The 57,671-nt window shown below is 39.0% G+C and carries 58 protein-coding genes, 1 pseudogene, 1 riboswitch and 1 other annotated feature (1 of these 61 running past the window's edge); of the genes and pseudogenes, 51 read left to right on the top strand and 8 right to left on the bottom strand.

The features are described from left to right. Positions 1-485 precede the first annotated feature (485 nt). Together H5S39_RS11555 and H5S39_RS01300 are read right to left on the bottom strand one after the other, a co-directional pair. A pseudogene (locus H5S39_RS11555) lies at positions 486-623 on the bottom strand (IS30 family transposase); the annotation flags it as partial. A 146-nt stretch (positions 624-769) separates the two neighbouring features. Further along, complete coding sequence (locus H5S39_RS01300; RefSeq protein ID WP_182595914.1) at positions 770-1,798, bottom strand: lactonase family protein; 1,029 nt, start codon at positions 1,796-1,798, stop codon at positions 770-772. Positions 1,799-1,908: 110 nt separating this feature from the next. Here H5S39_RS01300 and H5S39_RS01305 point away from each other — a divergent pair, with 110 nt between their 5' ends. The 3 genes from H5S39_RS01305 to H5S39_RS01315 all read left to right on the top strand — a co-directional run bounded on the left by H5S39_RS01305 (position 1,909) and on the right by H5S39_RS01315 (position 5,802). Next, the gene (locus tag H5S39_RS01305) at positions 1,909-2,763 is read left to right on the top strand and encodes a putative RNA methyltransferase (RefSeq protein ID WP_182595915.1); all 855 of its coding nucleotides are present in this window, start codon (positions 1,909-1,911) and stop codon (positions 2,761-2,763) included. A gap of 175 nt (positions 2,764-2,938) precedes the next feature. Beyond that, positions 2,939-3,448, top strand: coding sequence for a tRNA (uridine(34)/cytosine(34)/5-carboxymethylaminomethyluridine(34)-2'-O)-methyltransferase TrmL (trmL, locus tag H5S39_RS01310; protein ID WP_182595916.1), 510 nt, complete (start codon positions 2,939-2,941; stop codon positions 3,446-3,448). Between the two features lie 20 nt (positions 3,449-3,468). Next, a complete protein-coding gene (locus tag H5S39_RS01315; protein ID WP_182595917.1) occupies positions 3,469-5,802 on the top strand; it encodes a DNA translocase FtsK in 2,334 nt (777 codons plus the stop codon). Positions 5,803-5,871: 69 nt separating this feature from the next. Here the strand turns inward: H5S39_RS01315 and H5S39_RS01320 are convergent, their stop codons facing one another. Then, positions 5,872-5,991 carry a DUF4044 domain-containing protein gene (locus tag H5S39_RS01320; RefSeq protein ID WP_003666746.1) on the bottom strand — a complete coding sequence of 40 codons (120 nt, stop codon included), beginning with the start codon at positions 5,989-5,991 and terminating at the stop codon, positions 5,872-5,874. Positions 5,992-6,122: 131 nt separating this feature from the next. Between H5S39_RS01320 and H5S39_RS01325 the strand changes: the two genes are divergently transcribed. From H5S39_RS01325 to H5S39_RS01455, 27 genes are all read left to right on the top strand, one after another. Continuing rightward, positions 6,123-6,479 (top strand): hypothetical protein, encoded by a 357-nt coding sequence (locus H5S39_RS01325; protein WP_182595918.1) that lies wholly within the window; start codon positions 6,123-6,125, stop codon positions 6,477-6,479. 238 nt (positions 6,480-6,717) lie between these two features. Further along, positions 6,718-7,146 (top strand): division/cell wall cluster transcriptional repressor MraZ, encoded by a 429-nt coding sequence (gene mraZ / locus H5S39_RS01330; protein ID WP_182595919.1) that lies wholly within the window; start codon positions 6,718-6,720, stop codon positions 7,144-7,146. Between the two features lie 15 nt (positions 7,147-7,161). Then, positions 7,162-8,118: a 16S rRNA (cytosine(1402)-N(4))-methyltransferase RsmH gene (rsmH, locus tag H5S39_RS01335; RefSeq protein WP_182595920.1), complete on the top strand. Its 957-nt coding sequence runs from the start codon at positions 7,162-7,164 to the stop codon at positions 8,116-8,118. 6 nt (positions 8,119-8,124) lie between these two features. Next, complete coding sequence (ftsL2, locus tag H5S39_RS01340; RefSeq protein WP_182595921.1) at positions 8,125-8,496, top strand: cell division protein FtsL; 372 nt, start codon at positions 8,125-8,127, stop codon at positions 8,494-8,496. Further along, positions 8,496-10,655: a penicillin-binding protein gene (locus tag H5S39_RS01345; protein WP_182595922.1), complete on the top strand. Its 2,160-nt coding sequence runs from the start codon at positions 8,496-8,498 to the stop codon at positions 10,653-10,655. The genes ftsL2 and H5S39_RS01345 overlap by 1 nt, the downstream gene beginning before the upstream one ends. Before the next feature lie 25 nt (positions 10,656-10,680). Next, positions 10,681-11,652: a phospho-N-acetylmuramoyl-pentapeptide-transferase gene (mraY, locus tag H5S39_RS01350; protein WP_182595923.1), complete on the top strand. Its 972-nt coding sequence runs from the start codon at positions 10,681-10,683 to the stop codon at positions 11,650-11,652. A 13-nt stretch (positions 11,653-11,665) separates the two neighbouring features. Further along, positions 11,666-13,039: a UDP-N-acetylmuramoyl-L-alanine--D-glutamate ligase gene (murD, locus tag H5S39_RS01355; RefSeq protein ID WP_182595924.1), complete on the top strand. Its 1,374-nt coding sequence runs from the start codon at positions 11,666-11,668 to the stop codon at positions 13,037-13,039. Between the two features lies 1 nt (position 13,040). After that, positions 13,041-14,150, top strand: a complete 1,110-nt coding sequence (gene murG, locus H5S39_RS01360) for an undecaprenyldiphospho-muramoylpentapeptide beta-N-acetylglucosaminyltransferase (protein ID WP_182595925.1) — start codon at positions 13,041-13,043, stop codon at positions 14,148-14,150. A 33-nt stretch (positions 14,151-14,183) separates the two neighbouring features. Continuing rightward, on the top strand, positions 14,184-15,032 hold the full coding sequence (locus H5S39_RS01365; protein ID WP_182595926.1) for a cell division protein FtsQ/DivIB: 849 nt from the start codon (positions 14,184-14,186) through the stop codon (positions 15,030-15,032). A gap of 125 nt (positions 15,033-15,157) precedes the next feature. Then, positions 15,158-16,534: a cell division protein FtsA gene (gene ftsA, locus H5S39_RS01370; RefSeq protein ID WP_182595927.1), complete on the top strand. Its 1,377-nt coding sequence runs from the start codon at positions 15,158-15,160 to the stop codon at positions 16,532-16,534. Positions 16,535-16,554: 20 nt separating this feature from the next. After that, entirely contained in the window at positions 16,555-17,802 is a 1,248-nt protein-coding gene (ftsZ, locus tag H5S39_RS01375; RefSeq protein WP_182595928.1) for a cell division protein FtsZ, read from the top strand. Positions 17,803-17,873: 71 nt separating this feature from the next. Continuing rightward, on the top strand, positions 17,874-18,293 hold the full coding sequence (locus H5S39_RS01380; RefSeq protein WP_182595929.1) for a cell division protein SepF: 420 nt from the start codon (positions 17,874-17,876) through the stop codon (positions 18,291-18,293). An 18-nt stretch (positions 18,294-18,311) separates the two neighbouring features. Next, the gene (locus H5S39_RS01385; protein WP_182595930.1) at positions 18,312-18,572 is read left to right on the top strand and encodes a YggT family protein; all 261 of its coding nucleotides are present in this window, start codon (positions 18,312-18,314) and stop codon (positions 18,570-18,572) included. 19 nt (positions 18,573-18,591) lie between these two features. Further along, a complete protein-coding gene (locus H5S39_RS01390) occupies positions 18,592-19,377 on the top strand; it encodes a YlmH family RNA-binding protein (RefSeq protein ID WP_182595931.1) in 786 nt (261 codons plus the stop codon). A 21-nt stretch (positions 19,378-19,398) separates the two neighbouring features. Further along, complete coding sequence (locus tag H5S39_RS01395) at positions 19,399-20,142, top strand: DivIVA domain-containing protein (protein ID WP_182595932.1); 744 nt, start codon at positions 19,399-19,401, stop codon at positions 20,140-20,142. 20 nt (positions 20,143-20,162) lie between these two features. Next, positions 20,163-20,383, top strand: a binding site (T-box leader). A 56-nt stretch (positions 20,384-20,439) separates the two neighbouring features. Next, positions 20,440-23,235 carry an isoleucine--tRNA ligase gene (gene ileS / locus H5S39_RS01400; RefSeq protein ID WP_182595933.1) on the top strand — a complete coding sequence of 932 codons (2,796 nt, stop codon included), beginning with the start codon at positions 20,440-20,442 and terminating at the stop codon, positions 23,233-23,235. Between the two features lie 113 nt (positions 23,236-23,348). Continuing rightward, positions 23,349-23,552 carry a cold-shock protein gene (locus H5S39_RS01405; protein WP_182595934.1) on the top strand — a complete coding sequence of 68 codons (204 nt, stop codon included), beginning with the start codon at positions 23,349-23,351 and terminating at the stop codon, positions 23,550-23,552. Between the two features lie 15 nt (positions 23,553-23,567). After that, positions 23,568-24,119: an NUDIX hydrolase gene (locus tag H5S39_RS01410; protein WP_182595935.1), complete on the top strand. Its 552-nt coding sequence runs from the start codon at positions 23,568-23,570 to the stop codon at positions 24,117-24,119. Next, positions 24,112-24,381, top strand: coding sequence for a hypothetical protein (locus H5S39_RS01415; RefSeq protein WP_182595936.1), 270 nt, complete (start codon positions 24,112-24,114; stop codon positions 24,379-24,381). The genes H5S39_RS01410 and H5S39_RS01415 overlap by 8 nt, the downstream gene beginning before the upstream one ends. 12 nt (positions 24,382-24,393) lie before the next feature. Next, a complete protein-coding gene (locus H5S39_RS01420; protein ID WP_182595937.1) occupies positions 24,394-25,089 on the top strand; it encodes a 5'-methylthioadenosine/adenosylhomocysteine nucleosidase in 696 nt (231 codons plus the stop codon). A gap of 18 nt (positions 25,090-25,107) precedes the next feature. Then, the gene (locus H5S39_RS01425; RefSeq protein ID WP_182595938.1) at positions 25,108-26,262 is read left to right on the top strand and encodes a cysteine desulfurase family protein; all 1,155 of its coding nucleotides are present in this window, start codon (positions 25,108-25,110) and stop codon (positions 26,260-26,262) included. A gap of 1 nt (position 26,263) precedes the next feature. Beyond that, a complete protein-coding gene (locus H5S39_RS01430; protein ID WP_182595939.1) occupies positions 26,264-26,602 on the top strand; it encodes a DUF1831 domain-containing protein in 339 nt (112 codons plus the stop codon). Positions 26,603-26,709: 107 nt separating this feature from the next. Next, entirely contained in the window at positions 26,710-27,843 is a 1,134-nt protein-coding gene (mnmA, locus tag H5S39_RS01435; RefSeq protein ID WP_182595940.1) for a tRNA 2-thiouridine(34) synthase MnmA, read from the top strand. 133 nt (positions 27,844-27,976) lie between these two features. After that, a complete protein-coding gene (locus tag H5S39_RS01440; protein WP_182595941.1) occupies positions 27,977-28,633 on the top strand; it encodes a histidine phosphatase family protein in 657 nt (218 codons plus the stop codon). A gap of 12 nt (positions 28,634-28,645) precedes the next feature. Continuing rightward, positions 28,646-29,329: a tetratricopeptide repeat protein gene (locus H5S39_RS01445; protein ID WP_182595942.1), complete on the top strand. Its 684-nt coding sequence runs from the start codon at positions 28,646-28,648 to the stop codon at positions 29,327-29,329. A 21-nt stretch (positions 29,330-29,350) separates the two neighbouring features. Beyond that, positions 29,351-31,849, top strand: coding sequence for an SF1B family DNA helicase RecD2 (gene recD2, locus H5S39_RS01450; RefSeq protein WP_182595943.1), 2,499 nt, complete (start codon positions 29,351-29,353; stop codon positions 31,847-31,849). Positions 31,850-31,918: 69 nt separating this feature from the next. Further along, a complete protein-coding gene (locus H5S39_RS01455; RefSeq protein ID WP_182595944.1) occupies positions 31,919-32,893 on the top strand; it encodes a ribose-phosphate diphosphokinase in 975 nt (324 codons plus the stop codon). 50 nt (positions 32,894-32,943) lie between these two features. On the opposite strand, the gene dapF is transcribed toward H5S39_RS01455, so the two are convergent. Then, entirely contained in the window at positions 32,944-33,933 is a 990-nt protein-coding gene (gene dapF / locus H5S39_RS01460) for a diaminopimelate epimerase (RefSeq protein WP_182595945.1), read from the bottom strand. A gap of 10 nt (positions 33,934-33,943) precedes the next feature. Then, a complete protein-coding gene (locus H5S39_RS01465; RefSeq protein ID WP_182595946.1) occupies positions 33,944-35,302 on the bottom strand; it encodes an aspartate kinase in 1,359 nt (452 codons plus the stop codon). 205 nt (positions 35,303-35,507) lie between these two features. Then, positions 35,508-35,688: riboswitch (Lysine riboswitch) on the top strand. Between the two features lie 93 nt (positions 35,689-35,781). Between H5S39_RS01465 and lysA the strand changes: the two genes are divergently transcribed. The 12 genes from lysA to H5S39_RS01525 all read left to right on the top strand — a co-directional run bounded on the left by lysA (position 35,782) and on the right by H5S39_RS01525 (position 46,222). After that, positions 35,782-37,092, top strand: coding sequence for a diaminopimelate decarboxylase (lysA, locus tag H5S39_RS01470; RefSeq protein ID WP_182595947.1), 1,311 nt, complete (start codon positions 35,782-35,784; stop codon positions 37,090-37,092). Positions 37,093-37,127: 35 nt separating this feature from the next. Next, the gene (dapD, locus tag H5S39_RS01475) at positions 37,128-37,838 is read left to right on the top strand and encodes a 2,3,4,5-tetrahydropyridine-2,6-dicarboxylate N-acetyltransferase (protein ID WP_182595948.1); all 711 of its coding nucleotides are present in this window, start codon (positions 37,128-37,130) and stop codon (positions 37,836-37,838) included. A gap of 11 nt (positions 37,839-37,849) precedes the next feature. Further along, positions 37,850-38,992 (top strand): N-acetyldiaminopimelate deacetylase, encoded by a 1,143-nt coding sequence (locus H5S39_RS01480; protein WP_182595949.1) that lies wholly within the window; start codon positions 37,850-37,852, stop codon positions 38,990-38,992. A 23-nt stretch (positions 38,993-39,015) separates the two neighbouring features. After that, positions 39,016-39,939 (top strand): 4-hydroxy-tetrahydrodipicolinate synthase, encoded by a 924-nt coding sequence (dapA, locus tag H5S39_RS01485; RefSeq protein ID WP_182595950.1) that lies wholly within the window; start codon positions 39,016-39,018, stop codon positions 39,937-39,939. Between the two features lie 4 nt (positions 39,940-39,943). Continuing rightward, positions 39,944-40,723, top strand: a complete 780-nt coding sequence (dapB, locus tag H5S39_RS01490; protein ID WP_182595951.1) for a 4-hydroxy-tetrahydrodipicolinate reductase — start codon at positions 39,944-39,946, stop codon at positions 40,721-40,723. 11 nt (positions 40,724-40,734) lie between these two features. Then, positions 40,735-41,937 carry an aminotransferase class I/II-fold pyridoxal phosphate-dependent enzyme gene (locus H5S39_RS01495; RefSeq protein ID WP_182595952.1) on the top strand — a complete coding sequence of 401 codons (1,203 nt, stop codon included), beginning with the start codon at positions 40,735-40,737 and terminating at the stop codon, positions 41,935-41,937. Between the two features lie 2 nt (positions 41,938-41,939). Then, a complete protein-coding gene (locus tag H5S39_RS01500) occupies positions 41,940-42,998 on the top strand; it encodes an aspartate-semialdehyde dehydrogenase (RefSeq protein WP_182595953.1) in 1,059 nt (352 codons plus the stop codon). 74 nt (positions 42,999-43,072) lie between these two features. After that, positions 43,073-43,555, top strand: coding sequence for a GNAT family N-acetyltransferase (locus H5S39_RS01505; protein WP_182595954.1), 483 nt, complete (start codon positions 43,073-43,075; stop codon positions 43,553-43,555). Positions 43,556-43,594: 39 nt separating this feature from the next. Continuing rightward, a complete protein-coding gene (locus tag H5S39_RS01510; protein ID WP_182595955.1) occupies positions 43,595-43,945 on the top strand; it encodes a hypothetical protein in 351 nt (116 codons plus the stop codon). Then, a complete protein-coding gene (locus H5S39_RS01515) occupies positions 43,938-44,234 on the top strand; it encodes a hypothetical protein (RefSeq protein ID WP_182595956.1) in 297 nt (98 codons plus the stop codon). Before H5S39_RS01510 ends, H5S39_RS01515 begins: the two co-directional genes overlap by 8 nt. Before the next feature lie 165 nt (positions 44,235-44,399). After that, positions 44,400-45,863: a C40 family peptidase gene (locus H5S39_RS01520; protein WP_182595957.1), complete on the top strand. Its 1,464-nt coding sequence runs from the start codon at positions 44,400-44,402 to the stop codon at positions 45,861-45,863. A 152-nt stretch (positions 45,864-46,015) separates the two neighbouring features. After that, entirely contained in the window at positions 46,016-46,222 is a 207-nt protein-coding gene (locus tag H5S39_RS01525; RefSeq protein WP_182595958.1) for a hypothetical protein, read from the top strand. 52 nt (positions 46,223-46,274) lie between these two features. Here H5S39_RS01525 and H5S39_RS01530 read toward each other — a convergent pair whose 3' ends face one another. Beyond that, entirely contained in the window at positions 46,275-47,231 is a 957-nt protein-coding gene (locus H5S39_RS01530; protein ID WP_182595959.1) for a diacylglycerol/lipid kinase family protein, read from the bottom strand. Positions 47,232-47,320: 89 nt separating this feature from the next. Further along, complete coding sequence (locus tag H5S39_RS01535) at positions 47,321-47,533, bottom strand: DNA-directed RNA polymerase subunit epsilon (RefSeq protein ID WP_182595960.1); 213 nt, start codon at positions 47,531-47,533, stop codon at positions 47,321-47,323. A gap of 136 nt (positions 47,534-47,669) precedes the next feature. On the opposite strand from H5S39_RS01535, the gene H5S39_RS01540 reads away from it, so the two are divergent. Further along, positions 47,670-48,146, top strand: coding sequence for a hypothetical protein (locus H5S39_RS01540; protein ID WP_182595961.1), 477 nt, complete (start codon positions 47,670-47,672; stop codon positions 48,144-48,146). A 56-nt stretch (positions 48,147-48,202) separates the two neighbouring features. On the opposite strand, the gene def is transcribed toward H5S39_RS01540, so the two are convergent. After that, positions 48,203-48,763, bottom strand: a complete 561-nt coding sequence (gene def / locus H5S39_RS01545) for a peptide deformylase (protein WP_182595962.1) — start codon at positions 48,761-48,763, stop codon at positions 48,203-48,205. Positions 48,764-49,018: 255 nt separating this feature from the next. Here def and pdhA point away from each other — a divergent pair, with 255 nt between their 5' ends. The 8 genes from pdhA to H5S39_RS01585 all read left to right on the top strand — a co-directional run. Beyond that, on the top strand, positions 49,019-50,125 hold the full coding sequence (pdhA, locus tag H5S39_RS01550; protein ID WP_182595963.1) for a pyruvate dehydrogenase (acetyl-transferring) E1 component subunit alpha: 1,107 nt from the start codon (positions 49,019-49,021) through the stop codon (positions 50,123-50,125). Positions 50,126-50,127: 2 nt separating this feature from the next. After that, positions 50,128-51,105, top strand: a complete 978-nt coding sequence (locus H5S39_RS01555) for an alpha-ketoacid dehydrogenase subunit beta (RefSeq protein WP_182595964.1) — start codon at positions 50,128-50,130, stop codon at positions 51,103-51,105. Positions 51,106-51,138: 33 nt separating this feature from the next. Further along, on the top strand, positions 51,139-52,458 hold the full coding sequence (locus H5S39_RS01560; protein ID WP_182595965.1) for a 2-oxo acid dehydrogenase subunit E2: 1,320 nt from the start codon (positions 51,139-51,141) through the stop codon (positions 52,456-52,458). A 6-nt stretch (positions 52,459-52,464) separates the two neighbouring features. Further along, on the top strand, positions 52,465-53,892 hold the full coding sequence (gene lpdA / locus H5S39_RS01565) for a dihydrolipoyl dehydrogenase (RefSeq protein WP_182595966.1): 1,428 nt from the start codon (positions 52,465-52,467) through the stop codon (positions 53,890-53,892). A gap of 256 nt (positions 53,893-54,148) precedes the next feature. Beyond that, positions 54,149-54,442: a UPF0223 family protein gene (locus tag H5S39_RS01570; RefSeq protein ID WP_182595967.1), complete on the top strand. Its 294-nt coding sequence runs from the start codon at positions 54,149-54,151 to the stop codon at positions 54,440-54,442. After that, the gene (locus H5S39_RS01575) at positions 54,435-55,208 is read left to right on the top strand and encodes an inositol monophosphatase family protein (protein ID WP_182595968.1); all 774 of its coding nucleotides are present in this window, start codon (positions 54,435-54,437) and stop codon (positions 55,206-55,208) included. Before H5S39_RS01570 ends, H5S39_RS01575 begins: the two co-directional genes overlap by 8 nt. A gap of 109 nt (positions 55,209-55,317) precedes the next feature. Beyond that, positions 55,318-57,162, top strand: a complete 1,845-nt coding sequence (gene typA / locus H5S39_RS01580) for a translational GTPase TypA (RefSeq protein ID WP_182595969.1) — start codon at positions 55,318-55,320, stop codon at positions 57,160-57,162. A 90-nt stretch (positions 57,163-57,252) separates the two neighbouring features. Continuing rightward, on the top strand, positions 57,253-57,671 hold the beginning of the coding sequence (locus tag H5S39_RS01585; protein ID WP_182595970.1) for an FtsW/RodA/SpoVE family cell cycle protein. 805 nt of this gene lie beyond the right edge of the window; only the first 419 of its 1,224 coding nucleotides appear in the window; it begins with the start codon at positions 57,253-57,255; its stop codon lies off the right edge, out of view.

Consider the following 57,671-nt stretch of genomic DNA (forward strand, 5'->3'; position numbering starts at 1 on the left):
ATGAAATTATTGCACCGGTATTTAAGTCTCACCATCATCAGGTCGCTAAAAAGACTGATTACATTCCTCAGCCAGCGTTGAAATTAAATATTGATAATGTCCAATTAACGATTTTCAATATTTAATTTAAGCAGTATAACGACACGTATTGAAAAAGAGAGCGTAACCTCGCTGAATTTAGTGAATAACGTCCTTATTTTAGTTATGGCACGTTTGTTGCACGTTTCTGCCCATGGTAAAAGGATCTCAATGTCGCTACTTTTCTGATTATGTAGTCGATCAAACAGGTAATTTAAAATACTTATATACGTTTAGTTCGTTAACTTTGGTCATTGCTACTAACGTATAATAAATCACATTGGCTTCAGCTCTGCGTATACTTTTCGCAAAAAACAGTTTACGAATTAACGTTGCAAATTGTATTGTTATCGGGTGCTTACATTTAATAACTGCCGTGAAATGTTATTTATGCGATGTATTAGTTAAGTTATTAGTTTATCTGATAGGTGATGGAAGTTTAATCGTTTACTATCGCGCCGCAAGATACCATTATTATTCTGATTTAGTGGGTGGGTCAATCGCGCAATATAAGTGTGAATGTCATATTTATTAGCGATATTACGTCAGATAGCTTTAAATCGCATAGCACGGTAGATAAAAAAATCTGACATTGATACAGAAATAATATTTCCATACTAATGCCAGATATTCGAAATTTATATTAATAATTATTTAGATTGATATAAAAATAAGTAATATTATTAAACCATTATTTCCACTTCATAACGCAAACGGGTTCAGGACAAGCAATATCTTTTTGAAGAAGAGTGAGTTTACCTGTTTCTGGATTACGTTTATAGAGCGTGAGGTTGTTTGAATTTTGATTTGAAGCTAATAAGTAGTCTTCATCCTTACTTAGATTAAAGTCACGTGGGAAGTCACCTTCAGTAGAGATAGACTGGATATGTTTTACTGTAAAATCTGGTTGAATTTTAAAGACAGCAATTGTATTTTCACCACGGTTAGAAGTATAGACATATTTACCATCATTTGAAATTCGAATAGCGGCGGCACCGTTATGAGTTGTCCAAGATGAAGGAATTGTCTTAATTGTTTGGAGGTGTTTAAAAGTAGCATCTTTATCGTTGTATTTTAATACCTCTAATTTGCTACTTAGTTCACCTAATAGGTATGCGTATTTACCATTAGGGTGAAATGCAATATGACGAGTACCAAAGCCGTCTTCGCATTTATATCGCGAAACTGCTGTTAATTTACCGTCATTTGAAACATCGTAAACAACTACTAAATCCATTCCTAAATCGCAAACAACTAGACGCTTATCAGGTGTAAGATCAGCATAATGAACATGGGGAGCTTCTTGTTCCGGTTTAGGACCTGTTGCACCTTCGTGAAGAACTGAATCTGTTAAAGTTAATTTACCGTCAGGATTGATCTTAAATACATCAACTTTAGCAGTATGGTAGTTTGCACTATAAAGTAAATGGCGTTCTTCGTCTAAGCCAACATATGCCGGAGGTGCCCCAGCAGCTAAAACATCACTAAGCATTTTAGAATTATCATTGCTCAGCGAATAAGAAGCAACTCCTCCCTTGTCATCAACCTGCTTAATGGCATATATACGGCCATCTGTACCAACCTGTAAATATGCAGGCTTTTGTGATGGAATTGCTAATTCAACATCAGTAATCTTACCCTGATCTGTATCAAGAGTAACTTTATAAATACCCTTACTTGTCTTTTTAGTATATGTTCCAATTAGAAATTGTTCAGTCACATCAATTTCCTCCTTTTGAAAGTGTTTACCTATATAATAGCAACTTGCCCATCGTAATTCTAGCTGTGATACACTGTTCTTAGTAATTTAAAATAGACGGAGGAACAGTAGTGAAAAAAATAGAGCGTCAGCGAGCTTTTGTCGCAAATAATTTGAACCTCTTTCAGTGTCCTGTTTGTGGGCAAAAGATGGTATCAGTAACAGGAAATAGTTTGATTTGTGAAAATAACCACCAGTTTGACTTTAATCGTCATGGTTACCTTCATTTTTTGAATGGAGCAGCAAATACAGAATACGGTCGAGAAATGTTTAAATCTCGCCGTCAACTGTTAGCAGCAGGATTATTTAGGCCAATTCTTCAAAGGATAAGTCAATTAATGCCTTCTGAATCAATTAAAATTTTAGATGTGGGTACTGGGGAAGGCACGCCATTGCTTCAGTTAGTAAATTTGCGTCCTGAATTTAGTGATACGATAGTGGGATTTGATATTTCAAAGCCGGGAATAACTTTAGCGACGCAACTACCACTAACGGCTTTCTTTTGCGTTGCCGATTTACGAAAACTACCTTTTAGTGCAAATAGTTTTGACTTCATCCTTGAGCTATTCTCACCGTCTGATTATCGTGAGTTTAATCGTGTTTTAAAAGATAATGGAACACTTATTAAAGTAATACCAAATGCTAACTATTTAGTTGAATTGCGACACATTTTATATCGCGCAGGAGAACGAAACTATCAATATGATAATTCACAAGTCCTAAATCTTTTTAAACAGCATTATCCTGATAGTAAAATTGAAACAGTCACTTATGAATATAATATTCCTGATGGATTACAGGAAGCAATGCTAGAAATGACACCGTTGCATTGGGGAGAAAATGCTAAAAAATTAACTCAAGATGAACTAGATAATTTAAAAAAGATTACTGTTGATGTAAGCTTGCTAATTGCGAAAAAAAGTTAATTTAATATTGCATAAATAAGAAATTAGTGCTAAATTATTATAAGAAATCGTTTGATAATTGACATCGAATGAACGTGTTCGTTGGTGATTATCAAGGAGTACTTCATTAAAGCAGCGTTTCGCCGTGCCCACACCGAGACCCTGCTTTTTTTATTTGTTTAAGGAGATTTTTACTATGACTAATCATATTGTCCTTTTTGAACCACTTTTTCCGGCGAATACGGGAAATATTGCGCGTACTTGTGCTGGGACGAATACAGAATTACATCTAATAAAACCGCTTGGCTTTTCAACCGATGATAAACATATGAAGCGAGCAGGACTAGATTATTGGGATAAAGTTAAAATAACTTACCATGATGACCTGCCATCATTTATGAATACAATTCCAGACATTAATCATTTATATATTGTGTCAAAGTTTGCAACTCATGATTATACTGATGTTGATTATACGGATGCGGGAGATCATTATTTCTTGTTTGGCAAGGAAACTACTGGCTTGCCGGAACGATTTATGCAGAAATATCCAGAAAATGCTATTCGAATTCCGCAAAATGATAATAATATTCGAGCGCTAAACCTTTCGAATAGTGCGGCGATTGTTATCTATGAGGCGCTACGTCAACAAAGTTTTCCCAATTTAGCACGGGTTCACCGTTATGAATTTGATAAATTGAAGTAATTTAAGGGAGGCACATTATCATGGCGAGAAGAAAAAGAACATCGTCCCGCCGCACAAAGGGACCAGCGCGAAAGAAAAAACAGCAGTATCGGTTAATTGATAATCTAATTGGTCTTATTATTTGTTTATTGATGTTGGTTGGCTTGTTCAATCTAGGTATACTTGGAACTTTTCTTGACAATTGTTTTAAGATTTTTGTCGGTGAAACTTATCCTATTGCCATGATTATAGTTTTTCTTTATGGCTTATGTTTTGCCCTTTATAGTCATTGGCCTCACTTTAAAAAGAGGTGGATAGTTGGGACTATTATTACATACGCAGGGTTATTAATGTGGTTGCAGACGGTAATGTTTCAACACCTTAGTCTACATTCAAAAATAATTGAAACGACTTGGAATAATCTTAGTAAAGTAATTTTTAATGGTGATTCAACAGTATTAATTGGTGGTGGGATGTTTGGTGCCTACCTATACAATGGAAGTAATATTTTGATTTCCGAAGTAGGAACTGCTATCTTGTCGTGGCTATTAATAATTACAGGAATAATCATCTTCTTTGCGTTACCGTGGCGTGATTTCTTAGTTAAACTTGGCATTGGGATTAAAAAATCAGGAGCAGTCATGGCGGATGCCCATAACCAATTAATAAAGAAGCGGGCAGAAAGTGTTAACGAACCGGCACCAACACCTTCAGTTAATAGGTCGATTACAAAGGTCTCACGTCAGGTTAAAGACTTTTTTGCTGATACTGATAGTAACAGTACTTCAGAAACAGCATCGTCAGCGTCGCCTGCGAATCCTTCATCGCAAGCAGCAGAACCAACGATTCGAGTGGCAAGCGAAAGTCAAACAGATAATAAAACGATACCTACTCCTGCTACCGATGAAAGTTCAGCTGGAGAGATAGATTTGGCAGGAATTGATGCGCAAGAAGATGATGATTATCAATTACCACCAGTCAGTCTATTGAGCCAAGTAAAGGCAACTGACCAACAAAAAGATCTTCGTAATATAAAGAAAAACACCCAAACACTTCAACAAACATTAAAGTCATTTGGGGTGGATGCAACCGTCGAAAACGTTAATCTCGGACCCTCAGTAACCAAATATGAATTGCGACCTGCTGTTGGGGTAAAGGTTAGTCGCATTACGCATTTGGCTGATGACTTAGCCTTGGCTCTTGCAGCTAAAGATATTCGAATTGAAGCACCAATTCCAGGCAAATCATTAATTGGTATTGAGGTTCCTAACCAACAAATTGCGACGGTTGGTTTTCGTGATATGGTGGAAAGTGCGCCAAGTAATGATAATCCAATGGAAGTTCCTCTTGGCCGCAGTGTTACGGGGGATGTTAAAATGGCAGATTTGACTAAAATGCCCCATTTACTGATAGCTGGGGCGACAGGTAGTGGAAAGTCAGTTGCTATTAATGTTATTATTACGAGTATCTTATTAAAGGCCAAGCCCCATCAAGTTAAGATGCTAATGATTGACCCTAAAAAGGTCGAACTAAGTGTTTATAATGGAATTCCACACTTACTAAGTCCGGTCGTCTCGGAACCTAAAAAGGCAGCGCGGGCGTTGGGCAAGGTAGTAGCTGAGATGGAACGGCGCTATGAATTATTTGCTAAATTTGGCGTACGAAACCTAGATGGCTATAATAGGCTAGTTCAGCAACAAAATGAGGAACATCCAGAAGAGCCGCAACCTAGTTTACCGTTAGTCCTTGTGATTGTAGATGAATTGGCTGATTTAATGATGACTGTTTCGCATGACGTTGAAGATGCGATTGTTAGAATTGCCCAAATGGGACGTGCAGCTGGTATTCATATGATTCTTGCCACTCAACGGCCATCTGTTGATGTAATTACGGGATTAATCAAAGCAAATGTTCCTTCGAGAATTGCTTTTGCAGTGTCAAGTGGGATTGATTCGCGAACAATTATTGATACTAATGGTGCTGAAAAATTGTTGGGCCGCGGTGATATGCTATTTGAGCCGATTGACCAAAATAAACCGGTCCGAATTCAGGGAGCATTTATTTCTGATCACGACGTTGAAGCAGTAGTTGATTTTATTAAGAATGAACGTCCGGCAGAATACGATGATAGTATGGTTGTGACAGATAATGAAATTGAACAAGAAGAGCAGGCTGAAGAAGAGGATGAACTATTTCCAGAAGCTTTGAATTTTGTTATTGATCAGCAAAAGGCATCCACATCTTTGATTCAGCGGCGATTTAGAATTGGATATAATCGAGCGGCACGAATTATTGATGATATGGAGCAACGGGGATTTATTGGTCCTGCTAATGGTTCTAAGCCCCGTGAAGTTTATAAACAAAAAGATGAATAAAAAAAGAGATTCCCATATTTTTGCGTCAGCGGGAATCTCTTTTTAGTATCTGTATAGTATTGAAATGGTTTAAATTAAGTTTAAGGATGCAACAGCACCAAAGATTAGTGAACCGAGCATTGCAATTAACATCAGCCAAATTGCAACCATGGTGATCTTTTGGAAACGGGTTTTCTTTTTTCGCTGCATTATTAACCGTCCTTCCATTTTAGCTTTATCGATAGTAGTAGTGTAACGCATTTTTACAGTCTTTTTCAAATCTTGTTTTAAATTATGTTAAACTTAAGTTATTTATTTTAGTCGAAAGGACTTGAGACAGTGTGGCGGTAAGTATTCAAGTTATAATTTTAGAAATTGTTTTATTAATAGTTATTTGGTTTGTTGAACACCTCTTTTTACGTATCTTTTTCCCTACTAAAAAGGTTAAGCACTTATGGTGGGTATGGACCATTATTTTATGGCTTTTGATTATTTTTAATCTTGGATATTACTGGCCAGCATATCCAATTGCTGTATGGATGGTGCTAGCGTTGGCTTTAATCGCTTTGCAAATTGCACATAATCATGAATTTATTTATCGTCGTTATTGGCCGGTATTTTGGCGGTATTCTGCATACTATGCATTATTGATATATATTGGTAGCATGATTATCTCACGGTGGTTGCCACTCGGATAAATAGAAGATGAAGTATTAATTTTAACGCTAGATGATATGAAAGGTCGAATCATGACTTTTGATTTTTTCAAAAATTATGGTCCGGCTTTTTTTGTAAGAAGATAATTTTTAGCTTGTTCTTTAAAAACTAATTTATAAAATGTCTATTACTTTTTGATAAAATTCACAAAATTACGTGGTGAGAAGTGGGGGATTGTGGTAGACTTGACCTATAAAGTGGTAAGGGAGTAATTTAGTTGTGCTAATGGGTGAATTTACACATACGATTGACACCAAAGGCCGATTAATTATTCCTGCCAAATTTCGAGAACAGTTAGGTACGCACTTCATTGTTACTCGGGGGTTAGATGGATGTCTGTTTGGATATCCGTTAAAAGAATGGACGCTTTTAGAACAAAAATTAAAAGCTTTACCACTAACAAAGCGCGACGCACGGGCGTTTGTGCGATTTTTATATTCGGCCGCAACAGATTGTGAAATTGATAAGCAGGGACGGATTAATATTCCGCTGACTTTGCGTAAACATGCCGCACTGACGAAAAAGTGTGTGGTAGTTGGCGTTTCAAATCGTTTAGAAATATGGAGCGATGAGCGGTGGTGTAAATTTACTAACGATACAGCTGATAATTTTGACGAGATTGCAGAAGATCTTAATATTGATTTTTAATGGAGGGTTTAGTTGATGGCAGAGTTTAAACATGTAACGGTACTTTTAAAGGAGGCCGTAGCAGGATTAAATGTGCAATCAACAGGCACTTACGTTGATGCAACATTAGGTGGTGGTGGCCACACGCAAGCGATTTTAAAACAGCTAGCGGGTGGTCATCTATATTCTTTTGATCAGGATCAAACCGCAATTGAATATAATAAAAAGAATTTGAAATCAGCAATTAATCAGCAAAGATTAACCTTAATAGAAGATAATTTTCGGAATTTAAGGACAGCTTTAAGTGATCATCATATTAGCCGAGTTGATGGTGTCCTATATGACTTGGGTGTATCTTCACCACAGTTTGATGATGCAAAAAGGGGCTTTAGCTACCAGCATGATGCACCATTGGACATGCGAATGAATCAAGAACAATCGTTATCAGCAATGGAAGTTGTTAACGAATGGTCATATGATCGGCTTGTTAAAATCCTTTATCGGTATGGAGAAGAACGCTTTGCAAAACAAATTGCACGTAAAATTGAGCGACAACGTGAGATTAAACCAATCAAAACGACTTTTGAATTGGTTGATGTAATCAAAAGCGCCATTCCTGCCGCGGCTCGCCGACATGGTGGTCATCCGGCTAAAAAGAGTTTTCAGGCGATTAGAGTAGCTGTTAATGACGAACTAGGAGCATTAGAAGAGTCATTAGAACAAGCTTTGGATATGCTAAATGTTGGTGGACGGATTAGTGTAATTACATTTCAGTCGTTAGAAGACCGCTTAGTAAAAACGATGTTTCGGGAAAAAACATCAATAAGTGATGATATTCCACAAGGATTACCGGTGATTCCAACGGGGATGGAACCAGATTTTAAGTTAATCAATAAAAAGCCGATTGTAGCTAGTGAAGAAGAACTGGCAGAAAATCATCGTGCGCACAGTGCTAAGTTAAGAATAATTGAAAGAATAAAAGAAGGAAAGTGACTTATTATGGTTTCAAATGCGGCAAGGCAACTTGCAGGAGGGCAGCAACCCCAGGAAATACCGCGGAAAAAAATTTCTCAACAGCCGAAAATTACACCTAGTCCGGTTAGGTGGTCAAAATTTGAACGTTTTTTGATAGTAATTGGAAGCTTGGTGACATTAACACTGATGCTCAATCTTCTCTCTACTAAAATTAATATCAATAATCAGCAACGGCACTTGCAGGATGTACAAACACAAATTAGTAAAGTGAAGAGTAATAATGCAAGTTCGCAGCAAGAAATTGCTGAATTGACTAGTCAATCGCATTTGAAATCAGCAGCACATAAATATGGATTAACAGATAAAAATTCAAATGTAAGGAACGTTAATAAATAATGAATAAGAAGCCACAACGAACGAAAAATAGGGGACATAGAGAAAACCGAGGGACCTTTGGCAAATGGCTCTTTCTAATTACGGTTGGAATGTTTACCTTATTTATCGTTCGTTTTGCGTATATCGCGATAAATAAGGATGTTCAGCATGTTAATTTACGATCACAGGCAGAACAAATTTATACTCAACAGCGGATTATTCAAGCGCGGCGAGGGAATATTTACGATGCCGATGGTAATGCTCTAGCAACGGATACAAGTAAGTATACCTTGTATGCGGTACTAGATCGGACGCAAAAGTCTTCAAATGGGAAACCTCTTTATGTTAAAGATCGTAAAAAAACAGCACAAGTACTATCTAAATATATTAATCTTACACCTACTCAGATTGAAAAGGTCTTAAAGCCGAAGGGACAAGTATACCAAGTTGAATTCGGTAGTGCAGGTAGTAATTTGTCTGTTTCAACAATGCAAAAAATTAAGAAGTATCATTTGCCGGGAATTAATTTTATTGCCACTCCTGCTCGCCAATATCCAGAGGGTGAGTTTGCCTCCCAGATAATTGGGATGGCAACACCTAAAGTCAAGAATAATAATGGAACAGATGAAACTAATCTTGTTGGACAATTAGGACTCGAAGGATATTTCGATAAACAGCTTACAGGGGTAAATGGTTTACGGAAGGATAAGCAAGATGTTTATGGCTACCAAATTGCAAACTCAAAGCAGGTAACAAAAAAGGCCGTTAATGGTGACAATATCTATACCACCATTGACTCACAAACACAGCATTTTCTTGAAACTAAAGTTAATAAAGCTTATAAAAGTTCTAATGCTAATTCAATGACAGCAGTTGTAATGGAAGCAAAAACCGGGAAGATTATTGCGGCCACTCAACGCCCAACTCTTCATGCAAAAAATAATCCAGTATGGCGGAACATGCTTGTTCAAGATGCCTATGAACCCGGATCTGTAATGAAAATTCTTACATTAGCTGCCGCAATTGATACTGGTCATTTTAACCCTAATGCAACCTTTAATTCTGGTACCTGGGCAATGGGTGGTGGAAAGATTACCGATTGGTCAAGCTCCGGCTGGGGAACTATTTCCTATAAAGATGCATTTGATATGTCGAGCAACGTTGGTTTTGCTCACGTAGAACAAGATATTGGTGCTGATACTTGGCTGAAATATATTAAGCGTTTTGGTTTGCTAAAGAAAGTAAATGTAGTTGGAATGGGAAATGAAGTTGATGGGTATACTACGTTTAAAGGTGCTCTTACCCAGGCCAACACGGCATTTGGTCAGGGAATCACGGTAAACGTAATGCAGATGATGCAAGCGTTTAGTGCAATTGGTAATAATGGTAAGATGATGAAGCCATATATTGTCAGCAAGATTGTTGATGGAAACAGCGGTAAAACTATTCAGCAGGTAAAGCCGAAAGTTGTTAGCCATCCGATTAAGGCTTCAACCGCGCATAAAGTTCTTGGCTATATGCAAGGTGTAGTCTATGATCAAAAAGGTTTAGGTCATGATTACCAGATTAAGGGCTATCGAATTGCAGGGAAAACCGCAACTGCACAAATCGGTGGTGCGCATGGTTACTCAACCGGTGATACAAACTATTTGTACTCATTTGCTGGGATGGCCCCGGCCAAAAATCCAAAATACATTATTTATATAACATTGAGGCAGCCACAAAACTTAAAGAAGCCAGCAACAAAGCAAATTGCTAGTGTCTTCAATCCAACAATGAAGATGCTATTAAGCCAGCAAAAGGTTGCCGAACAGGCTAAAAAGAAAGTTATCACGATGCCTAATGTTGTGGGCAAGTCACGCGAAGAGGTTAATAAGCAATTATCTAAGAAGGGAATGCAAGTAGTTATAGTTGGTTCTAATACAAAAATTAAGCAACAATCAGTAGAGCCAAAGCAGCAGGTACTTACTGACCAACATATTATCCTTGATACCGGAGGAACGTACCACATGCCTGATTTATCAGGATGGAGTTCTGCTGATGTACAACAACTTGCAAAGATTCTTAAATTAAATCTAAAGGACAGTGGGACAGGATATGTCACTAAGCAGAGCATTTCACCAAATGATACTGTAAAACGTGGTGCTACGCTAACAGTTCAATATGAAGCTAAAAACTAGCATTCTAAACTAATTGGAGGTTAATATGAATTTTCTAAGTGCAGTTTTGACAATTCTAAGTTCGTTTTTAATTACTTTCTTATTAATGCCCTCACTAATTAAATACTTTCGGGCAAAAAAAGAAGGACAACAGATTAGAAAAGAAGGGCCTACATGGCATAAGAAAAAAGCAGGTACCCCTACAATGGGAGGTTTATTATTTATTTTTTCTGCAGTTGTAACAATTTTATGGGTTGCAGCATGGCAAGGATTAATAACTAATACCTTATGGGCACTTCTGTTTGTGCTGATAGTATACGGTTTAATCGGAATGTGGGATGACAGTATTAAGATTTTCCATCACCAAAATGAAGGATTCAAACCGTGGCAAAAGGCCTTATGTCAAGTACTTGCTGCGATGGTATTTACTGTTATATATCAGCATGAAGGATTTCAAATGGGCTTTGGGACAACCCAGGTCGGATGGTTATATGGTCTATTTATTATTTTCTGGATTGTTGGCTTTTCAAACGCTGTTAATTTAACGGATGGCCTTGATGGCCTGGTTAGCGGTTTATCAATTATTTCGTTCGTAGCTTACTTAATTATTGCCTTAGTAAACTTAAATCAGCCTGGTTATCCGGAAATCGCCCTATTTTGTTTAGCAATGATTGGTACTTTGCTCGGTTTCTTTCCTTATAACCATAAACCAGCAAAAATCTTTATGGGTGATATGGGTTCATTGGCAATCGGTGCTTCATTAGCGGCTGTTTCACTGCTTCTCCATCATGAATGGTCACTACTGGTAATTGGGATCGTTTATGTTTGTGAAACTGCAAGTGTTATTATGCAGGTTGCGTCGTTTAAAACGACTGGTAAGCGAATCTTTAAGATGACGCCAATTCATCACCACTTTGAAATGTGTGGATGGAGTGAATGGAAAATTGATATTGCCTTTTGGCTTGTCGGTTTAGTAGCCTCTATTATTGCTGTTGCGACAATCCTGTTAGTTGGTTAGGAGTATAAGTTAAATGAAAAAAATCGATAATTATCAAGATAAAAAAGTTCTAGTGATGGGCTTTGGGATTAGTGGAATTAATGCAGCCCACTTATTAGTGAAATTAGGTGCTAATGTAACAGCAAATGATCAGGCTGTTCCTAAAGATGATAAGGTTATTAATGATTTGAAGGCTGATGGAATAACTGTGATTACGGGTGATAATCCTTTATCTCTTGCAGAAGAAGGCTTTGACATTGTAGTTAAAAATCCAGGAATTCTATATGATAATCCATTAGTGGCTAAATTTGTTGAACAAAATACTCCCATTATTACTGAAGCTGAATTAGGTTGGCAAATTTTCGATGGTCACCTTGTTAGTGTTACTGGTAGTAATGGGAAGACAACCACGACGACATTAACACAACTAATGATTGCTGAGAATGCTAAACATCAAGTTAAGTATGCTGGTAATATTGGTATTTCCTTTAGTAAGGTAGCGGAACAGTTAGGTCCAGATGATACACTTGTGACTGAATTATCAAGTTTTCAATTACTAGGGGCACCAACGATTCATCCACATATTGCAATTATCACTAATATTTTCTCAAATCACTTAGACTATCATAAGACTAGAGAAAATTACATTAATGCTAAACTCAACATTACACGTAACCAGACTAAAAATGACTTTTTAGTAATTAATTGGGATCGAGATGAATGGCAAAAGATTTCGCAGCGAAGTCAGGCAACTATTATTCCATTTTCCCGTTTAAATAAGAGTCATCAAGGAAGCTACGTGGAAGATGGCATAATTTATTGGCGTGGCGAAAAGATTATGAAGGCAGATGATATCCGATTAATTGGTCCCCAAAATGTGGAAAATGCACTTGCTGCTATTGCTGCTGCAAAGTTAAGCGGGGTTACTAATGATGCAATCATAAATGTCTTAACTACTTTTGGCGGGGTTCGTCATCGCCTTCAATATGTAATGGAATATCAAGATCGTCTATTCTACAATGACTCTAAATCAACAGATATTGAGGCTACCGAGGTGGCTCTTCAAGGTTTTAAACGTCCGGTAATCCTTTTAGCTGGTGGCCTTGATCGGGGATATACGTTTGAACGTCTTATTCCTTACTTTAAAGAACATGTCAAAGCAATTATTGTGTTCGGTGAGTGTAAAGATAAAATGAAAGCAGCTGCTCAGCAGGCAGGAGTCTCGACGATTATTGAAAGTGAAAATGCGATTACAGCAGTACCTGAAGCATGGAAGTTAAGTGCACCAGGAGATGTAATCCTCCTGTCGCCAGCAAATGCTAGCTGGGATCAATTCCCAAGTTTTGAGGTGCGTGGGGATGAATTTATTAAAGCGGTTGAAAAACTAACGGGACGAAAGGAGCAGTAAAATGCGGTTATTAGTATCAGGTGGTGGAACAGGTGGTCATATTTATCCAGCATTAGCTTTAATTGAACGTTTAAAGCAGGTCGAACCCGATACAGAGGTTCTCTATGTTGGTACTACTCGCGGATTAGAAAACAAAATTGTTCCAGACGCAGGTATTAAACTTGAAACCATGCACATGCAAGGCTTCAAACGATCTCTTTCCCTTGAAAACTTTAAGACAATTTATCTTTTCTTAAACTCAGTTCGCCACGCTAAAAAGATTATTAAAGATTTTAAACCGGATGTTGTTCTTGGAACAGGTGGTTATGTTAGTGGCGCAGTTTTATATGCGGCTGCCAAAAAGCATATTCCAACTGTTATTCATGAACAAAACAGTGTTGTTGGGGTTACTAATAAGTTTTTAAGTCGGTATGTTGATCAAATTGCGATTGCCTTTGAAGCAGCAAGAAATCAGTTTCCAGTTGCAAAGGTAACCATGACGGGAAATCCACGAGCACAGCAAGTTGCAGCTCAAAGAGATAGTGACTTTTCATGGGCTAATTATGACCTAAAAGATGACATTCCAACTTTGATGATTTTTGGTGGTAGTCAGGGTGCACCAAAAATCAATAAAACCGTTGTTGATTCAATTACTGAATTTAATAAGCGGCCATACCAGGTTATTTTTGCGACGGGACAAAAACGCTATGATGATGTAAAAAAGCAATTAATCGAAAAGAAAATTAAACCGTCGACAAATGTTAAGGTTGTCCCGTATATTAAAGATATGCCTGCTAAAATGCCTAAAGTTGCAGCTTTGGTCTCACGAGCAGGAGCAACAACGATTGCTGAAGTGACTGCGCTTGGTGTACCGACAATCTTAATTCCTAGTCCTTATGTTACGGCAAATCACCAAGTGAAAAATGCTCAAGCACTCGTGCGAAATAATGCTGGTTTGATGATCACAGAAGACAAGCTAGATTCACGCTCATTACTAATTCAAGCAGATAAAATTATGGAAGATGAGCAGCTTCGACAAGAGATGGCTAATGCTGCTAAAAAAATGGGTCGACCGGATGCTGCTGATCGTCTAATTAAGGTGTTACATAAGGCAATTGATGAGCATAAGTAGATCATTTTCTAGACTTTAGCAGGAGGAGTATGGATGACAAATGAGAAGTATGCTGTTGAACATCATAAATATTCACAACGATTAACAGAATTAGAACAACGTAGTGCAGCAGCAAGGCAACGTCAGAAAGAAAGAAAGTCTCCTAAAGCTCATGTAGGCAATAAGATTCGCGGAATTAGAATTAAACGTTATGTTTCAAATGGTGAGCGAGTCTTAAAGCTGGTTATCTTATTTAGTCTGATCCTCCTCTTAATGCTCTATATTATTTCTCCTTACAGTAAGATAAAAAATATCCAATTAAGTGGAAATCACGATTTAACAAGGACTCAGGTTGAAAAGGAAACTACTATTTATCCTGGACGTTTTATCTGGGGTGTTTATCTTAATCGTAATAAGCTTGCTAAACAGGCTAAGCAAAACAGCCCACAAATAAAAAACATTACAATTAAAGTAACGGGACCACAATCGATAAAACTAGTGGTTAAGGAGAATGCATTGCTTGGAACTGCTGTAATTAATAATGATACGTACGCAGTTTTAGCAAATGGAAAGTTACAACGAACAAAGAGTGCAAATAATGGGATTGCCTATAAGCGGTTTGATGGTCATCAACGAGCTTTGGCAGCAACAGCGACTCAGTTAGGAAAGTTAAAACCTGCCATAAGAAATGGTATTTCAAGCGTCAACTATCAACCAACTAAGAACTATCCAAATCGGATAATTATTTATATGCGTGATGGCAATACTGTTTATGCAGATCTCAATACAGTTGGCGATAAGTTAGCATACTATCCCGCAATTGCAGCAAGTATGAAGGATAAGGGAATCATTGACCTTCAAGTAGGAGCCTATTCTTATAGTTATGGTTCTAAGGATAAGTGATTTTGTGAAAAACCTTGATAATTCTCTTTTTTGTCGCTGTTTATGTGTGGTAAAATCTTATGTAGGTTAAATAAAATTCAAAAAATAATTAAATTAATAATAGTCTTAGGAGGGTTCCTTTTAGAATGAATAATTCAGAAGTATACGTTGGATTAGATATTGGAACCACCTCGATCAAGGCACTGGTGTGTGAAAGTGTTAAGGGTCAATTAAAAGTTATTGGTGTTGGTGTAGAACAATCGGCGGGATTAAACCGAGGAGTTATTGTCGACATTGATAAGACCGCTCAAGCAATTTCGGCGGCGGTAGCACAGGCCGAGGAAAAGTCCAACGTGGAAATTAAAAGTGTTGTAGTTGGCTTACCGGCAAATTATTTACAAATGCAACGGGTACACGGGATGATAACAATTGCAACGAGGGGACAGTCTAGAGAGATTGTCAACCAAGATGTGATTGATGTTGCACGTGAGGCATTAACGCAAAGTATTCCACCAGAACGTGAAATAATAGATTTAATTCCTACAGAGTTTACTGTTGATGGCTTTTCCGGTATTAAAGATCCCCGGGGAATGGTCGGTGTTCGTCTAGAAATGAAGGCTACCCTCTATACGGGACCTAAGACCATTATTCATAATACGAAAAAGGCGGTTCAACAAGCGGGTTATGACATTAAGGACTTTGTTATTACGCCGATTGCTACAGATTTCAATCTCTTAAATGACGGCGAACAAGATTTTGGTACTGTTGTTGTTGACTTAGGTGGGGGACAGACAACTACTAGTATTATTCATGACCACCAATTGAAATATACATATGTGGATCCAGAAGGTGGAAAATATATTACCAAAGATATTTCCACTGTTATGAATACCTCACTAAGGAATGCAGAGCAACTTAAGCTTAACCATGGTTATGCAATGGCTTCTTTAGCGGACAAGGAAGTACAAGTAGATGTTGATGTTGTTGGCCAAGATGATCCAGTTCAATATTCAGAGCAGTATTTATCAGAGGTAATTGAAGCACGAGTACGTCAAATTTTTAGTCGCATTCAAAGCAAGCTACAAGCAATTCATGCTCCTGAATTACCAGGTGGTGTGGTACTTATTGGTGGCGTTGCTGCCTTACCAGGAATAAAAGAACTTGCTGAACAGTATTTCACTGGTAATATTAAAGTTAATGTTCCAGAACAAATGGGCATTCGCCATCCACGATATGCCGTTAGTTTGGCATTGGGAATGTATGAAAACCAACTCTCTGATATTGACCGTTTAATTAAGCAAACGGTTCAGCGGGTTGATACAATTAAAAGTCCCCATGAAGAGAAAGCACAATCGACTAATATCAATATCACCAGTCAGCAATGGTCTGAAGAACCGGTTAAGCAACGAACACAGCGGCAGACTCAACAACAGTCAGTTGCTGAAAAACCACAACCAAAGAAAAAGAAACAAAATACATTTAGCAACCGATTTAAAAATATCTTTAATAATCTATTTGACTAATTTTACGGAGGAATACTGCTATGGATAATGAAACGCTCACTACTGAAAACCAATTTGCGGAAGCTCGAATCAAGGTAATTGGTGTCGGTGGTGGTGGCGGTAATGCCGTCAACCGAATGATTGCAGAAAAGGTGCAAGGGGTTGACTTTATCGTTGCCAATACTGATTTACAAGCACTAAATAACTCAGAAGCTGCTACCAAAATTCGTCTTGGACCTAAGTTAACTAAGGGCCTTGGAGCTGGATCAAACCCTGAAGTAGGAGAAAAGGCAGCTCAAGAAAGTGAAGAACAGATTAAAAAAGCGCTCGAGAGTGCAGACATGGTCTTTATTACTGCTGGTATGGGTGGCGGTACTGGTACTGGAGCTGCGCCAGTTGTTGCTAAACTTGCTAAAGACAGTGGTGCCTTAACTGTTGGTGTTGTTACTCGTCCATTTTCATTTGAAGGTCCCCGGCGTGCACGATATGCTGCAGAAGGACTTGAAAAGTTAAAGGCTAATGTTGATACTTTAATTATCGTTGCTAATAATCGCTTGCTTGAAATGATTGATAAAAAGACTCCAATGATGGAAGCATTTAAGGAAGCTGATAATGTCCTTCGTCAAGGTGTTCAAGGTATTTCTGATCTGATTGTTACTCCTGGATACATTAACCTTGACTTTGCCGATATCAAGACGTTAATGTCCAATCAAGGGTCAGCCTTGATGGGAGTCGGCTCCTCGACCGGAGAGAATCGTGCAACTGAGGCAACGAAAAAGGCCATTTCGTCTCCGTTGCTTGAAGTTTCAATTGATGGAGCTCAGCACGTCTTGATGGATATTACTGGTGGTAAAGATCTTTCGATGTTTGAAGCTCAGGAAGCATCAGATGTTATTAAACAAGCAGCTGGAACAAATGTTGATATTTCGTTTGGTATGTCATTAAACGAGTCCTTAGGCGATGAAGTTCGGGTTACGGTTATTGCTACCGGAATTGACAAGAAAAAGAAGATTCAACAACAAAAGCCAGCAGATGCTGATGCTCCACGGGTAACCCGTCCTGTTCAACGCGAGGAACAGCATACTGAACAACAAAGTCAACGGGATCCTTTTGATGGTTGGAATGACCCAACAGCGGATTCCAGTAACCAGTCACAAAATTCTGACAATGAATTCTCACATGTTACTAAGCCAGAGTTCAATGTATTTAACGATGATGCGGCTAATACGGATGACAATGATGATACTAACTTATCGACTCCACCGTTCTTCAAGAATCGTCGTAAGTAAATAATTAAGTAAAGGGTGGATACAGTATCCGCCTTTTTGCGTCCAACAGCCTAGCTAAGGAGGTTTTTATAATGGCAGCAAACTTTTTAAAAAGCTTGTTTGGGGATGAAGATGTTGATGAACAAGATAATTATTACGAGTCAACTGACCAAAGCAATTTAGCCCCGGCAAATTCAAATAATAAAATCGTGTCAATTAATAGTGGACGGGTAAACCAAATGAGTCAAATCTCGTTATATGAACCGCGACTCTATGCTGATGTTAAGCAAATTGCTTCTCAGTTACTTGATAATCATGCTGTGATTGTTAACTTTACCCAAATGGATTCTAGCGTGGCAGCGCGGCTTGTTGATTTTTTGAATGGGACAGTTTTTGCTATCGATGGCGAAATGAAACGTATTGGTAAGGAAATTTTTCTTTGTACTCCTAAGAATTATGAAATTTCGGGTAACTTATCAAGTAATTTAAAAAATGATAGTGACAAATTTTAGGCACTCAAAGGAGTTTGTATGATTGCATTTTTATTGTGGGCTCTTTACCAATTAGTGGATGCTTATATTTTAGTAATCATTGTTTGGTGTATTATGTCGTGGTTTCCAAATGCGCGAAATTCACGTTTAGGAAGTATTATTAACCGCCTAGTAGAGCCATATATGCACTGGTTTGACTTTATTCCACCGATTGGAGGAATTAGTTTTGCTCCAATGGTTGCCATTTTGGTTTTGTATTTTGTTCAAGCTGGCTTAGCACATATTTCAGCAATCCTGTAATTATCAAGAGAGGGATATTTTGAACGAACTTAACATTAAGCAACATTTTCGCTCAGAGGAGGCACCGCTTATTGATCAGTCTAATGACTGGATCGCAACAGCTGAAGGACAATATCGCCCAATTTTAACTCCTTTTTTGAATCCGCGTGAACGTTTTATTGTCCAAACGATTGTTAATCGTAATAACAATGTTAAAATAAAAATGTATGGTGGTTGGCAAGGCGCAGAAATGCAACGAGTTCTAATTTATCCGCCTTATTATGAACCCTCTATAGATGATTTTGCATTACAGGTTTTAGAGATTAATTACCCAACTAAATTTTCGGAACTTCACCATCGACAAATAATGGGAACATTGATTGGTGAGGGACTAGAACGTAACGCATTTGGAGATATTTTAACTGATGGCTTACGGTGGCAAGTTATTGTGACACATACAATGGCTGAGTATTTACGAAAAAACGTAGATCACGTTGGTCGGATAAAAGTCAAATGGCTCCCGATTACGTCAGAAGCAATAGTGGTACCTCGTGAAGAATGGGTACCACTGGTAACAACCGTTTCTTCGTTGCGATTGGATGTAATTATAGCAGCGGGATTTAATTATTCACGAAACCGAGCAAAGCAGTTAATAGAGCATGGTCAAGTTCGATTAAACTGGGAGCAGATAGATCGTCCAGATTACCAAGTTGTTGTACATGACTTGATTTCTGTTCGACATGGTGGGCGCCTGCGAATCGATGCGACTAATGGAAAAACAAAAAAAGATAAAGAAAGAATTACTATTTCAGTGGTGAATGCGTAATTTGAATGGAGGAATTTACTCATGAGTTTGACGGTTGATCAAATTAACAATAAACAATTTAATACTAAGATGCGTGGTTACAATCCTGAAGAAGTTCAAGAATTTCTTCAGGAAGTTTCACAAACTGTTCAACAGTTAGTAACTGAAAATAATAATTTACAGGAACAGGTTCGCGCAAATGACAGTAAGATTAAGTACTTTGCCGACTTAAAGGATTCATTGAATAAGTCTATTTTAGTTGCGCAAGAAGCTGCTGATAAAGTAAAAAGTAATGCCAAGCGAGAAGCTGATATTATGATCCGTGAGGCACAAAAGCAAGCTACTGATATTGTTTCTGAAGCTAATGATAAGTCTAACCAGGTTATTGAAGATGCTGCAAACTCAACGAAGAAGTTGACTAGTGAGACTAATGATCTCCGTAAGCAAACGCGAATCTTCCGTCAACGTCTCCAAGTAATGCTTGAATCCCAATTGGAAGTAATCAAGAGTAACGAATGGGATAAGCTTTTGGAAAATGATGATTTGAGTAAATATGATGAAATTGAAAAAATTTTAGGTAGCCGGCTTGACAGCAGTTCTGCAACCAGTGTAGAATCAACTGCAACAACTTCTAGTGAAGAACCTGTTGCTCAACCAGCGCAATCAGCTGCACCGGTTGCTGAATCTGAATCAACGGACAATTCAGAAAAGAATGAAGCAGCTAATAGCAACGAGAGTTCTAATTCACCTGAAACTGTTGTTGTCTTTCCTGATAGCAATAAGTAGGGTACTAGAAAAGTATTTTAATAAAAGCGTCGATAAGAAGTGGAGTAGCTATAGTAATATCAAAGCGAGTTAACGAGTGGTGAGAGGTTGACGATGTTTGGCTATTCCTGATCATCTTGGAGTACCTGATCCGATATAGTAGGATGAGGCGGGTCATTACCGTTAAAAAATGATTTGAGGAAACTTTAATATATTAAAGTTTCGAATCCGGGTGGTACCGCGAAGAAGCTTCGTCCCAGTATGGGACGAAGCTTTTTTATTATTAAAATACGAGAATTAATGAAAGGGGTAATTATAATGCGTGTCAAAGATACATTAAACCTTGGCCGAACAAAATTTCCAATGCGTGGGAAGTTGCCTGTTACTGAAGCGCAACGGGAACAGCTGTGGGAAGAAAATAAAGTTTACGAATTAAGACAAAAATTAAATGAGGGCAAACCAACTTTCGTTCTTCATGATGGTCCTCCATATGCTAACGGTAATATTCATATTGGTCATGCCATGAACAAGATTTCAAAGGATTTCATCGTCCGTTATAAATCAATGGCTGGTTTTCGTGCCCCATATGTTCCAGGTTGGGATACTCATGGTCTACCAATTGAGCACCAATTAACAAAATCAGGCTATGATCGGAAAAAGATGAGTTTAACCGAATTTCGTGATCTTTGTCGGGAATACGCGTTAAAGCAAGTTGATAAACAAAAAACTGACTTTAAGCGGTTAGGTGTTAGTGGTGAATGGGATCATCCATATCTTACGCTTGATAAAGAGTTTGAAGCGGCTCAGATTCGGGTGTTTGGTGAATTTGCAAAGAAGGGGCTTCTCTACCAAGCAAAGAAACCAGTTTACTGGTCATGGTCGTCTGAATCAGCATTAGCGGAAGCGGAAGTTGAGTATCATGATGTTGTTGCTAAGACAGCTTTCTTTGCTGAACAAGTTAAAGATGGTAAAGATCGTTTAGATAATAATACATATATGGTTGTTTGGACGACTACACCATGGACAGTACCTGCTTCAGAAGCCGTTGCGGTTAATCCAAAATTTGATTATTCAGTTGTAAAGCCTGCTGATGATTCGCGAAAGTTTGTTGTCGCCACGGATCTTTTAGACAAGCTAGCTGAAAAATTAGGATGGGAAGAATATGAAGTTATTGACCATCTTACCGGACAAGAACTTGAGGGAATGACTACTCAGCACCCATATCTCGATCGTGATCTTTTAGTAGGATTAGCTGATTATGTTACTGCAGATGCTGGTACTGGTCTTGTCCATACTGCTCCTGGTTATGGGGATGACGATTACAACTTTGGTAAAAAATATGATTTGCCAATTTTTGCGCCAATTAACGACCAAGGGGTATTAACAAAGGAAAATGGTGAAGGCTTTGATGGTGTATTCTATCAGGATGCCGATGATATTTCTCTTCAAAAACTAGAAGAAAATAATGCCTTACTTCTTCAAGAACCCCTTAAACATAGTTACCCATTTGATTGGCGGACAAAGAAGCCGATTATTTTCCGGGCAACGGATCAATGGTTTGTTTCAATTGAAAAAATGCGTCAAAATATTTTGGATGCACTTGAAGATGTGAAGTATCATCCTGAATGGGGTAAAGTTCGTCTTCGTAACATGATCAAGGACCGTGGTGATTGGGTAATTTCCCGTCAACGTGTTTGGGGTGTACCACTGCCAATCTTTTATGCTGAAGATGGCACACCAATTATGGAAGAAGCAACGATTAACCACGTTGCGGACTTATTTGCTAAATATGGTTCGAATGTTTGGTTTGAACGAGAAGCAAAGGACCTTTTGCCAGAAGGATATACTAATGAACATTCACCAAATGGCAAGTTTACTAAAGAAACTGACATTATGGATGTTTGGTTTGATTCTGGATCTTCCCATCAAGGTGTTTTAGCAGAACGAGATTACTTAACATATCCAGCGGACCTCTATCTTGAAGGATCTGACCAGTACCGTGGTTGGTTTAATTCTAGTTTGATTACTAGTGTTGTTTGCTCTGGTCATGCTCCTTATAAGGAAATTGTTTCGCAAGGATTTACGCTTGATAAGCGCGGTAACAAAATGAGTAAGTCCCAAGGCAATGTTATTGATCCAAATAAGGTTGTTCAACAAATGGGAGCTGAAATTATTCGTTTATGGGTAATGAGTGCTGATACTTCTGCTGATGTTCGAGTTTCAATGGGAACGTTCCAACAAATCTCTGAAGCTTATCGGAAGTTGCGAAATACATTCCGGTTCTTGTTAGCTAATACAGGTGATTTTAACCCAGAGAAGAATACCGTATCATACGAAAAACTCCAGTCAGTTGACAAATATATGCTGGTTAAGCTCAATCATTTCTTAAAGAGAATGCGAGCAGATTTTGATAATTATGACTTCTTAGATGCATATAAGCTTTTAATCAACTTTGTTAACAATGACCTTTCAGCTTTCTATATGAATATTGCTAAGGATGTTCTCTATATCGAAGCTGAAAATTCTGAAGCTCGGCGTTCAATGCAAACGGTCTTCTATGATATCTTATTGACAATGGTTAAACTTCTTACACCAATTCTCCCCCACACCACAGAAGAAGTGTGGAGTTACATGAATGAACCAGAAGATTTTGTTCAATTAACGGAAATTCCTGATCCACGAACTTTTGATGGAGAAGAAGAATTATTAAGCAAGTGGGAAAACTTTATGGAAGTTCGGTCACACGTACTCAAGAGTCTTGAAGAAGCTCGAAATGCTAAGCTAATTGGTAAATCGCTTGAAGCTCAGGTAGATCTTTACTTAACTAAAGGGCAAAAACAATTGCTTGATAGTCTTGATGAAAATGTTCAATTATTACTTGGTGTTTCAGCTCTCCACGAACATGTTACTGATGAAGCACCAGCTGATGCAGATCAATATAATGATGGAGTTGCAGTTAAGGTTACAACCGCTAAGGGTGAGACTTGTGCTCGTTGTCGAATGGTTAAAGAAGATGTTGGTAGCGATCCAGCCTATCCTGAATTATGTGCTCGTTGTGCCAAAATCGTTCGAGAAAACTTCCCTGAAACTGTTGACGAGGGACTTGAACAATAATAATCTCTAAAATTTATTGGATTTTGTTAGCCGTTCAATGACAATTATTTTTAAGCGGTGTAAAATACCAAGTGACGTTTGTTGCTTGGTATTTTATTTTGGAGTTGGTATAAATGCTCAAAGGAAAAGTAAAGAGTTTTGATGAACAAAAGGGTTGGGGATTCATTACGGTTCCTCATGAAGGAGAAATTTTCGTCCATTATAGTGGCATTGAAGGAACAAAGCGTCGGATTCTTCACCCAGATGAAGAAGTTTCACTTGTAATTGTTCAAGGACAAAAGGGACCACAAGCAGCGCATGTACGTGTATTAAAGTGAAGGATGGAGAGTTAAATGGAATTTGCAGAACGACCAATAAGCAGTAAAACAGTTTTTCATGGTCATCTGATTGATGTTGAAGTACAGCAGGTAATAACTCCTAGTGGCAAAAAAGCACAGCGAGAAATTGTCCACCATGCTCCAGCAATAGCAATTTTAGCGCTTACAGATGATAATAAAATGATTCTTGAAAAACAGTGGCGGGCACCTATTGCAAATACAACCTTGGAAATCCCAGCGGGAAAATTAGACCAGCGTGATGCTGATAATGCAGTTCATGCGGCAAAGCGCGAATTAAATGAAGAAACACGGTATGAAGCAACAAACTTAAAGAAAATTTCTTCATTTTATACCTCAATTGGTTGCATGGATGAATATATGACTATTTACCTGGCTACGGGTTTAAAACGAGTTACCCATGAGTTGCCTCAAGATCAAGATGAAAATTTAGCTTTATATGAGATTACATTACCTAAAGCACTCGAAATGATTGAGCTTGGTAAGATAGAAGATGCCAAAACAATTATGGCAATTTATTATTGGCAAGGAATGAAGATACGTGGATAATAAGCAATCTCAAGCTGAGCAGCAATCGCGAATGTCACGAAGTCAATACCGTCAACAGCAACGTAAAGCTGAGCAGCAACCTGTAGGAGAGCCGCCGCAAGAAACTGAACAAGTCTATAGTCGAAAAGCTGCAATTAGTCAGCAACGTGAAGAAGACGTTACTGAAAAGACGAATCGGTTAAAACGACGATTAAATATTGCAATCGTTGCTTTAATTATTGCTATTATTATTGTCTATTTAATATTATTTTATGTTGGATAAAGGAGAAAAATTATGCGATTTGGAATTATTTGTGCAATGCCTGAAGAAATTAAAGAATTAACTGCTGAATTGGCAGACCAAAAGGAGAAGAAAATTGGTGGTAAGTCTTATCTTTTTGGTAAAATCAACAGTCAAGAAGTGGTCCTTGTTGAATCAGGAATTGGTAAAGTTGAAGCAGGAATTACTACTGAACACTTAATTACGGATTGTAATGCTGATGTAGTGATCAATTCAGGATCAGCTGGTGGAATTGGTGAAGGATTGCATGTGGGTGATATTGTTATTTCTACTGAAACGGCCTACCATGATGTTGATGCAACTGCCTTTAACTATCGTTACGGTCAATTGCCTGGGAAAGAGCCACGTTTTAAGGCTTCTGATCAGTGGGGAAAGGCTCTTGAAAAAGCTGGTGAAAAGACCGGCTTAAGTGTTAAGCGCGGTTTAATTGTTTCAGGTGACCAATTTATTGCTAGTACAGAGGCAATAAAAGAAATTTTAACTCATTTTCCGGATGCACTCTCAAGCGAAATGGAAGGAGCAGCAGTAGGACAGGTTGCTACTGACCACCAAATTCCATACGTTGTGGTACGGGCAATGTCAGATACCGGTGATGAAGATGCTGGAGTAAGCTTCGATGACTTTATTATTGATGCTGGAAAGCGGTCAGCAAATATGCTTTTACAGCTTTTTGCGGATTTAGATAAGTAAATGGAAGGATGAATATTGGTGAGTGAGATTTATCTGGATAATGCGGCAACAACGCCAATGACCCCAGAAGTAATAGCAGAGATGACAAAGCAAATGAAAGAGGCGTGGGGTAACGCCTCAACTGGTTACTCTTATGGTCGTCATGCTAAATTAGTAATGGAAGACAGCCGGCATATAATTGCTCAGAGCATTAATGCTGATGATAATGAAATTATTTTTACTAGTGGCGGAACTGAAAGCGATAATACTGCAATTATTCAAACTGCGCTAACTAGGCAGAATTTGGGAAGACATATTATTACAACGGCGGTCGAACACGAAGCAGTATTAAAGCCACTTCATTTTTTAGAAGAGCAAGGTTTTGAGGTAACTTATCTTCCAGTAGATGCTAACGGGAATATATCACTTGATGATTTTAAAAATGCTCTTAGAGACGATACAATCCTTGTTACTATCATGATGGAAAATAATGAGGTTGGCAGTCAAATGCCAATTCATGAGATCGGTGAAATTTTAAAAGATCATCAAGCATGGTTTCATACCGATGCTGTTCAGGCATATGGGTTAATGCCAATTGATGTTAAAGCGGACCATATTGATATGTTATCAACGTCAGCGCACAAGATTAATGGGCCTAAGATGATCGGCTTTCTCTATCGACGAGACGGTATAAGCTTCCCTAGTTTTATCAAGGGTGGCGATCAAGAAACAAAGCGGCGTGCTGGAACAGAGAATGTCCCGGCAATTGCCGCCTTTGCTAAGGCCGTGGAATTAAATACTCCAGAGGTTAAAGAGGAACGCCGTAATCGTTACTATGAGTTTAAGCAAAAAATTATCCGGGTTCTTAAAGAACATGACATTGATTTTGAAGTGAACGGGACAGTTAATAAGACACATGTGCTTAACTTATGGTTTAAGGGAATTTCAACCTATGTTATGCAAACTGATCTTGATCTTGCCGGAATTGCGGTTTCTGGTGGGTCAGCATGTACAGCGGGAAGCATTGAGCCTTCTCATGTGCTTACGGCAATGTTTGGAGCTAGTAGTCCTCGAATCAGTGAATCAGTTCGGGTTAGTTTTGGAGCGTTAAATACTGAAGATGATATTAACCAGTTAATTGAAACGATTATTAAAACAACGCAAAAGCTAAAACAGATAAGGGAGAAGGATTAAAATGGATTTTACAAGGACAGTGCAAGTTACCGGGGATAAGGATAAATATACACTTAGTCCTGAAATAAAAAAGTATACATTACTTGACCTTGGCTTTGAGCAAACAAAACGTGGGAATTTTGAATATCTTGGTAGCCTCGATACTGATAATCCTTTTAAGCCTGTAGCACGAATTAGAATATTGATTAACAGTAACCTTGATGGATTTAAAATGGAAACTCTTTCTGGAAATGGCTTACGAAAAATCAACATCTTTAATCATCAACGGTCAGCCGAATTTATTCAGCAGTATCACTATATTTTAGATGAAATGATTGAGCGACAGGTTTTTACAAAATAAAAGTTGTGCATAGACACCTATACTCTGGTACAATGGTTAACACTGGATGCATGCGACCTTCAATCGTAGATTATTCCAGAATCTATACGAAATGATGGTGATAAATAATGACTGATAATAGTCATACTCGTGTTGTCGTTGGAATGAGTGGCGGTGTTGATTCTTCAGTGACAGCACTACTACTAAAGCGTCAAGGCTACGACGTTGTCGGTGTCTTTATGAAAAACTGGGATGATACTGATGAAAACGGTGTTTGTACAGCCACAGAGGACTATAAAGATGTAGCCAAGGTTGCTTCTAAGATCGGGATTCCATATTATTCCGTTAACTTTGAAAAAGAATATTGGGACCGGGTTTTCAAATACTTTATTGCGGAATATAAGAAGGGGCGGACGCCTAACCCTGATGTTATTTGTAATAAAGAAATTAAGTTTAAAGCCTTTATTGACTATGCTAATCAGCTAGGAGCGGATTATGTTGCAACAGGCCATTACGCTGACGTTAAGCGGGATGAAAACGGTCGAATGCACTTAATGCGGGCTAAGGATCAGCATAAGGATCAAACATACTTTTTAAGTCAGCTTGACTACAAACAACTTGATAAGGTAATGTTCCCGCTTGCTGGTTATACTAAGCCTGAAATTCGTCAAATTGCTGAAGAAGCAGGTTTAGCAACTGCTAATAAGAAGGATTCAGTAGGAATTTGTTTCATTGGTGAAGATGGTCATTTCCGTGAGTTCCTTAGTCAATATATTCCCGCCCAGCCAGGAAATATGGAGACGCTTGACGGTAAGGTTGTTGGCCAACACATGGGCTTAATGTACTATACAATTGGTCAGCGTCGTGGCCTTGGCCTTGGAGGAAATAAAGAGAGTAATGAACCGTGGTTTGTAATTGGAAAAGACATGAGTAAAAATGTTCTATATGTTGGCCAGGGTTACCATAATGATCACTTATACGCTACTCACCTTGAAGCTAGTGATATTCATTGGGTTGATGATGTAATTAGTCGTTATGGCCGTGACTTTCACTGCACTGCTAAGTTCCGCTATCGGCAGACTGATGTTGGTGTAACGGTTCATTTAACAGACGATGATACTAAAGTAGTAGTAGAATTTGACGATCCTGCACGAGCAATCACTCCTGGTCAGGCGGTAGTGTTCTATGATGGCGAAGAGTGTCTTGGTAGTGCAATTATTGACCGTGCTTATAGTCACGATCATCAACTTCAATACGTTTAATTCATATTTTGATATTAAGAGGGCAAGAGTATCTTATGGCTTTTGCCTTCTTAAATATACATAATTAATAACTCTGTGATAAACAATTGCTGTAAACTCTGGTAAGATAGTAATAAAAGGAGCAACAACAGAGATGACAAAAGTTTACTTAATTCGGCACGGAAAAACACAATGGAATTTAGAGTCTCGCTATCAGGGTGCCAATGGGGACTCACCACTACTAAAAAACAGTTATCGTGAGATTGAGCTATTGGCAGATTCATTGCAAAGTATACCTTTTGCTCATGCATATACAAGTCCATTAAAGCGTGCTCAGGTAACTGCTCAAACTTTGTTACAGCATTTAAATCAAGAAATCCCGTTAACGATTGATAGCCGGCTAAAGGAATTTAACCTCGGAAAGATGGAAGGTATGCACTTTGAAGACGTTGCAGCAAAGTGGCCAGAGGTTCTAAGAAATTTTCGTCATCATCCAGATAAATATGATGAATCACTTGTTGAAGGAGAAAGTTTTGCAGCTGTAATTGCTCGTTTTCGTGCTGCTATTGAAGAATTTTGTCGGCAATATCCAACAAGTAATATTTTGATAATATCCCATGGAGCCGCCTTAAATGCAGCAATTAATGCGTTAATTGGAACCCCGCTTGCCCACTTAAAAGATCGTGGTGGATTGAGCAATACTTCAACGACGATTTTAAATACAACTGATGCTAAACATTTTAACCTTGAAAAATGGAATGATACATCATACCTTCATAAAAACAAGGTTGATCCAACCGATACGATTTAAGAGGTGATATTAATGACAAAAAAGAATGATTTTCGTGATCCAAAGAAAAAAGAAACTGAAAAGTTAGTCCACAAGTTGGTGGAAGCAATTGATGAACATCCGGATAAGGTAAACAATTATTATGACCTTGGTTCCTTGTTAACACGATTAAATGACTACCAACAAGCAGAAGAATTATTTATGAAGGCCCTTGGAATTTTTGAAGCTAAGAATGATCAGGGGGCAATGAATCTCTTAAATTATGGCCTTGGTAACCTTTATTATGAAGTCGGTAAAGTAAATGAAGCAATTAAACTTTACAATAAGATTGATGATCCTAAGCTAAAAGCTGACTCTTACTTGATGTTGGCGCAGAGTTATATGAAAAAGGGACAACATAAGCAAGCCGTTGCATATGGGTTAACAGCGCATGAATTACGGGAAGATGACCCAGAAATTAATCAGGTTATTGGTGATTCTTTATTGGCTCTTGGTGAATTTAAAAAAGCGCGAGAGTATTATGATGCAATCTTAAAGCACCATCCGGGAAGGGCTGATACTCAGTTTAATCGCGGAATTGTGGCGATGGTTCTTGGAGAGCCATATAAAGATTATCTGGCTCAAGCAAAGCAGCTAGACCTCAATTATTATCATAAGAGTGAGGAACGGTTAAATGATATCGAAAAAACACTTCAAGCAGCCCAAAGTAAAGACTAGGGGCATGAAAGGATGACTTCTATGGCTGAAGAAATCGACCTATTTAAGACGCCAACGGAGCCGTCTTTTTTTGTTGGTCAGGTTCAATCAGAAATCTTTAATAGTCCAGATTCGTTTTTTAAGGTTTTGATTGTTTCGGTTGAGGAATCAAATTTTGATTGGCATGAGCCTGAAATTACGGTAACCGGGAGCTTAGGTGATCTTAGTGATGATCGAACATATCGCTTTGAGGGAAAAATAGTGGAACATCCACGGTATGGGCAACAATTTCAGGTAACTTCATATCATGTTAACCAGCCAACAAGTAAAGAGGGATTAATAGAATTTTTATCTGGTAAACAATTTGAGGGTATCGGTAAGAAAACCGCTGAAAAAATTGTTACTGAATTAGGAACGGATGCTATTGATAAAATTGTTGCCGATCCACATGTACTGGATAAACTGAAGCTCCGAAAAGTAGTTAAAACCGCTCTTATCGACAATCTTCGCGCAAATCAAGGGATGGATCAGATAATTATTGGTTTAAATAATTTAGGCTTTGGTGCTAACCTCAGTAGTGCAATCTTTGATAAGTATGGGGATGAAACGCTCCATATTATTAATGAAAATCCATACAAACTTGCGGTGGAAATTGATGGAATTAGTTTTAAACGGGCTGATCAGGTTGCACAACGACTTGCAATCCCTGCTGATGATCCTCGACGAATTGATGCAGCAATCGTTCAAACTCTTGATGATTTAACTATGGAGACAGGGGATACTTACACAACAACGCGACCATTATTGCAACAGACAATTCAATTATTGGCTGAGGGAAGCGGCGGTCATGTATCCACAGATGTCGTTACGACGCGAATTGTTGAATTAGAAAAGAACCAGGGAATTTGTTATGCGGATAAGAAAGTTTATCCGACGGCTCTTTATAATGCAGAGTGGCAAATTGCCGACCATTTGCATCGGTTATTGACAGTCGAACCCGATACTTTGTCTGAAAAGACAGTTGAAAAGGCGGTTGAAAAGATTGCAGATCGGTCAGGAATTACTTATGATGAAATCCAAAAAGAAGCAATCAAAACGGCTTTAAATAGCAAGGTTATGTTATTAACAGGTGGACCTGGGACAGGAAAAACAACGATTATTAATGGAATTGTAGCAAGTTATGCTGAAGTTCATGATATTTCTCTTGAAGTTGATGAGTATAAAGAAAAAGCTTTCCCAGTTTTATTAGCAGCTCCTACGGGTCGTGCTGCGAAAAGAATGAGTGAAGCAACAGATTTGCCAGCTAGTACAATCCACCGCCTTCTTGGACTTAATGGCCGGGAAATGCCAACTGACCTTAATGAACGCGACCTGCAAGGCTCGCTATTAATTATTGACGAGATGTCGATGGTTGATACGCTTTTATTTAAAACATTAATTCAAGCTGTTCCAACATCAATGCATGTTGTTCTTGTTGGCGATAAGGACCAGTTACCTTCAGTTGGTCCGGGGCAAGTCTTTCATGACTTATTGGAATTTGCTGAGTTGCCCAAGGTGGAATTAACTAATATTCACCGGCAGTCAGCTGATTCGACAATAATTCCGTTGGCCCATGCAATAAAAAAGGGAGAATTACCAGCGGATTTAACGAATAAATTGCCGGATAGATCATTTATTTCTTGTCATGCTAATCAGGTGCCCAACGTTATCCAGCAGATTATTGATTTATCGAAAAAGCGAGATTACTCCGCAGATGATATTCAAATTCTGGCGCCGATGTACCGTGGGCAGGCAGGGATAGATCGGCTGAATGAGCTTGCCCAACAGGCTTATAATCCGCCAACTTCTGATAAACAAGAGGTTGAATTTCGTGGACAAATTTATCGTGTTGGTGATAAGGTTTTACAATTGGTAAATGTTCCTGAAAAGAATATCTTTAACGGGGATATTGGGCGAATCACGGCAATTGAGAGTAGTAAAACGGCAGGAAAACGTAATGAAACGATTACGGTTGATTATGATGATAACGAGGTTTCGTATAGTCGGATGGAGTGGAATCAACTGCGGTTAGCATATTGTATTTCAATACATAAGGCACAAGGGAGCCAGTTTAAGATGGTTCTCTTACCAGTCGTTCAGCAGTTTAGTCGGATGCTACAGCGGAATCTTTTGTACACTGCAATTACTCGGGCTGCTGAAAAGTTAGTATTAGTTGGTGAGCCATACGCAGTCGCAATGAGTATAAAAAATAAAGGTACTAATCGAAACACCTCTTTAATAGATCGACTTACTAAGGTCTGGGCGCGTCATAGTGACCTAACAATCTCTCTTGAGCAGACAACGGAATCATTGTCAACCAAAGATAATAAGAGTTCTACAGCAGCACTGAGCTCAGCAGAAAACGTAACCTCTCAACCTGAGTTGCTAAGTCCTGAGAATCATCAGTATATTTTAACTGCGGACCTTATTAACGCAAATACTATTGATCCGTTAATTGGGATGGAAAATATTAGTCTGCAAAGTTTTCATCAAACTAAATAATACTTGATTGAATAAGCATTTGTTGTCATAATAGTTATGATTATTGTCGAACTTTAAAGGAGTACAAAAATGACCCAGATTAAAAATGCCGATAATGTACGTCTCTTTTCATTAAATTCAAATCCGCAATTAGCTAATCAAATTGCCAAACGAGTGGGAATTCCATTGAGTCAGGCGTCGATTAGTCATTTTGCTGATGGTGAAATTAAAATCACTATTGATGAGAGTGTTCGTGGCTGTGAAGTATATGTGATTCAGTCTGTTTCAGATCCGGTTAATACTAACTTAATGGAATTACTAATTATGGTTGATGCACTACGACGGGCAAGTGCTGCTAAGATTAACGTGGTAATGCCATACTATGGTTATGCTCGTCAGGATCGTAAAGCTCGTAGTCGGGAACCAATTACTGCCAAGTTAATTGCTAATCTCCTTGAAATGGACCAGATTAATCGGCTAATCACGATTGATTTGCATGCTCCTCAGGTTCAAGGTTTCTTTGATATTCCAGTTGATCACTTACAAGCAACTAGTTTGTTTACTAAGTATATTGAAGAGCAAGACTTAGGAGACGATATTGTTGTCGTAGCCCCTGACCATGCAGGCGTAAATTTAGCTCGTAAATTTGCCGAACGAATTAAAGCATCTATTGCCATTATTGATAATCGGAATGATGAAGTTCGTGAACGGATAGATCAAGAAGTGCCAGAATATGTGATTGGGGATGTAAAAGGTAAGACTGCAATTATTGTAGATGATATTGTGGATACTGGCATTCGCATGAAGCTTTCTGCGGAGACATTAAAGAAGTTTGGCGCTGACAAGATTTATGGAATTGCTACTCATCCGGTATTGTCAGCGGACGCAGTTAATACCCTAGAAAATTCTGCACTAGAAAAAATGATTGTAACTGATACGATTCATTTACCAGAAGAAAAGAAGTTTTCAAAATTAGTTCAGCTTTCAGTTGATGACCTACTTGGAGAAGCTATTGTTAGAGTTCATAACAATCAATCAATTGATACGCTTTTTAATCGAAAATAAATATAAAAGGGACATAGCAATGAAGCCTTTTCACTGCTATGTCCCTTTTCCTATAGATTTAGGGTAGGTAAGTTATTAATAAAGTTTTCATATGCTTGTTGTTCATTTGTCTCTTTTACGTCTGCTATGTCGAGTTGAGCTTGATGTAAAGCTGACTCACTGATTTCGAGTTTGTGAGTAAAGGTAGCATTACCAATTAGTTCAATCCAATACGTTCCAGCATCATGATGGAGAACTGTTTTGACCATTCCACCAGGGTTATAGACACTAATTGGTTCATTGAAAGTGACTTGACTAGGGTTAACAAGGGCAAAGGCTAGGCTCGTAGCAGACATTCCGGTTCCACAGGCATTAGTAAAGCCGACCCCTCGTTCAAATGTTTTTACAAAGAGGGTATTATGGCCAAGAATGTGACCAAAATTAACGTTAACGCCATCGCTAAAATAAGGATTATTACTATTTAAACGGGTACCAAGTTCGCCAAGATCCGGCCCAGCCAATTCTTCTTTACTAACAAAACTAATTAAATGCGGGTTAGGAACAGCGAGAGCGGAGAATCGCAAACCAGGTAAGAGTTCCGGTACAGGCGTATCTAGTAGTCGATCGTGTCCTAAATTATTAAACGGAAGTGCGGTATGATCAAAGCGCACCGGTGAGATTTCAACAGCGAAGGCAGGAACATTAAGAGCCAAATCTTCGTGTTTCCGAACACGAAGACTTGTATTCATCGTATCAACCTTAAAATCAGTTAAGTTATCACGTTCGGCAATATAACGAGCAACTGTTCGTAAACCATTACCACACATTGAGGCTTCGCTACCATCAGCGTTGATTACTCGCATTTGGGCAACAGCACCAGTGCGGACCGGTTTGTTGACAACTAATACACCATCAGCACCGTTTAAAACATTATTTTGCGGATTAGTAATTTTTTGGGTAAAAGTGACAAGCTCTTTGTCAGATAATGGAGTTTGAAGTTGTGTCTGGTCTAAAATAAAAAATGAATTTTGTGATCCATGTACTTTTAATAAATGTGCCATTATTTTCCTCCTAGTTTACAAAGAAGCGGTGATAAATTGCTCGCACTGCTTCATCAGCGTCTTTATCATATGTTCCAATCATAATAGCGATTCGGGATGCACCTTGATTAATCATTGGAACTGCAATATTTTTTTGAGCTAGTGGCATTAAAATATCATCGATTACACCAGTTCGATCGCGCATTCCTTCACCGACAACCATCGTGATGGCATAATTATCAATCCATTCTAGTCGGTCAGGGTTAATTTCTTCTTGGATTTCATTACAAATCACGTCAACTAGTTGATCATCAATTGAGTTACGATCAAGGATAATTGTAATATCATCAATCCCCGATGGCATATGTTCGTATGATATATCATGTTTAGCTAAAATTTCTAGAATTCGCAGGGTAAAACCGGCCTGCTTGTTAAGAAGATATTTATGAAGGTAAAGGGCGGCAAAGTGTTTACCACTTACAACACCCGTAACAATATCACTTGCTTGGAAGTCTTTATCAGGAACGATCAGAGTACCCGGCTTTTCGGGGTCATTAGTGTTACGAACGTTAATTGGAATATTACCTTGAATCGCTGGAATAAGTGCTTCGTCATGAAAAACAGAAAATCCAGCGTATGATAATTCTCTCATTTCGCGATAAGTCATTTTTGCAATTGGTTGGGGATGATCGACAACGTTCGGATTGGCGGAGTAAATTGCATCGACATCGGTAAAGTTTTCATAAACTGATGCATTAAAACCGCGGGCTAAAATTGCACCAGTGATATCAGAACCACCACGAGAGAAAGTAGCAATGTGACCAGCAAGCGTAATGCCATAAAAGCCAGGAAAAATTAATAGCTCGGTATCGTTAAAGGAAAAGTGACTTAGTGCTGCATAAGTTTCAGGAATTACACTGGCGTTATTAGGAGTTCCTGTCACGGTAATTCCGGCTTCACGTGGTGTAACAAAGCGGGCTTCATAACCAAGATGGCGTAAAATAATTGCCATTAACTGGGCGTTTAGCCGTTCTCCATGGGCTTTAAAGGCAGCCATTAGGTAATTGTTATTCGGATAAGGATGATCTGGAAGTGACTGAAGTCGTTCTACTAGTGGAGCTAACTTTTCGGCTGGTAGAGCAAAATAGTCTGCAATCTCCTGGTAGCGACTGATAATTTGCTCAATAATTGCATGGGGATCTTTATCATTTATCACTGTATTAGCATATGTAATTAGAAGATCAGTAACCTTGATATCATCTGCAAATCGTTTTCCAGGGGCGGATGTCACGATAACTCGTCGATCAGAATCCGCAGTAATGATATTAATGGCATTTTGAAAAGCTTCCCCGTTTGCAAGGGAGCTGCCACCAAATTTTACAACTTTCATATTTGAGACTCCTTTAAGATAATTAGACCTGCTAATATATCTCTTGAATAATTTAATCGAATTCTAACATATTACCGAAGACTTGCAAGTGTTTTTAGTTAACAGGTAAAGTAACTGGGTAGTTCTTACATCTAATGAATTAAAAAAACTTTTTTGAATTTAATAAATTCTATTGACATTCTCATAAAAGACTTATAAGCTATGTATAAATCGAAGAGGCGCAACCGACACTAGTAAACTAATTTAGTTTGCCACACGATAAGGTTAGTTGAACAGGGAGGTTGCCGAAGCACTTAATATTGGCATGATTAAGTAGCTGGGGCGTAGTTGAATAAGCTACGGACTGTCGCAGGACAATAAGAGCCTGCGTTGCGCTATCGACAAATCAGAATGGATAAGTGAATTCCACTGTTTGTTTGCGCAGACAGTGGATTTTTTTGTACGACCTCTTTGCAGTAAATTTCTTGGAGGAAATGAAAATGGATGAACAGATAACCGAACAACAGTTAAACGCAGCAGGGCACTTAACAATTGGTGGGTGTGATGCATTGGATCTTGCTCAAGAATATGGTACTCCACTTGTTGTATATGACGTGCAGCAAATTCGTCAACAGATTCGCGCATTTAAACGCGTATTTGAGGAAAACAATGTTGACTATGCGGTTAGTTATGCCAGTAAGGCTTTTGCCGCAGTTGCAATGTATCAAGTTGTAGCTGCAGAAGGTGGTCATACTGATGTTGTTTCTGGTGGAGAATTATATACAGCAATTAAAGCAGGCTTTCCAATGGCTAATGTTAGTTTTCACGGAAATAATAAATCACGTGCAGAATTGGAAATGGCAGTTGAACATCATGTAGGGACAATCATGATTGATAATTTTCATGAGATTGACCTATTAGCAGCAGTACTAGAGGAACAAAATGCGACTACTGATGTAATGTTACGTATTACTCCAGGAATTTCCGCTCATACTAATAAATATATTCAAACCGGCCAAGTAGATAGTAAGTTTGGCTTTGACCTACAATCTGGTCAGGCGGATGAAGCATTAGCAAAAGTTCTTGCTAATTCGCGGATGAAGATGAAAGGACTTCACGCCCACATTGGTTCACAAATTTTTGAGTTAGCTGGGTTTGAAGGCGTAGCAAAAAAGCTAGTAGAGGTGGCTGCTCACTGGCAAGAAAAATTTGGTTATCAGGCACAAGTTATTAATGTCGGTGGCGGATTTGGAATTCGTTACGTTAAAGATGACCATCCACTTGCTCCAGAAGAATTTGTTGATGCGATTATAAAAGCAATAAAAAAACAAGTTGCTCAAACTGGTCTTGCAATGCCGGCCATTTGGATTGAGCCAGGAAGATCAATTGCCGGGCCTGCAGGATATAATCTGTACACAGTTGGTTCACGTAAAGATGTTCCTGGTTTAAAACCATATGTTACGGTTGATGGAGGAATGGGCGATAATATCCGTCCTGCCTTATACGAAGCACAATACGAAACGGTTTTGGCTCGTAATCCACGGACGAAAACAGTTGAGCATGTTCGGTTAGCAGGAAAATATTGTGAATCTGGTGATATTTTAAGCCAAGATCAAGCTCTTCCGGCAACTAAACCTGGTGACGTACTTGCGATGCTTGATACCGGAGCTTATGGATATTCAATGGCCTCAAATTATAACCGCAATCCACGTCCAGCAGTAGTTTTTGCAGAAAATGGCAAAGCACAAGTGGTAATTAAGCGGGAAACGTTTGAAGATTTAATCCACTTAGATGAACCTTACCAACAATAAAATGACATATATAAAGGAAGAAAGAGGTAAATAATATGGCTGAATTAGACGCACAAGCAATTATTAATTACATTAGTAACGCTCCTAAGAAAACTCCGGTAAAGGTATACATAAAGGGGAATCTAACGGGTTTGAAATTTCCTAAAGAGGTAGAAGCATTTGTCGAACAACATACTGGAGTTATTTTCGGCGATTGGACGATTGTTGAGCCATTTTTAAAGAAACATGCTACAGCAATTGAATCTTACCACGTTGAGAATGATGCACGGAATTCGGCTGTCCCGTTACTTGACCTTAAAAATATTAATGCCCGTATTGAACCAGGAGCAATTATTCGGGATAAGGTTTTAATTGGAGATAATGCGGTTATTATGATGGGGGCTACGATCAATATTGGTGCAGAAATTGGTGCTGACTCGATGATTGATATGGGAGCAGTTCTCGGTGGTCGAGCAATTGTTGGTCAGCATTGTCATATTGGTGCTGGAACGGTCTTGGCGGGGGTTGTTGAACCAGCCTCAGCGGAGCCAGTTCGGATTGATGATAATGTCATGATTGGTGCAAATGCTGTTGTAATTGAGGGAGTACATGTTGGTGAAGGAGCAGTTATTGCTGCCGGGGCGATTGTTACTCATGATGTGGCTCCGCATACAATGGTTGCCGGTGTTCCTGCTAAATTTATTAAGAATGTTGATGATCAGACAGCTGGTAAAACTGAATTAGAAGATGACTTACGAAAGCTATAGGAGTGAAGAAAATGCTTACAGAGGAAGAATTAATTAGTATTCGCCGCCATCTTCACCAAATTCCGGAACTAGCCCTTCATGAATTTGAAACCCATAAATATTTAGTAGCGACAATTGCTAAATTTAACCAAAAATTTCTAACAATGCGGACACCGAAAGAATTGCCAACAGCTTTAATGGTCTTAGTGCATGGTCAGCATCCTCAGCGAACAATTGGTTACCGGACAGATATTGATGCGTTACCGGTAGAAGAACAAACCGGACTTTCCTATGCGTCAACTCATCCAGGGGTGATGCATGCTTGCGGACATGATATTCATATGACAGTGGCGCTTGGTGTGTTAAATTATTTTAGTGAACATCAGCCGCAAGATAACCTCTTATTTTTCTTTCAACCAGCTGAAGAAAGTGAAAATGGGGGGAAACGCGCATATGAATTAGGATTATTTAGTGGAGAATGGTGCCCTGATGAATTTTACGGCCTACACGATAATCCTGATTTGCCAGCAGGTGCAATTGGTTGTCGGATGGGGACCCTTTTTGCAGGTACGACAGAGGTTAATATTGATTTTAACGGAAAAGGCGGTCATGCTGCTTATCCCCAAGATGCTAATGATACTGTAGTAGCTGCGGCTTCCTTAATCCTACAAGTTCAAACAGTTATTTCGCGAAGTATTGACCCAATTCAGAGTGGCGTAATTACGTTAGGAAAAATTGATGGTGGAACGATTCGGAATGTTATTGCAGGACATACGCGAATTGAAGGAACAATCCGCGGACTGACACAGACGATGATTGAAACAATTGATCAGCGTTTAAAGGATATTTGTGCTGGAATTAGTCGTAGTTTTAATATGGATGTCAACTTAGAGCTTAATCAGGGTGGCTATTGGCCGGTAGAAAATAATCCAGAGCTAACAAAACGTTTTATTCAATACATGAAAAAAGCACCGAAAGTTAACTTTATTGAGACTAAACCAGCGATGACCGGCGAAGATTTTGGCTACTTATTAGCTAAGTTTCCTGGAACAATGTTTTGGCTAGGTGTTGATGACAATTCTCAATTACATTCAGCAACTCTTACTCCTAATGAAGCAGCTATAAAACAGGGTGTGGATGCAATAACCGGCTTTTTAGAATATCGGATGCAATGATTGGCAATAGTGGAGGAGATAACATGACAACATTAGAAAGTGCAGATTTGATGACTGCAATCGTAACCCCCTTTGATGATGAGGGAAATATTGATTTTACAAGTCTTGAACGTTTGGCCAACTATTTGATTGAACATGGCAGTAATGGTTTTGTCATTGGTGGAACAACTGGCGAAACACCTGAGTTAACCCATGATGAAAAAATTGAACTTTACCAACGTTTTGGTGAAATTATCAATGGTCGTGTTCCTGTAATTGCTGGAACAGGAAGTAATAATACTAGTGAGACAATTGCGTTTACCAATGAGGTAGCTCAAATTAACGGAATTGATTATGCATTAGTAGTGGTACCGCCATATAATAAGCCTAATCAGCGCGGGATGATTGCTCACTTTACAACGATTGCTGATAATGTAAATATTCCGGTGATTATGTATAATATTCCAGGTCGAACCGGCGTTAAGATGGCTCAAGAAACAGTAGTTAAGCTATCTCACCATCCAAATATTGTTGCTGTAAAACAATGTGCTTCTCTTGAAGAATTAGAATATATTGTTGAACATGGTGATCAAAACTTTGCTATCTTTACTGGTGAAGATGCTCAGGCGTTGACGGCACGGGTGCTTGGCGCTAATGGGGTAATTTCTGTTGCTTCTCATAACTATGTTGTTCAGATGCGTCAAATGTATGATGCTTTATATCGTGGTGATTACCAAACTGCTGGTAAATTGCAGCGGTGGCTAACACCCCGAATGGCGGCTCTCTTTATGTTCCCATCGCCGTCGCCGGTTAAGGCAGTCTTAAATGCACAAGGTTTTCAAGTAGGAAGTTGCCGGTTACCAATTTTACCGTTAAATGAAGATGAGAAGCGGGAGTTAGAAATAGCTCTATCACTGCCAACTCATTCATTAACGACGAAAAATTTACCACTGAACTTGGGGGAATAAAATAATGAAAAAAGTATTAATTGCTGGAGTAACCGGTGCGATGGGCCAGAAAGCAGTTAGCCTTGTTAACTCAATGGATAACTTTGAAGTGAGTGCGGGATTAGCACCACATTTAACTGCCGAAAACAAGATGGACTATCAGTTAGGCCCAGCCGTGAAGACTTATCAGCACCTTGATGAAATTGAAAATGGTATTGCTGATATTTGGATTGATTTTACGCTCCCTAATGCAGTATATAGTGACGTGAAGTTTGCCATTGACCATGGGATGAAGCCGATTGTTGGGACTACCGGATTAACAGATGACCAGCAAGCAGAATTAGTTCAGCTAAGCCGTGAAAAGCATGTCGGTGGTCTAATAGCACCTAATTTTGGAATGTCAGCGGTACTTTTGATGAAATTTGCGCAAGAAGCTGCTAAGTATTTCCCCGATGTAGAAATTATTGAAATGCACCATGGTGATAAAAAGGATGCACCGTCTGGAACCGCATTGAGTACGGCTAAAATGATTGACCAAGTCCGAAAACCACACGAAACTAATCCAGAAGAGACGGAAAGTTTAGCAGGTGCACGGGGTGGGGACTACCACGGAATCAAAATCCATGCCGTTCGTTTGCCAGGCTACATTGCTCATGAACAGGTTCTTTTTGGTGGCGATGGTGAAGCATTAACGATTCGTCAGGATTCGTTTGATCGTCAATCGTTCATGAATGGTGTTAAAGTGGCTCTTAAAAAAGTAGACCAGTTATCAGAATTAGTGATTGGTTTAGAAAATATCTTATAAGGAGTAGTAAAATGCCAAAGTTACAAGCAGAATTAAAACAGGTTGTAAATAACCGACTGGCAGCAGTTCCGCCAGCACAGATACGGGCATTTGATGAAGAAATTTCAGCAATTCCAGGACTAGTTAAATTAACACTCGGCGAACCTGACTTTGCGGTGCCAGATCATGTAAAAAAAGCAGCAATTCAAAGTATTGAAAATAATGATTCACACTATTCCGCAAGCAAAGGGAAAATTGAGTTACGACAGGCGATCAGCAATTATCTTAAGCAAACACGTCACGTTGATTATGACCCAGAAACCGAAATTGTAGTAACAGTAGGGGCTACAGAAGCCGTTACTGCGACAACTTTTGCGATGTTAAATCCTGGTGATAAGGTGATTATTCCAACTCCCGCTTTTTCCTTATACTTCCCAAGCGTATCGCTGACGGGAGCAGAACCAATTAAGGTCGATACGTCAGCGGATGGCTTTTTGTTATCAGCTAAACGGTTAAAAGAAGTTCTTGACCAAGAGGGACCTGCAGTTAAGGCGGTATTATTAAATTACCCGAATAACCCAACTGGGCGTTCTTATTCTGAATCTGAGTTGCAAGAGCTAGCAAAGGTAATCCAGGAACATCACATATATGCAATTGTTGATGAAATTTATAGTTCATTAATGTATGACCAGCCATTTCACTCATTAGCAACAATCCTGCCAGAACAAACGGTTTTAATTAGTGGACTTTCTAAATCGCACGCGATGACCGGCTATCGGCTAGGCTATGTTGCAGGACCAGCTGATTTCATTTCTACAATGTCAAAAATGCATTCATTTATGGTAACTGCACCTAATGATACTGCACAGGTGGCAGCGATAGAGGCCTTAACAAATGGGGATAATGATCCGCAAACATTTAAACAAATCTATCGTAAGCGTCGTGATCGATTAGCAACTGCAATGCAAAAGATGGGCTTTGAAATTGCACTGCCGGATGGAGCGTTTTATATTTTCGCTAAAATTCCAGCCCAATTTGGGAATGATGATTTGACGTTTGCTCGCAAGGTGGCTCATGAAGCTCGTGTCGGTGTCATTCCTGGTAATGCATTTGGCCCTGGCGGTGAAGGATATATTCGCTTATCATACGCTGCTGCTGATTCGGTTATTGATACAGCAATTGAACGATTACAAACTTTTATGAATGATTTAACGCAGGTTGAAAGAAGGAACTAAAGATGAGTAAAGAATATAATGTCGCGATTTTAGGAGCTACTGGAGCAGTTGGAACACGGATGATTCAACAATTAGAGCAGTCAACAATTCCGGTAAAAAGTGTGAAACTATTGGCATCTGCTAAGTCGGCAGGAAAGACTCTCTCATTTAAAGGAGAACCTGTAACGGTTGAAGAAACAACTCCAGAATCGTTTGAAGGTGTTGACATTGTCCTTTCTTCGGCTGGTGGATCAGTATCGAAAAAGTTTTTGCCAGAAGCTGTCAAGCGTGGGGCGGTTTGTGTTGATAATACAAGTGCTTTTCGAATGGAGCCAGATGTGCCATTAGTTGTTCCAGAGGTAAACGAAGAAGCGCTCAAAAACCATCATGGGATTATTGCTAACCCTAATTGTTCGACAATTCAAATGGTTGTTGCCTTGGAACCAATTCGTCAAGCATTTGGGTTAAACCAGATAATTGTATCAACTTATCAAGCCGCCTCCGGAGCAGGTCAGTCGGCCTTAAATGAACTAAAGAAGGAAGCCCAGGATTACTTAGATGGTAAAGATATGCAAAACGATGCCCAAATTTTGCCAACTAAAGGTGATAAAAAGCATTATCCATTAGCGTTTAATTTATTGCCGCAAATTGATGTCTTTGAGGATGATGGGTACTCTCATGAAGAATGGAAAATGATTCATGAAACTAAAAAGATTATGCTTAATGATATGAATGCTAAGGATATTAAAGTTACAGCAACCTGTGTTCGAGTGCCGGTACCAATTGCGCATGGGGAATCAATTTACTTTACTGTTGACGATCCAACAGTTACTGTTGATCAGCTTCGAGAAGTATTGAAGGGTGCACCAGGAGTGGTTCTTCAAGATGACCCGTCACAGCAAATCTATCCTCAGCCAATTAATGCGGTTGGTAAACGTGATACTTTTGTTGGCCGTTTGCGTGCTGATAAAGAAAATCCTGGTTCCTTTAATATGTGGGTTGTTGCTGATAACTTACTCAAAGGTGCAGCTTGGAATACAGTTGAAAATGCAGAACGGTTAGTAGCTAATAACTTGATTTAAAAATAGGGAAAGAGACTATGGTAGCCTGAGGGCGATAATAGTCTTTTTTCTTATTAAAGGAGGGGCAACATAAGATGAAAATTGAACATGTTGTGATGGCTGATTTACCTGCAATTTTAGATATTGAACGGGCAGGCTTTAGTCCAGCTGAAGCAGGAAGTAAAGCGGCCTTTGTTAATCGTATTGAAAATATTCCTGATACTTTTTTGGTCGCGAAAGAAGAGGAACAAGTTGTTGGCTTTATTGTTGGGCCGGTGACATCTATCCCAGCGATTGATGATAAATATTATGAACATGTTGCACCTAATTTACCAGTTGGTGATTACTTGTGTGTGTTGTCGCTTGCGGTAGCACCAGAGTTTCAAAGGAAAGGCATTGGTAGTCAATTACTAAGCGCATTTGTAAATGTTGCTCGTAATTATCATTGTCAGCAAATCATCCTAGATTCATTAGCTAAAAATATTCCTTTTTATGAAGCCAATGGTTTTAACAAAGCAGGAATTTCATTATCTAATCATGCGGATGAGACTTGGTTTAATATGGTGAAGAACGTATAATCTAATGAGAAATAATGAATGAGTAGAGGAGTTAGCCTGATGACAGAAGATAAATACCAATACGATGAAAATGGGTTTCGTGAAGACTTAAAGGATGATCCAGATGTTCTTCATCAACCAGATGCGGATCGGACGCAACGTGATTTAATTACGCTTGACTACGATGAGACGATGGCTTTTCTTAATGGTGAAAAAGAAGTAAAAACAGTTTATGATTTTTCAGACGAGGTTTTAGAAAAGATTAAAGAAAAGTATCCGACCCTTAATGATACGCCAATTGATAAGGTAATTATGGAAAAATATCAGCAGATTTTATCAGCACGATACAATGAATCACAAGCGAATAATAGGACAATTCACGTCAATGATAGTGAGGGCAGTGATGAATAGTTTGATAACGTTTATTATTTCAATTGTTTTTTTAGGATTAGTAATTTGGGAAAATCGATTACATAGTCAATTAGGATTTTTAGCTAGTCAATTTCCAGAAAAGGTTACTAAAGATTTTATAAAAGTAGTTCGCCAAGAACGGTGGCTAAATTGGGTATTATGTATTTTAGCAATTATTGTCTTTTTAACTACTAGTCGATACTCCATCTTAATAATCAGTATCATTACAATTATTGAGTTACTGTTGGTGATGAGAATGGATCGCATTAAAAATGAAATGATAGAGTAAAAGTGATCATAGCGGCTTTTTATGCTTATTTATCTTAAGAAATAGTAACGATTATTAAGAACGTTCTAATTATTGCTATACTCATTGAAAAAATAATGGTAAAGTTAGAACTGTGTATTTCATTATTTATTTTGAGGAATTATTTTGGGAGGGTGTTTTATTTATATGGTAAAAAAAGCACATCATTCAACTAATCATCGATCTCGTGGGGTCGTTACGGGTGCAATTAGCGCTCTTAGTTTATTAGCAGTATCGACGCAGGCAGTTAACGCTGAACAGTTAACTGTTAAAGCAGGTGATACAATTTGGGGAATTGCTAAACAGCACGGCCTTTCAGTAAGTGCGTTAGAGCAAGCAAATCCATCTGTAAAAAAGCTAAGTGATAGTATCGATTTAATTACTGTTGGTCAACAATTAACATTGCCATCATCACAGCAAAATGTTAATACTGCTTTAAATGCTGATGGTAGTTATACGGTTCAACCGGGAGATACACTAAGTTCAATTGCTGGTCGGTATAATATTTCTGTTAGTCAATTAATGTCTTGGAACAGTTTGACTTCATCAGATTCGCTGTACATTGGTCAGCATCTTAGCGTAACGGGTCCGGTTGCTAATACGGCACCAACAGTTATGCAGCCAGCGGCTTCACAGTCAACTACCGTGAATGCTAATGCTGCACAACCTATTACTAGTGTCGCTCCACAATCAACCGTTCCAGCGCAATCGACATCTCAAGTGGCATCAGCTACAGCGCAAGTTCCAGGGGCTTTTACAGCTAATTCTGCTAGTCAAGCTGATCCAGTAAGTGCAGTTAATTCAACAACACCAGTGTCAGCATCAACTGGAATGCAAAATACAACAGCTGCTTCAAGTGCTGAGACGGCATCAGCAACAGTTGCTTCAGTAACACCAGCTGTTGTGTCAACGTCTAGTAGCGCTGCTTTACAAACAACCGTAGCAACGACCTCACAGTTTAGTGCTCAGCCTACTAGTAGTGCTGCTGCATCGGTAAATACTGCAAGCCAAACCAGTGAAGGCAACAATACTGCTGCACTATACACTCAATCATTTGTTCAAACAACACCAGTGGCAAGTCAAAGTGTCCAGGCACAACAACCTGCTCCTGCTTCGCAAACTAGTGCTGCTCCACAGAGTACAGTGCAACAGCAGCAAGCCCCTGTTTCACAAGCACAGCCACAACAATCACAAGTTAGTCAACCTGTCCAACAGCAACCAGCAACCAATGCTAGTGCTGATTTACAACATGGTTCAGTAGTTAGTCTTGCAACTAAGATTGCTAATTCTAACAGTGTTCCATATGTGTGGGGTGGTGAAAACCTAAGCGGGATGGATTGTTCTGGATTAGTTAAGTATGTTTATGCTAATGCAGAGGGTAAGCAATTACCACATTACACAGGAGCACTAGAAAACTGTGTTGACCAACACCCGGTTAGTCAAGCAAAGCCCGGCGATCTTTTGTTCTGGGGTAACCATGGTTCAACTTACCACACGGCTATCTATACTGGTAACAACCAGTATGTTGCGGCTGCTAAGCCAGGTACCAATGTTGCTACCTATACTATTAGTCCGTACTTCAACCCTAGCTTTGCCGGAACCGTTAAGTAGTTTAAATTCATTTATGAGAACTTTTTCATGAGATAGTAACAAAGATGTAACTAAAAAAAGGTTAACATTTGTGGCTGTCCGTGTTATCTTACTTGTATTGCAATTCCAGTATTGCTCTAAAAATATTTCACATTTATTGGGGAGTGTTAAATATGAGTAACAAACATGAAATTGAAGAAGACTTATATCGTGCTCAATCACGGTTAGATGAATTATGTCAGCATGAAGCTCAGGCAAGTACTGGGGGAACGCAGACTGTTACGATCCAACCACAGTATGGTGAGGAGATGCAGTCTTTACGCGAAGAGTGCAGTCAATTACGAATTATTCTAGAAGCAATGGAAGCTTCAGAAGATTAGAATTATTTAAATAAAAATAAAAAGGCTGGTAGAAGTAAAACAATGACTTCTGTCAGCCTTTTTGCGACTTTCTTATTTGCCAAATTGGGTATTGCGTAATATCAAGAGCCATATCGATAAAACGATTACCCATTTCTTCCCCATCCGTCTGACTAAATTCTAATGAGGTAGTCGTAATATGGAGATTATCGCCTTGAAAATAATGAGCGAATTTTGATTGATCTAATTTCCCTCGTGTTAGTTGTAATAATTGCCAGGTTGTCATAGGCCAGTTTTTGCGTTCAGCGACCACTAACTCCAATGACGGTTTTGTCAAGGAAGCCTTAGGAGCTACTTGGAATCCACCCCCAATAAATGGGTGGTTGCTTGCAATTGCGATATAAGCTTTTGGAAAGATGAAACGTTCGTGCCCACGTTGAACCATTAAAGCAAATGGTTCTTGGTCATACATAACACCTAAAGCTTTCTGTAAGTAAGTAAAACGACCAATATGATTTTTCTTGTGCCGAGCTTTAAAAGTGTTAGCACGACTGACGACAGCAGCATCAAAACCAATACCAATGTTATTCAGGAAATAGCCATCTTCTTCCCTAATTGCTTCATGATAATGGCCAATATTGATCAATTGCGCTTTACTGGCTGCTAAAATCTGGTTTAATGCTTGTTGAGGATGCAATGAGATGCCGTAGCCACGAGCAAAATCATTTCCAGTACCGGCAGGAATATAGGCGACTGCAAGTGGTTTTCGTTCGAGCCGTCTAGCTGTTTTCATTAATCCATTAACAACCTGATGAAGCGTTCCATCGCCACCAATTGCAATTACAACTGTCGATTCAGCCAAATGAGATTGAGCAATCTGGCTAGCAAGGTATTCTCCATGATTGGGATATTTAGTAGTTTCAAAATGATAATCAATTTGCTGCTGGTCTAAATATGGCTTAATTGTAGACCATGCCCTTTCAGCATTGCCATTGCCAGCATGACGGTTGAGGATGATTGAATAGTTCATATCAATATTCCTCCTTGTAAAATGCTAAAAAGCAAAAAATAAGACTGAGGAAAAGGAATATTTTCTCAGCCTCTGTTAATGCTTAAAGATTAAAACGTCGTCAACTTAAAGTTAGGATTTTGCTTTTCGTAAGCAAGTGCTTTTTCATCAAGTTGTTCTACAAATTCGATGTTATAATCAGTGTTCTGTTCAACCATTAAAAGTGCCTCAGCCTCGGAATCGGCTTCAAGATATAATGATTGAGTATTTTCACGAACCGGACGTTTAGTCTTGTCAGCTTGGTAGTATACTTTAAAAGTCATACTGTTAAAAACTCCTTAATTAAAGATATTATGCAGTAATTTACTCTACTTATTCTATCACATATGAGCAAAAGTGTCCTAAATTTTCCTAACATGGTATTATTAAATAAAGATAAAAGGCAAAGAGGTGTTGGATATGGGGCTATTTTTTATATGCGTTTTAGCAGTGATTATCGTTATTATCCTTTATTTGGCGATTCATCGACTGCTGATTAACCGTGCGACTATCATGGTTCGTAATAAAGCTCAAGAGGTAACGGACTTTGCAGTAAATGATTGTTTAAAGGACCTGTTAGGATGGAAACGGACACTTTCATCTCAAATTGTTGCGGATGTATGGGGGAAAGGCGTCTTAGCATTTGAATATCATTTTGATTACCAAAAAGCAGGGGTTAAGCTTGCTGATTTTACAGAAGAAAAACTGGCAACACGGTTAGATGAGTATGCTGCTCAACACCATCTTCAAGTGGCGCCTAAAGCAGCTAAGGCGTTTGTGCTTACTGATTGGTGGACATATGAAGGAATTTTGCATATTGATGTTGCATATTTAGTAAATGAAGCAACGGTTGAATATATTGACGACCTAAAGCGACTGAAAAAAGGTAGTAAATAAAAAGTGACAGCTAGTTAATTTCTAGCCGTCGCTTTTTAGTATATTTAGCATAAATATTAGCTGATCATAACAGTATCGTCAGGAGCTTTAAATGGATTTTCCTTATTAATATGGTCGTAGAAAAGAACCCCGTGTAAGTGATCAATTTCATGTTGGCAGACAATTGCTGGATAATGTTTTAACCGAACCTTGTGTGTTTTACCATCGACATCTTGGTACCGTAGGGTAATTCGATCGTGGCGTGGAACATAACCAGGAACATCTTTATCAACGGAAAGGCATCCTTCTCCTTCTGTCAATGCCCCGTATTGGACCGATTCGCTGACGATTATTGGATTAATAATTACATCCTTAAATAATGGTTCACCATCTTCATCAGGGGAGGGAACCAGAACAGCAGCCATTTGTTTGGATACTCCAACCTGTGGCGCAGCAAGCCCTACGCCAGCCCGTAACTTATATTTTTCGCATAATTCTGGATCTTGACTGACTTCTAGGTATTTCATCATTTCTTTAGCTAATTTTTGGTCCTCATCAGAAAGGGGGAATGATACTTCAGCCGCTCGTTTACGCAAAACAGGGTTACCATCACGGGTAATATCTTTCATTAAATACATTACTCACTATGCCTCCAATTAAATAGTCAATTACATTATAGTCTATCATAACTATTTAAAATTGCTAATGTTGATAGTTTCTTGTAAATAATCACAATATGGATAAAAAACGTTTACTTTCGCTATAAAACTTCGACATTTTTTAATATTAAGTTAATGAAAGCGCTTGTATTATTTATTTAATCAGTTATACTAGAAATGTAGGTAGGCAATCGCTTACATGATGTTAATTGGATTTGGAAAGGAATGTTAGATATGGCCAATACCAAAGCTGTCAATTTTGCTGAGATTAAAGCCAATGAAGGGGCTCCATATGCAAAGCCCGTACAAATTCTTGATGAAAACGGTAACGTTGTAAACAAGGATTTAATGGCTAATTTCAGTGATGATTTATTAGTTGACTTAATGAAGAAAATGGTTTGGGAACGCGCCTTGCATGAACAAACAATGAGCTTTTCTAAGCAGGGACGTTTAGGATTTTACGCACCAACTTGGGGTGAAGAAGCATCAGAAATGGGAACGGCTGCCGCATTTAAGAAGCAAGACTTCCTATTCCCTGCATACCGTGATTTACCACAATTAATCCAACACGGGGCAACTGTTGCTCAAATGTACTTATGGTCAAAGGGACACATTAAGGGTAACTTATTTGATGCCCGTGCTCTTCGTCCTCAAATTATTATTGGTGCCCAAATGGTTGAAATGGCCGGTGGAGCACTTGGAATTAAGAAGAATGGTGAAAAAGATACCGTTGCTTATGCTTACACTGGTGAAGGTGGCTCTTCACAAGGTGATACTTACGAAGGAATGAACTTTGCTGGTGCTTTCCAAGCTCCTGCTGTATTTATTATTCAAAACAATGGTTGGGCTATTTCATTCCCACGGAAATTACAAACGGAAGCGCAGACAATTGCCCAAAAGGGTGTTGCTGCTGGTATTCCTGGTGTTCAAGTTGACGGGATGGATGTCTTAGCTTGTTACGAAGTTGCTAAGGAAGCTCGTGAATTTGCAGCTGCTGGTAATGGTCCTGTACTAATTGAAACATTGACTTACCGGTTTGGTGCCCATAGTTCTGCTGGTGACGATCCTAGTCGTTACCGGACGGACGAAGAGACAAAGCCATGGTTTGACAAGGATCCATTAATTCGGCTTCGTAAGTATTTGACTAAGAAGGGCCTTTGGTCAGAAGACGAAGAACAAAAGTACACAGATGAATGCAAGCAAAGCTTTAAAGAAGCAATGAAGGAAGCTGACTCTGTAGAACCAGAAAAGGTTAGCGATATGCTGAAGCGGACATTTGAGGTTCCAACTCCAGACATTAAAGAACAAATTAAGAAGTACGAAGAAAAGGAGTCGAAGTAATCATGGCTAAAAAGACTTATATCAAGGCAATTACTGAAGGTATTGACATTGCTTTAGCCGAAGATCCTAAGACTTTAGTATTCGGTGAAGATGTTGGTAAAAATGGTGGTGTTTTCCGTGCTACAAACGGTTTACAAGAAAAGTATGGTGTTGACCGAGTATTTAGTACACCACTTGCTGAATCAGGAATTTTAGGAATGTCAATTGGATTAGCAGCTACTGGTTGGCGGCCTGTTCCAGAAATTCAATTCATGGGCTTTACATTTGAAGCAATGGATTCAATTGCAGCTCAAATGTCACGGATGCGTTTCCAATACAATGGCACTCGTCATGCGCCAATTACTATCCGGACTCCATACGGTGGTGGTACTCATACCGCTGAATTACACGGGGATGATCTTGAAAACTTCTTCGTTGGTATTCCAGGATTACGGGTTGTTGCACCAAGTTCTGCTTATGATGCTAAGGGATTAATTATTTCTGCTATTGAAAATAATGATCCAGTTCTCTTCCTTGAAAATCTTCGTCTCTACCGTTCTGTAAAGGGTGAAGTTCCTGACGATAAGTACACTGTTCCATTGGATAAGGCTAATGTTGTTCAAGAGGGTACAGACGTTACAATTATCGCTTACGGTGGTGAAGTTTCCGAAGCGCAAAAGGCTGCTAAGAAGCTGGCCAAGGATAATATTTCAGCAGAAATTATTGACTTACGTTCGCTTTACCCACTTGATACAGACACAATTTTTGAATCACTTAAGAAGACTCACCGGGTTGTTATCGCTCAAGAAGCACAAAAGATGGCAGGTGTTGGTGCTCAAGTAGCCTCAGCAATTTCTGAAGGGGCAATTATGTACCTTGATGCACCAGTTACCCGGGTTGCAGCTCCTAACTCAGTTTACCCATTCCCACAAGCCGAAAATGTATGGCTTCCAGGAGCACGTGAAATTGAGGATGCCGCACGTGAAGTAGTTAACTACTAGTTAAGTGTGGAGTAGAAAGGAAGATAATACGATATGGCATATATTTTTAGATTACCTGAAATGGGTGAAGGTTTAACCGAGGGTGATGTTGCATCTTGGCTTGTTAAGGAAGGCGATAAGATTAAGGCGGATGATGCTTTAATTGAAATCCAAACAGATAAGTCAACCACCCAATTGGTATCGCCAGTTGATGGGACAGTAGCCAAGTTATTTGTCAAGGAAGACGACCATGTTGAAAAAGGTGACAAGCTTGCTGAAATCGATGATGGTAAGTCTGAAACAAGTACAAATGTAGAAGCTGAAGATAGTGATGATGACGGTGATGAAGCACCAGCAGAGGAACCAAAAGAAGAGGCACCAGCTGCTAAAGAAGAAAGTGCTGCACCAGCTCAAGGCGGAGTCGCACCATTAGCTGAACCTAATAAGCTAGTAATGGCAATGCCTTCTGTCCGCCAGTATGCTCGTGACAAGGGTGTTGATATTTCTCTTGTTCAACCAAGTGGCAATCACGGCCAGGTACTTAAAGAAGATATTGATAACTTCAACGGTGCTGCTGCTAGTGCTGCCCCTGCCAAGAGTGAAAAGACCAGTGCTGCTCCTGCTAAGGCTGCTGGGAACACAATCAAGCCATACAAGGGTGCTGGTGAAGATGCAGAAACTCGTGAACCATTATCAAATATGCGGAAGATTATTGCAAAGAATATGCGTAATTCCGTTGATATCAGTCCAATGGTAACGTTATTTGATGATGTTGAGGTTTCTAAGTTAATGACCCAACGTAAGAAGTATAAGGCTGTAGCTGCCGAACAAGGTATTCACCTTACTTTCTTACCATATGTTGTTAAAGCTCTTGTTGCAACTATGAAGAAGTTCCCAGAACTGAATTGTTCAATTGATGATTCAGCACAAGAGCTTGTGCAAAAGCATTATTATAATATTGGTATTGCTACCAACACTGATCACGGTTTGTATAACCCGAATATCAAGGATGCTGATAAGAAGGGTATGTTTGAAATCGCTAAGGAAATTGCGGACAATGCTCAAGCTGCTGAAGATAATAAGCTTAGCCCATCCTCAATGGCTGGTGGTTGCATGACAATTTCTAATATTGGATCAATGCGTGGCAAGTGGTTTACCCCAATTATTAACCAACCAGAAGTTGCTATTTTAGGTGTAGGAACAATTGCCACTGAACCGATTGTTAATGAACAAGGTGAAATTGTTGTTGGTCACATGATGAAACTATCATTAACTGTTGATCACCGGTTAATTGATGGCGGATTAGCCCAAAATGCAATGAATTACCTTAAGCGGATGCTGCATGATCCAGAATTAATTATGATGGAAGGGTAGACTAGTATGGCTGATGTTGAACAAAAAGATACAGTAATCGTTGGTGGAGGCCCTGGTGGCTATGTTGCTGCTATTCATGCTTCCGAATTAGGACAAAAAGTTACCTTAATTGAAAAAGGTGACCCAGGTCTTGGTGGTGTTTGCTTAAATGTTGGATGTGTTCCATCGAAGGCGCTTATTGCTGCCGGGCACCGTTATCAACAAACTCTTGATTCTTCAGTTTATGGAATTTCAAAGACTGATGCAAAATTAGACTTTACAAAGACCCAAGACTGGAAGGATCACAAGGTTGTTGATCGGATGACCCGTGGTGTTAAGATGCTGTTGAAGAAGCATAAAGTTGAAGTAATTGACGGAGAAGCAATTCTTGATAATGACCATCAATTACGGGTTATTAAGCCTGGCCCTAAGCAATTTATGGACAATGATAATGGTCGCACAATTGCTTGGAAGAATTTAATTCTTGCAACAGGAAGCCGTCCAGTTGAAATCCCACACTTTAAGTTTGAAGGTCGGGTTATTGACTCAACCGGTGGCCTTAACCTTAAAGAAGTTCCAGACGAATTAGTTGTTATTGGTGGTGGTTACATTGGTACTGAATTAGCAGGTGCATACGCTAATTTAGGAGCACATGTAACAATCATTGAAGGAACAGACTCAATTCTTGGTGGCTTTGACCATGATATGGTTAATATTGTTGTTAAAAACCTCGAAAAGAAGGGCGTTGACATTGTTACAAAGGCAATGGCAAAGGACTCTAAACAAGATGCTGATAGCGTAACTGTAACCTATGAAGTTGACGGTGCTGAAAAGAGCATTAAGGCTGATTATTGCATGGTATCAGTTGGTCGTAAGCCAAATACAGATGATTTCGGTCTTGATATGACTAGCGTAAAGCTAAATGATCATCACCAAGTAATTGTTGACGAACAAGGACGGACTAATGTACCTGGTATTTGGGCAATTGGTGATATTGTGCCGGGTCCAGCTTTGGCTCACAAGGCATTCTTTGAGGCAAAGACAGCCGCTGGTGCAATCGCCGGCAAGAATACTGCTAATGACTGGGTAGGTGTTCCAATGGTATGTTTTGCTGATCCAGAGTTAGCCCAGGTAGGGATGACAGTAGAACAAGCCAAGGATAAAGGAATTGAAGTATCGACAGCACAATTCCCATTCGCTGGTAATGCTCGTGCCGTTTCCCTTGATTCACCAGATGGATTTATTCGCCTTATTTACACTAAGGATAAAAAGAACGTTATTGGTGCTCAGGGTGTCGGCCCAGGAGTAAGTGATCTTGCGGGTGAGCTTTCATTGATTGTTAACTGTGGAATGAATGTTGAAGACGTTGCCTTAACCATTCACCCACACCCAACATTGAATGAACCAGTTCAAGAAGCTGCAGATATTGCTCTTGGTTTCCCAACACATATTTAACAGAATCTTTCCGAAAAGGGAGCTGTAATAGCTCTCTTTTTTAGTACATTCAAAAAGAGAGAGGTTAATCGCAAGAAAATAAATAGATTCACTTTATGGTGCCTTCAAAATATGAAGATTTCTGTTTATTGTTTGAATTTTGCTTACCCGGTTCCTTAAGGATTATTTCTTAGTGCCTTTTTTTATATTGTCCTTATTTCTAATTTAGGAATTCGATTGTATAATACAAGTAGCAAAATAAATAGGAGGCCAAAGAATGAGTTCCCAAAGTTATAGTTATCCTCTTGATCTGTCCTGGACAAATAAGGAGATGGAGCAGGTAATTGCGATGTTTCGCGCGGTAGAAGACGCATATGAGGTGGGTATTGACCGTAATAAGGTTTTAGACTGTTACAAGGCATTTAAACAAGTGGTTCCTTCAAAGGCCGAGGAAAAACAGTTGGGTCGTGAATTTGAAAAGAGTTCTGGTTACGTTTTATACCGGGTTGTAAAAGCGGCCCAAGAGTCAACGGATAAAAAAATAAAGATGGTTGGCAAGAATAATGACTAAAATTGAAGAATTAGATTTACAGGCACAACGAATAGTTCGTCAAGCGGGCAAGAATGCTTACGAAAAAATGGATAATGGTTATCAAGTTGATACAAAGACCAACTATACGGACTTGGTAACGACGATCGATCGTGAAAATGAACAATTTATTAATCAACAATTACGAAAAATTGATCCTAATAGCCGTATTTTGAGTGAAGAAGGTTTTGGCGATAAACGGATATTAGATTTAACTGGTCATATTTGGATTGTTGACCCAATTGATGGGACAATGAATTTTGTTAAGCAACATAATAACTTTGCAGTGATGTTAGCCTTATATATTGATGGTATTCCAACGCTTGGTTATATTGTGGACGTGGTAAATAATCATTTATATCATGGTCGACATGGTGAGGGCGTATTTAAGGATGACCAACAATTAACTCCACCAGCGAATCTTGGTTTACGTGAAAGCTTATTAGCCATGAATCGGACGCTTACCTTAGGCGATAATCCATTACTAAAACGGGTCGCTAAAGAAGCAATGGGTCTAAGAATGTATGGTAGTGCTGGAATAGAAATGATTGGGGTGCTCACTGGTCAGTTGGGTGGCTATATCTCTAATTTAAAACCATGGGACCTTGCTGCCGGGCGAATGCTAGCAGAAGAATTAGGGTTAGTGGTAAAATCAATTGACGGTAGTTCTATTAATGTGTTATCATCTAATCTTGTATTAGTAGCAACGAGTCAGGTTAGTCGAGACATTCGACAGATCATCAATTAGTTGTCGAGGCTGTGACCGCGATGTCACAGTTTTTTTATGAAATCAGTTGTTGATTAAGACGCTGCTGTTCGACTTTATAAAATGAAATGACGAAAGGGAGAATCAAGTTTTGAAAACTCGTGACGACATTCGTAACATTGCGATTATTGCCCACGTTGACCACGGTAAGACAACCTTGGTTAACGAAATGTTAAAGCAATCAGATACTTTACCAGAACACTTCTCAATTGAAGATCGTGCGATGGATACTAACGCTATTGAGCGTGAACGTGGAATTACTATTCTTTCAAAAAATACGGCTGTTAAGTATGATGGACACCAGATCAATATTTTGGATACACCAGGACACGCGGACTTCGGTGGTGAAGTTGAACGTGTCATGAAGATGGTTGATGGTGTATTACTTGTTGTTGATGCATTTGAAGGTACAATGCCACAGACACGATTCGTTTTGAAGAAGGCACTTGAACAACATTTAACGCCAATTGTTGTTATTAACAAGGTTGACCGGAAAGGCGCACGTCCTGAAGAAGTAGTTGATGAAGTGCTTGACCTCTTTATTGAACTAGGGGCAGATGAAGACCAACTTGACTTCCCAGTTGTATACACTTCAGCAATGAATGGTACTTCAAGTTATGATTCTGATATTTCTACACAAGAACATACCATGAAGCCTTTGTTTGATACCATTATCAAGACAATTCCAGCACCAGTTGATAATTCAGACGAACCACTACAATTCCAAGTGGCAATTTTGGATTATAACGATTTCGTTGGTCGGATTGGTATTGGTCGTGTCTTCCGTGGTAAGATTAAGGTTGGCGACAATGTTACCTTATTAAAGCTTGATGGCTCTAAGAAGAACTTCCGTGTCACTAAGTTATTTGGTTTCTTCGGATTAAAGCGTTTGGAAATTAAAGAAGCTCAGGCAGGAGACTTAATTGCTGTTTCAGGAATGGAAGATATTAACGTTGGTGAAACCGTTGCTGATCCAGAACATCCTGAAGCAATTACTCCATTGCGGATTGATCCACCGACACTTCAAATGACTTTCCGGACTAATGATTCACCATTTGCTGGTCGTGAAGGTAAGTTTGTTACTGCTCGTCAGTTAGAGGACCGTTTAAAGCGTGAAATGCAGACTGACGTTTCATTAAAGGTTGAAGACACCGATGATCCTGGTGCATGGACCGTTTCTGGTCGTGGTGAGTTACACCTTTCAATCTTAATTGAAACTTTACGTCGTGAAGGCTATGAATTGTCAGTATCACGGCCAGAAGTTATCTATCGTGAAATTGATGGTGTTATGAGTGAACCATTTGAAGAAGTTCAAATCGATACTCCAGATGAATACACTGGTTCAGTTATTGATAGCCTTTCAAAGCGTAAGGGTGAAATGAAGAACATGGAACCGGGTGAGAATGGTCAAACACGGTTAATCTTCTTAGCACCATCACGTGGATTGATTGGTTACTCAACAGAATTTATGACAATGACTCGTGGATACGGTATTATGAGTCACACCTTTGAAAAGTACGCTCCAGTAATTAAGAATTGGAACCCTGGTCGTCAAAAGGGGACATTAGTTTCAATGAACGCTGGAAAGGCTACTACTTATGCAATGATGGGTATTGAAAGCCGTGGACAATTGCTGATTGATCCAGGTACAGAAGTTTACGAAGGTATGATTGTTGGGGAAAATAGCCGTGAAAACGACATCACTGTTAACATCACCAAGGGTAAGAACTTAACTAACGTTCGTGCTGCTGGTTCAGATGAAATGGCTCACATTAAGACGCCTACACACTTCTCTCTTGAAGAATCACTTGAATTCTTAAACGAAGATGAATATTGTGAGGTTACACCTGAAAATATTCGTTTGCGTAAGAAGATTCTTAATACTAATGCTCGTGAAAAGGAAGCAAAACGCCGTCGCGCAGCTTCACGTAAGTAAAAAATAAATGGCTTGGGAGGCTAGCTTCCCAGGCCTTTTTTATTTGATGTATAATAATGGTTGTATTTTATTTTTAGGTAGGTGCGCTTTGTGAAGAAAAAGAAATTAAAATTTCATCGACTTCGTTCTGTATGGAATAATATCCGCTACCTCGATTATTACATCCTAGTTCCTTATCTTGCACTTTGCCTGATCGGAATTGTAATGGTTTATTCAGCGAGTGCTTCTATTGAGATGCAAAATGGTGGAACACCGCTTGGCTATCTGATTAAGCAGACAATATATGTCTTGATGGGGATAATCGTAATGATGTTTTTAGCGAATTATCCTTTGCGTCATTATCGTACAAGAAGATTCTTACGTGACTCTACCTTGGTAGTTGGAGCGCTTTTAGTTATTGTCCTTGTTTTTAGTCGGGCAGTTAATGGTGCCAAGGGATGGTTGTCGTTAGGCTTTTTCAATATTCAGCCAGTTGAAATTTGTAAATTGTATTTTATTTTATATTTAGC

This window comes from Limosilactobacillus rudii (assembly GCF_014145455.1).
Lineage (GTDB): Bacteria > Bacillota > Bacilli > Lactobacillales > Lactobacillaceae > Limosilactobacillus > Limosilactobacillus rudii.

Bases quoted from the DNA above. Each gene is read 5' to 3' on its own strand.
- murG (WP_182595925.1), top strand. From the start codon at position 13,041: ATGCGGTTATTAGTATCAGGTGGTGGAACAGGTGGTCATATTTATCCA.
- mnmA (WP_182595940.1), top strand. From the start codon at position 26,710: ATGACTGATAATAGTCATACTCGTGTTGTCGTTGGAATGAGTGGCGGT.
- H5S39_RS01540 (WP_182595961.1), top strand. From the start codon at position 47,670: ATGGGGCTATTTTTTATATGCGTTTTAGCAGTGATTATCGTTATTATC.
- def (WP_182595962.1), bottom strand. From the start codon at position 48,763: ATGTATTTAATGAAAGATATTACCCGTGATGGTAACCCTGTTTTGCGT.
- H5S39_RS01480 (WP_182595949.1), top strand. From the start codon at position 37,850: ATGCTTACAGAGGAAGAATTAATTAGTATTCGCCGCCATCTTCACCAA.
- H5S39_RS01495 (WP_182595952.1), top strand. From the start codon at position 40,735: ATGCCAAAGTTACAAGCAGAATTAAAACAGGTTGTAAATAACCGACTG.
- ftsA (WP_182595927.1), top strand. From the start codon at position 15,158: ATGAATAATTCAGAAGTATACGTTGGATTAGATATTGGAACCACCTCG.
- H5S39_RS01500 (WP_182595953.1), top strand. From the start codon at position 41,940: ATGAGTAAAGAATATAATGTCGCGATTTTAGGAGCTACTGGAGCAGTT.
- H5S39_RS01320 (WP_003666746.1), bottom strand. From the start codon at position 5,991: ATGCAGCGAAAAAAGAAAACCCGTTTCCAAAAGATCACCATGGTTGCA.
- H5S39_RS01445 (WP_182595942.1), top strand. From the start codon at position 28,646: ATGACAAAAAAGAATGATTTTCGTGATCCAAAGAAAAAAGAAACTGAA.
- H5S39_RS01525 (WP_182595958.1), top strand. From the start codon at position 46,016: ATGAGTAACAAACATGAAATTGAAGAAGACTTATATCGTGCTCAATCA.
- H5S39_RS01420 (WP_182595937.1), top strand. From the start codon at position 24,394: ATGCGATTTGGAATTATTTGTGCAATGCCTGAAGAAATTAAAGAATTA.
- H5S39_RS01385 (WP_182595930.1), top strand. From the start codon at position 18,312: ATGATTGCATTTTTATTGTGGGCTCTTTACCAATTAGTGGATGCTTAT.
- dapA (WP_182595950.1), top strand. From the start codon at position 39,016: ATGACAACATTAGAAAGTGCAGATTTGATGACTGCAATCGTAACCCCC.
- H5S39_RS01395 (WP_182595932.1), top strand. From the start codon at position 19,399: ATGAGTTTGACGGTTGATCAAATTAACAATAAACAATTTAATACTAAG.
- H5S39_RS01515 (WP_182595956.1), top strand. From the start codon at position 43,938: ATGAATAGTTTGATAACGTTTATTATTTCAATTGTTTTTTTAGGATTA.
- recD2 (WP_182595943.1), top strand. From the start codon at position 29,351: ATGGCTGAAGAAATCGACCTATTTAAGACGCCAACGGAGCCGTCTTTT.
- H5S39_RS01455 (WP_182595944.1), top strand. From the start codon at position 31,919: ATGACCCAGATTAAAAATGCCGATAATGTACGTCTCTTTTCATTAAAT.
- ftsZ (WP_182595928.1), top strand. From the start codon at position 16,555: ATGGATAATGAAACGCTCACTACTGAAAACCAATTTGCGGAAGCTCGA.
- murD (WP_182595924.1), top strand. From the start codon at position 11,666: ATGAAAAAAATCGATAATTATCAAGATAAAAAAGTTCTAGTGATGGGC.
- ileS (WP_182595933.1), top strand. From the start codon at position 20,440: ATGCGTGTCAAAGATACATTAAACCTTGGCCGAACAAAATTTCCAATG.
- ftsL2 (WP_182595921.1), top strand. From the start codon at position 8,125: ATGGTTTCAAATGCGGCAAGGCAACTTGCAGGAGGGCAGCAACCCCAG.
- lpdA (WP_182595966.1), top strand. From the start codon at position 52,465: ATGGCTGATGTTGAACAAAAAGATACAGTAATCGTTGGTGGAGGCCCT.
- H5S39_RS01410 (WP_182595935.1), top strand. From the start codon at position 23,568: ATGGAATTTGCAGAACGACCAATAAGCAGTAAAACAGTTTTTCATGGT.
- H5S39_RS01530 (WP_182595959.1), bottom strand. From the start codon at position 47,231: ATGAACTATTCAATCATCCTCAACCGTCATGCTGGCAATGGCAATGCT.
- H5S39_RS01430 (WP_182595939.1), top strand. From the start codon at position 26,264: ATGGATTTTACAAGGACAGTGCAAGTTACCGGGGATAAGGATAAATAT.
- H5S39_RS01570 (WP_182595967.1), top strand. From the start codon at position 54,149: ATGAGTTCCCAAAGTTATAGTTATCCTCTTGATCTGTCCTGGACAAAT.
- mraY (WP_182595923.1), top strand. From the start codon at position 10,681: ATGAATTTTCTAAGTGCAGTTTTGACAATTCTAAGTTCGTTTTTAATT.
- H5S39_RS01365 (WP_182595926.1), top strand. From the start codon at position 14,184: ATGACAAATGAGAAGTATGCTGTTGAACATCATAAATATTCACAACGA.
- H5S39_RS01575 (WP_182595968.1), top strand. From the start codon at position 54,435: ATGACTAAAATTGAAGAATTAGATTTACAGGCACAACGAATAGTTCGT.
- lysA (WP_182595947.1), top strand. From the start codon at position 35,782: ATGGATGAACAGATAACCGAACAACAGTTAAACGCAGCAGGGCACTTA.
- H5S39_RS01380 (WP_182595929.1), top strand. From the start codon at position 17,874: ATGGCAGCAAACTTTTTAAAAAGCTTGTTTGGGGATGAAGATGTTGAT.
- H5S39_RS01560 (WP_182595965.1), top strand. From the start codon at position 51,139: ATGGCATATATTTTTAGATTACCTGAAATGGGTGAAGGTTTAACCGAG.
- dapF (WP_182595945.1), bottom strand. From the start codon at position 33,933: ATGGCACATTTATTAAAAGTACATGGATCACAAAATTCATTTTTTATT.
- H5S39_RS01345 (WP_182595922.1), top strand. From the start codon at position 8,496: ATGAATAAGAAGCCACAACGAACGAAAAATAGGGGACATAGAGAAAAC.
- dapD (WP_182595948.1), top strand. From the start codon at position 37,128: ATGGCTGAATTAGACGCACAAGCAATTATTAATTACATTAGTAACGCT.
- H5S39_RS01555 (WP_182595964.1), top strand. From the start codon at position 50,128: ATGGCTAAAAAGACTTATATCAAGGCAATTACTGAAGGTATTGACATT.
- H5S39_RS01510 (WP_182595955.1), top strand. From the start codon at position 43,595: ATGACAGAAGATAAATACCAATACGATGAAAATGGGTTTCGTGAAGAC.
- trmL (WP_182595916.1), top strand. From the start codon at position 2,939: ATGACTAATCATATTGTCCTTTTTGAACCACTTTTTCCGGCGAATACG.
- H5S39_RS01465 (WP_182595946.1), bottom strand. From the start codon at position 35,302: ATGAAAGTTGTAAAATTTGGTGGCAGCTCCCTTGCAAACGGGGAAGCT.
- H5S39_RS01520 (WP_182595957.1), top strand. From the start codon at position 44,400: ATGGTAAAAAAAGCACATCATTCAACTAATCATCGATCTCGTGGGGTC.
- H5S39_RS01505 (WP_182595954.1), top strand. From the start codon at position 43,073: ATGAAAATTGAACATGTTGTGATGGCTGATTTACCTGCAATTTTAGAT.
- H5S39_RS01535 (WP_182595960.1), bottom strand. From the start codon at position 47,533: ATGACTTTTAAAGTATACTACCAAGCTGACAAGACTAAACGTCCGGTT.
- H5S39_RS01440 (WP_182595941.1), top strand. From the start codon at position 27,977: ATGACAAAAGTTTACTTAATTCGGCACGGAAAAACACAATGGAATTTA.
- H5S39_RS01405 (WP_182595934.1), top strand. From the start codon at position 23,349: ATGCTCAAAGGAAAAGTAAAGAGTTTTGATGAACAAAAGGGTTGGGGA.
- H5S39_RS01315 (WP_182595917.1), top strand. From the start codon at position 3,469: ATGGCGAGAAGAAAAAGAACATCGTCCCGCCGCACAAAGGGACCAGCG.
- pdhA (WP_182595963.1), top strand. From the start codon at position 49,019: ATGGCCAATACCAAAGCTGTCAATTTTGCTGAGATTAAAGCCAATGAA.
- dapB (WP_182595951.1), top strand. From the start codon at position 39,944: ATGAAAAAAGTATTAATTGCTGGAGTAACCGGTGCGATGGGCCAGAAA.
- rsmH (WP_182595920.1), top strand. From the start codon at position 7,162: ATGGCAGAGTTTAAACATGTAACGGTACTTTTAAAGGAGGCCGTAGCA.